Source organism: Ferribacterium limneticum (genome assembly GCF_020510565.1).
Classification (GTDB): Bacteria; Pseudomonadota; Gammaproteobacteria; order Burkholderiales; family Rhodocyclaceae; genus Azonexus; species Azonexus limneticus_B.
This window is the reverse complement of record NZ_CP075189.1, coordinates 867,501-923,890: the sequence shown is the minus strand read 5'-3', so window position 1 is coordinate 923,890 and position 56,390 is coordinate 867,501. Positions and strand designations below refer to the sequence as shown.

Annotated in this window: 54 protein-coding genes, 1 tRNA gene, 1 rRNA gene and 1 other RNA gene (1 of these 57 only partly in view); 17 read left to right on the top strand and 40 right to left on the bottom strand. The window is 60.8% G+C overall.

The window, feature by feature from the left end:
• Window positions 1-938, bottom strand: the 5' portion of a protein-coding gene (rlmD, locus tag KI610_RS04480; RefSeq protein ID WP_226497474.1) for a 23S rRNA (uracil(1939)-C(5))-methyltransferase RlmD. Its footprint begins 361 nt before the window's first position; 938 of the gene's 1,299 nt are visible here — the first part of the coding sequence; the start codon lies at window positions 936-938; its stop codon lies off the left edge, out of view.
• 50 nt (window positions 939-988) lie between these two features.
• Here rlmD and KI610_RS04475 point away from each other — a divergent pair, with 50 nt between their 5' ends.
• Complete coding sequence (locus tag KI610_RS04475) at window positions 989-1,465, top strand: DUF7931 domain-containing protein (protein WP_226497473.1); 477 nt, start codon at window positions 989-991, stop codon at window positions 1,463-1,465.
• Between the two features lie 135 nt (window positions 1,466-1,600).
• A complete protein-coding gene (locus KI610_RS04470) occupies window positions 1,601-1,861 on the top strand; it encodes a hypothetical protein (protein WP_226497472.1) in 261 nt (86 codons plus the stop codon).
• 56 nt (window positions 1,862-1,917) lie between these two features.
• Here the strand turns inward: KI610_RS04470 and KI610_RS04465 are convergent, their stop codons facing one another.
• The 6 genes from KI610_RS04465 to KI610_RS04440 all read right to left on the bottom strand — a co-directional run bounded on the left by KI610_RS04465 (window position 1,918) and on the right by KI610_RS04440 (window position 7,311).
• On the bottom strand, window positions 1,918-2,685 hold the full coding sequence (locus tag KI610_RS04465; RefSeq protein ID WP_226497471.1) for an MBL fold metallo-hydrolase: 768 nt from the start codon (window positions 2,683-2,685) through the stop codon (window positions 1,918-1,920).
• The gene (gene bamC, locus KI610_RS04460; protein ID WP_226497470.1) at window positions 2,682-3,812 is read right to left on the bottom strand and encodes an outer membrane protein assembly factor BamC; all 1,131 of its coding nucleotides are present in this window, start codon (window positions 3,810-3,812) and stop codon (window positions 2,682-2,684) included. The genes KI610_RS04465 and bamC overlap by 4 nt, the downstream gene beginning before the upstream one ends.
• Before the next feature lie 16 nt (window positions 3,813-3,828).
• Complete coding sequence (gene dapA, locus KI610_RS04455) at window positions 3,829-4,707, bottom strand: 4-hydroxy-tetrahydrodipicolinate synthase (RefSeq protein ID WP_226497469.1); 879 nt, start codon at window positions 4,705-4,707, stop codon at window positions 3,829-3,831.
• Window positions 4,708-4,785: 78 nt separating this feature from the next.
• On the bottom strand, window positions 4,786-5,754 hold the full coding sequence (gene tilS / locus KI610_RS04450; protein ID WP_226497468.1) for a tRNA lysidine(34) synthetase TilS: 969 nt from the start codon (window positions 5,752-5,754) through the stop codon (window positions 4,786-4,788).
• Entirely contained in the window at window positions 5,723-6,691 is a 969-nt protein-coding gene (locus KI610_RS04445; RefSeq protein WP_226497467.1) for an acetyl-CoA carboxylase carboxyltransferase subunit alpha, read from the bottom strand. Before KI610_RS04445 ends, tilS begins: the two co-directional genes overlap by 32 nt.
• Window positions 6,692-6,750: 59 nt before the next feature.
• Complete coding sequence (locus KI610_RS04440) at window positions 6,751-7,311, bottom strand: DNA-3-methyladenine glycosylase family protein (RefSeq protein WP_226497466.1); 561 nt, start codon at window positions 7,309-7,311, stop codon at window positions 6,751-6,753.
• Between the two features lie 176 nt (window positions 7,312-7,487).
• Here KI610_RS04440 and KI610_RS04435 point away from each other — a divergent pair, with 176 nt between their 5' ends.
• Complete coding sequence (locus KI610_RS04435) at window positions 7,488-8,669, top strand: EAL and HDOD domain-containing protein (protein ID WP_226497465.1); 1,182 nt, start codon at window positions 7,488-7,490, stop codon at window positions 8,667-8,669.
• Here KI610_RS04435 and KI610_RS04430 read toward each other — a convergent pair whose 3' ends face one another.
• Entirely contained in the window at window positions 8,670-9,314 is a 645-nt protein-coding gene (locus tag KI610_RS04430) for an MBL fold metallo-hydrolase (protein WP_226497464.1), read from the bottom strand.
• Window positions 9,315-9,437: 123 nt separating this feature from the next.
• Between KI610_RS04430 and KI610_RS04425 the strand changes: the two genes are divergently transcribed.
• Window positions 9,438-10,298, top strand: a complete 861-nt coding sequence (locus KI610_RS04425; protein WP_226497463.1) for an HDOD domain-containing protein — start codon at window positions 9,438-9,440, stop codon at window positions 10,296-10,298.
• Between the two features lie 4 nt (window positions 10,299-10,302).
• Here KI610_RS04425 and KI610_RS20010 read toward each other — a convergent pair whose 3' ends face one another.
• The 3 genes from KI610_RS20010 to KI610_RS04415 are packed head-to-tail and all read right to left on the bottom strand — an operon-like array spanning window position 10,303 to window position 13,619.
• Window positions 10,303-10,437: a hypothetical protein gene (locus KI610_RS20010; protein WP_264179179.1), complete on the bottom strand. Its 135-nt coding sequence runs from the start codon at window positions 10,435-10,437 to the stop codon at window positions 10,303-10,305.
• Entirely contained in the window at window positions 10,434-11,642 is a 1,209-nt protein-coding gene (locus KI610_RS04420) for an MFS transporter (protein ID WP_226497462.1), read from the bottom strand. Before KI610_RS04420 ends, KI610_RS20010 begins: the two co-directional genes overlap by 4 nt.
• A gap of 36 nt (window positions 11,643-11,678) precedes the next feature.
• A complete protein-coding gene (locus tag KI610_RS04415) occupies window positions 11,679-13,619 on the bottom strand; it encodes an ATP-binding cassette domain-containing protein (RefSeq protein ID WP_226497461.1) in 1,941 nt (646 codons plus the stop codon).
• 126 nt (window positions 13,620-13,745) lie between these two features.
• Here KI610_RS04415 and KI610_RS04410 point away from each other — a divergent pair.
• The 3 genes from KI610_RS04410 to KI610_RS04400 all read left to right on the top strand — a co-directional run bounded on the left by KI610_RS04410 (window position 13,746) and on the right by KI610_RS04400 (window position 15,030).
• Window positions 13,746-13,820, top strand: a tRNA-Arg gene (locus KI610_RS04410).
• Window positions 13,821-13,843: 23 nt separating this feature from the next.
• The gene (locus tag KI610_RS04405) at window positions 13,844-14,620 is read left to right on the top strand and encodes a spermine/spermidine synthase domain-containing protein (protein WP_226497460.1); all 777 of its coding nucleotides are present in this window, start codon (window positions 13,844-13,846) and stop codon (window positions 14,618-14,620) included.
• Between the two features lie 143 nt (window positions 14,621-14,763).
• Window positions 14,764-15,030: a hypothetical protein gene (locus KI610_RS04400; RefSeq protein WP_226497459.1), complete on the top strand. Its 267-nt coding sequence runs from the start codon at window positions 14,764-14,766 to the stop codon at window positions 15,028-15,030.
• 141 nt (window positions 15,031-15,171) lie between these two features.
• On the opposite strand, the gene KI610_RS04395 is transcribed toward KI610_RS04400, so the two are convergent.
• The 7 genes from KI610_RS04395 to KI610_RS04365 all read right to left on the bottom strand — a co-directional run bounded on the left by KI610_RS04395 (window position 15,172) and on the right by KI610_RS04365 (window position 22,286).
• A complete protein-coding gene (locus KI610_RS04395) occupies window positions 15,172-15,837 on the bottom strand; it encodes a response regulator (RefSeq protein ID WP_226497458.1) in 666 nt (221 codons plus the stop codon).
• Between the two features lie 2 nt (window positions 15,838-15,839).
• Window positions 15,840-17,780: a type IV pili methyl-accepting chemotaxis transducer N-terminal domain-containing protein gene (locus KI610_RS04390; RefSeq protein WP_226497457.1), complete on the bottom strand. Its 1,941-nt coding sequence runs from the start codon at window positions 17,778-17,780 to the stop codon at window positions 15,840-15,842.
• A gap of 149 nt (window positions 17,781-17,929) precedes the next feature.
• Window positions 17,930-18,730 (bottom strand): ABC transporter ATP-binding protein, encoded by an 801-nt coding sequence (locus KI610_RS04385; RefSeq protein WP_226497456.1) that lies wholly within the window; start codon window positions 18,728-18,730, stop codon window positions 17,930-17,932.
• Between the two features lie 14 nt (window positions 18,731-18,744).
• On the bottom strand, window positions 18,745-19,680 hold the full coding sequence (gene ntrB, locus KI610_RS04380) for a nitrate ABC transporter permease (protein ID WP_226497455.1): 936 nt from the start codon (window positions 19,678-19,680) through the stop codon (window positions 18,745-18,747).
• A 68-nt stretch (window positions 19,681-19,748) separates the two neighbouring features.
• A complete protein-coding gene (locus KI610_RS04375) occupies window positions 19,749-21,026 on the bottom strand; it encodes a CmpA/NrtA family ABC transporter substrate-binding protein (protein WP_226497454.1) in 1,278 nt (425 codons plus the stop codon).
• Between the two features lie 295 nt (window positions 21,027-21,321).
• Window positions 21,322-21,897, bottom strand: coding sequence for an ANTAR domain-containing response regulator (locus KI610_RS04370; RefSeq protein ID WP_226497453.1), 576 nt, complete (start codon window positions 21,895-21,897; stop codon window positions 21,322-21,324).
• Between the two features lie 17 nt (window positions 21,898-21,914).
• A complete protein-coding gene (locus tag KI610_RS04365) occupies window positions 21,915-22,286 on the bottom strand; it encodes a sirohydrochlorin chelatase (RefSeq protein ID WP_226497452.1) in 372 nt (123 codons plus the stop codon).
• Window positions 22,287-22,503: 217 nt separating this feature from the next.
• Here KI610_RS04365 and KI610_RS04360 point away from each other — a divergent pair, with 217 nt between their 5' ends.
• Both KI610_RS04360 and KI610_RS04355 read left to right on the top strand, forming a co-directional pair.
• Window positions 22,504-25,404 carry a response regulator gene (locus KI610_RS04360; protein WP_226497451.1) on the top strand — a complete coding sequence of 967 codons (2,901 nt, stop codon included), beginning with the start codon at window positions 22,504-22,506 and terminating at the stop codon, window positions 25,402-25,404.
• A 190-nt stretch (window positions 25,405-25,594) separates the two neighbouring features.
• Complete coding sequence (locus tag KI610_RS04355; RefSeq protein ID WP_226497450.1) at window positions 25,595-26,221, top strand: hypothetical protein; 627 nt, start codon at window positions 25,595-25,597, stop codon at window positions 26,219-26,221.
• Between the two features lie 100 nt (window positions 26,222-26,321).
• Here the strand turns inward: KI610_RS04355 and KI610_RS04350 are convergent, their stop codons facing one another.
• Entirely contained in the window at window positions 26,322-27,515 is a 1,194-nt protein-coding gene (locus tag KI610_RS04350; protein WP_226497449.1) for an MFS transporter, read from the bottom strand.
• Between the two features lie 357 nt (window positions 27,516-27,872).
• On the opposite strand from KI610_RS04350, the gene KI610_RS04345 reads away from it, so the two are divergent.
• The gene (locus KI610_RS04345; protein ID WP_226497448.1) at window positions 27,873-29,096 is read left to right on the top strand and encodes an ABC transporter substrate-binding protein; all 1,224 of its coding nucleotides are present in this window, start codon (window positions 27,873-27,875) and stop codon (window positions 29,094-29,096) included.
• A gap of 57 nt (window positions 29,097-29,153) precedes the next feature.
• On the opposite strand, the gene KI610_RS04340 is transcribed toward KI610_RS04345, so the two are convergent.
• Window positions 29,154-30,842 (bottom strand): bifunctional protein-serine/threonine kinase/phosphatase, encoded by a 1,689-nt coding sequence (locus tag KI610_RS04340; RefSeq protein ID WP_226497447.1) that lies wholly within the window; start codon window positions 30,840-30,842, stop codon window positions 29,154-29,156.
• A 76-nt stretch (window positions 30,843-30,918) separates the two neighbouring features.
• Complete coding sequence (locus tag KI610_RS04335) at window positions 30,919-32,133, bottom strand: nitrate/nitrite transporter (protein ID WP_226497446.1); 1,215 nt, start codon at window positions 32,131-32,133, stop codon at window positions 30,919-30,921.
• A gap of 447 nt (window positions 32,134-32,580) precedes the next feature.
• Here KI610_RS04335 and KI610_RS04330 point away from each other — a divergent pair, with 447 nt between their 5' ends.
• From KI610_RS04330 to KI610_RS04320, 3 genes are read left to right on the top strand one after another with little or no spacing between them, the layout of a single operon-like run.
• The gene (locus KI610_RS04330) at window positions 32,581-33,072 is read left to right on the top strand and encodes a hypothetical protein (protein ID WP_226497445.1); all 492 of its coding nucleotides are present in this window, start codon (window positions 32,581-32,583) and stop codon (window positions 33,070-33,072) included.
• Between the two features lie 40 nt (window positions 33,073-33,112).
• On the top strand, window positions 33,113-33,769 hold the full coding sequence (locus tag KI610_RS04325) for a hypothetical protein (protein WP_226497444.1): 657 nt from the start codon (window positions 33,113-33,115) through the stop codon (window positions 33,767-33,769).
• Complete coding sequence (locus KI610_RS04320; protein WP_226497443.1) at window positions 33,769-34,308, top strand: hypothetical protein; 540 nt, start codon at window positions 33,769-33,771, stop codon at window positions 34,306-34,308. The genes KI610_RS04325 and KI610_RS04320 overlap by 1 nt, the downstream gene beginning before the upstream one ends.
• Before the next feature lie 182 nt (window positions 34,309-34,490).
• Here the strand turns inward: KI610_RS04320 and KI610_RS04315 are convergent, their stop codons facing one another.
• Complete coding sequence (locus KI610_RS04315) at window positions 34,491-35,588, bottom strand: Acg family FMN-binding oxidoreductase (protein ID WP_226497442.1); 1,098 nt, start codon at window positions 35,586-35,588, stop codon at window positions 34,491-34,493.
• A 209-nt stretch (window positions 35,589-35,797) separates the two neighbouring features.
• Here KI610_RS04315 and KI610_RS04310 point away from each other — a divergent pair, with 209 nt between their 5' ends.
• Window positions 35,798-35,989 carry a hypothetical protein gene (locus KI610_RS04310; protein ID WP_226497441.1) on the top strand — a complete coding sequence of 64 codons (192 nt, stop codon included), beginning with the start codon at window positions 35,798-35,800 and terminating at the stop codon, window positions 35,987-35,989.
• A gap of 39 nt (window positions 35,990-36,028) precedes the next feature.
• Window positions 36,029-36,496, top strand: coding sequence for a hypothetical protein (locus KI610_RS04305; RefSeq protein ID WP_226497440.1), 468 nt, complete (start codon window positions 36,029-36,031; stop codon window positions 36,494-36,496).
• Between the two features lie 163 nt (window positions 36,497-36,659).
• On the opposite strand, the gene KI610_RS04300 is transcribed toward KI610_RS04305, so the two are convergent.
• Together KI610_RS04300 and KI610_RS04295 are read right to left on the bottom strand one after the other, a co-directional pair.
• Complete coding sequence (locus KI610_RS04300) at window positions 36,660-36,926, bottom strand: helix-turn-helix domain-containing protein (protein WP_226497439.1); 267 nt, start codon at window positions 36,924-36,926, stop codon at window positions 36,660-36,662.
• 4 nt (window positions 36,927-36,930) lie between these two features.
• Window positions 36,931-37,242: a transcriptional regulator gene (locus KI610_RS04295; RefSeq protein WP_226497438.1), complete on the bottom strand. Its 312-nt coding sequence runs from the start codon at window positions 37,240-37,242 to the stop codon at window positions 36,931-36,933.
• A 309-nt stretch (window positions 37,243-37,551) separates the two neighbouring features.
• On the opposite strand from KI610_RS04295, the gene KI610_RS04290 reads away from it, so the two are divergent.
• Together KI610_RS04290 and KI610_RS04285 are read left to right on the top strand one after the other, a co-directional pair.
• Window positions 37,552-38,121 carry a DUF1579 family protein gene (locus KI610_RS04290; protein WP_226497437.1) on the top strand — a complete coding sequence of 190 codons (570 nt, stop codon included), beginning with the start codon at window positions 37,552-37,554 and terminating at the stop codon, window positions 38,119-38,121.
• 39 nt (window positions 38,122-38,160) lie between these two features.
• Window positions 38,161-39,831: a hypothetical protein gene (locus tag KI610_RS04285; protein WP_226497436.1), complete on the top strand. Its 1,671-nt coding sequence runs from the start codon at window positions 38,161-38,163 to the stop codon at window positions 39,829-39,831.
• A gap of 119 nt (window positions 39,832-39,950) precedes the next feature.
• Here the strand turns inward: KI610_RS04285 and KI610_RS04280 are convergent, their stop codons facing one another.
• From KI610_RS04280 to rrf, 16 genes are all read right to left on the bottom strand, one after another.
• Entirely contained in the window at window positions 39,951-41,678 is a 1,728-nt protein-coding gene (locus KI610_RS04280; RefSeq protein WP_226497435.1) for a bifunctional protein-serine/threonine kinase/phosphatase, read from the bottom strand.
• A 98-nt stretch (window positions 41,679-41,776) separates the two neighbouring features.
• Window positions 41,777-42,589, bottom strand: a complete 813-nt coding sequence (locus KI610_RS04275; protein WP_226447696.1) for a formate/nitrite transporter family protein — start codon at window positions 42,587-42,589, stop codon at window positions 41,777-41,779.
• A 131-nt stretch (window positions 42,590-42,720) separates the two neighbouring features.
• Complete coding sequence (gene nirD / locus KI610_RS04270) at window positions 42,721-43,032, bottom strand: nitrite reductase small subunit NirD (RefSeq protein ID WP_226497434.1); 312 nt, start codon at window positions 43,030-43,032, stop codon at window positions 42,721-42,723.
• Window positions 43,033-43,049: 17 nt separating this feature from the next.
• Entirely contained in the window at window positions 43,050-45,506 is a 2,457-nt protein-coding gene (nirB, locus tag KI610_RS04265) for a nitrite reductase large subunit NirB (RefSeq protein ID WP_226497433.1), read from the bottom strand.
• 227 nt (window positions 45,507-45,733) lie between these two features.
• A complete protein-coding gene (gene ybiB, locus KI610_RS04260) occupies window positions 45,734-46,723 on the bottom strand; it encodes a DNA-binding protein YbiB (RefSeq protein WP_226497432.1) in 990 nt (329 codons plus the stop codon).
• An 18-nt stretch (window positions 46,724-46,741) separates the two neighbouring features.
• Window positions 46,742-49,465, bottom strand: a complete 2,724-nt coding sequence (locus KI610_RS04255) for a nitrate reductase (protein ID WP_226497431.1) — start codon at window positions 49,463-49,465, stop codon at window positions 46,742-46,744.
• Window positions 49,466-49,592: 127 nt separating this feature from the next.
• Entirely contained in the window at window positions 49,593-50,027 is a 435-nt protein-coding gene (locus KI610_RS04250) for a ClpXP protease specificity-enhancing factor (RefSeq protein WP_226497430.1), read from the bottom strand.
• A 3-nt stretch (window positions 50,028-50,030) separates the two neighbouring features.
• Complete coding sequence (locus tag KI610_RS04245) at window positions 50,031-50,627, bottom strand: glutathione S-transferase N-terminal domain-containing protein (protein WP_011286577.1); 597 nt, start codon at window positions 50,625-50,627, stop codon at window positions 50,031-50,033.
• An 83-nt stretch (window positions 50,628-50,710) separates the two neighbouring features.
• Window positions 50,711-51,430: a cytochrome c1 gene (locus KI610_RS04240; RefSeq protein ID WP_226497429.1), complete on the bottom strand. Its 720-nt coding sequence runs from the start codon at window positions 51,428-51,430 to the stop codon at window positions 50,711-50,713.
• 11 nt (window positions 51,431-51,441) lie between these two features.
• Window positions 51,442-52,743, bottom strand: a complete 1,302-nt coding sequence (locus KI610_RS04235) for a cytochrome b (RefSeq protein WP_404827466.1) — start codon at window positions 52,741-52,743, stop codon at window positions 51,442-51,444.
• Window positions 52,744-52,746: 3 nt separating this feature from the next.
• Entirely contained in the window at window positions 52,747-53,343 is a 597-nt protein-coding gene (gene petA / locus KI610_RS04230) for a ubiquinol-cytochrome c reductase iron-sulfur subunit (RefSeq protein WP_226497428.1), read from the bottom strand.
• An 84-nt stretch (window positions 53,344-53,427) separates the two neighbouring features.
• Window positions 53,428-54,027, bottom strand: a complete 600-nt coding sequence (recR, locus tag KI610_RS04225; RefSeq protein ID WP_226497427.1) for a recombination mediator RecR — start codon at window positions 54,025-54,027, stop codon at window positions 53,428-53,430.
• 3 nt (window positions 54,028-54,030) lie between these two features.
• Window positions 54,031-54,354 carry a YbaB/EbfC family nucleoid-associated protein gene (locus tag KI610_RS04220; RefSeq protein WP_226404050.1) on the bottom strand — a complete coding sequence of 108 codons (324 nt, stop codon included), beginning with the start codon at window positions 54,352-54,354 and terminating at the stop codon, window positions 54,031-54,033.
• Between the two features lie 12 nt (window positions 54,355-54,366).
• Window positions 54,367-55,971 (bottom strand): DNA polymerase III subunit gamma/tau, encoded by a 1,605-nt coding sequence (dnaX, locus tag KI610_RS04215; protein ID WP_226497426.1) that lies wholly within the window; start codon window positions 55,969-55,971, stop codon window positions 54,367-54,369.
• A 27-nt stretch (window positions 55,972-55,998) separates the two neighbouring features.
• Window positions 55,999-56,097, bottom strand: an RNA gene (gene ffs / locus KI610_RS04210) — signal recognition particle sRNA small type.
• Between the two features lie 125 nt (window positions 56,098-56,222).
• Window positions 56,223-56,335, bottom strand: a 5S ribosomal RNA gene (gene rrf / locus KI610_RS04205).
• Window positions 56,336-56,390: the final 55 nt, after the last annotated feature.

The window sequence follows — 56,390 nt, the reverse complement described above, 5'->3', positions numbered from 1 at the left end:
TCGACACCGACTACGCTAGCCCCCGACCGGGCAATCGGCAAGGTGAAATTTCCCAGGCCGCAGAACATGTCGGCGATCCGCTCGTCGGGTTGCGGATCAAGTAGGCGCATGGCGCGGCGGACCAGCACGCGATTCACCGCGTGGTTAACCTGGGTGAAATCATTCGGCTTGAAATCGAACTCCAGACCGAACTCCGGCAAGGTATAGGACAAACGCGGACCGGGCAGCGGATGGAAGCGCAGGATGGAATCCGGCCCTTTGGGCTGCAGGTAGAAAACGATGGCATGTCGGTCGGCAAATTCGCACAACAAACGCTCGTCAGCCGCAGTCAGCGGATCCAGAATGCGCAACAGGACAGCCGTGCAATGCTCGCCAACGGCCACCTCAACCTCGCGAATGCGATCGGCCACCGTCAGCGCGCCAAACAGTTCGCGCATGGGCATCAGCAGGGCCGAGACATGGGGCGACAAAATGTCGCAGCTTCGAATGTCGGCAATGTAGCTGCTGCGCCATTCATGAAAGCCAATCAGCACCGCCCCGCCTTTTGAAACTTGGCGAACCGCCAGTCGAGCGCGGTGCCGATACCCCCAGGGCTCGCCCTGAATCGGCGGCAACATCGTTTCCGGGCGTACACGGCCGATATGCCAGAGGCTGTCTTCAAGGACACGCTGCTTGGCAGCGACTTGTGCCGAAGGATCCATGTGTTGCATGGCACAGCCACCACAAACGCCAAAATGGGGACAACGCGGTACAACGCGGGCATTCGACGGTTTGATGACGCGGACCAGATGCGCCAGCTCGAACTTGGATTTTCTCCGGAAGCTGGCGTATTCGACGGTTTCACCCGGCAGGGCGCCATCGACGAAGATGGCCTTGCCATCCTGGCGGGTAATCCCCCGTGCCTCATGGTCCAACGATGCGATGATCCCGATTGGCACGGTCAACTCCAAAAAAGCGCGAATTTTAACAATCGGTTAAACTAAGCGCCATGGCTCGCGAACTGATTACCTCCTGGGCAGACTACCAGATGGCGCTTGACCGTCTGCTGGCCATTGCCTGTCATAAAATCAGCATTTATGACGAAGACCTTGTCACGCTGAAGCTCGAATCCGCCCCCCGCCTGCTTCATATCAAACGCATCCTTCAGGCTGGGCAGAGCGATACCTTGCAAATAGCCGTTCGCAACGCCGGGCCGATCCGGCAAAAGCACCCTCTGTTTCTCAACCAGCTCACCACCTACGGCCACCTTGCCGTTGCCCGTCAAACGCCCCCGCAACTAGCCCATCTGCGCGATAGCATGATCCTCGTCGACGACAAACACGCACTGATTCGCTTTGAGCGAGATATGCCGCGCGGCAAATTACTAATCGATGAAATTGACGAAGTCCGTCCCTATTTGACCCGCTTCAGGGAAATCTGGTCAGAAGGCGGCGAAAGCGTCGCCAGCACTGCCCTTGGGCTCTGATTTTCAGGCATTATTTTGCACTGCAGCAAGTCTCGCCCACGGAAATAAATTGTTGCTATAATCGCAGACTGATTAGGTATCTCCTGATCTCCGATCAATTCAGATTTTGTTGCCTCTTGTCGATAAGGAAATCCCATGAATAAGTCTATCCTCGTTGCTGCTCTGCTCGCCGTTGCCCTGTCCGCTTGTGGCAAGAAGCCGGAAGCCCCGGCTGCTGCCCCGGCTCCGGTTGCTGCTCCGGCTGCTGAAGCTGCCAAGCCGGCTGAAGCCGCTGCTCCGGCCGCTGCCCCGGCTGCTGATGCTGCCAAGCCGGCTGATGCCGCTGCTCCGGCCGCCGCTCCGGCTGCTGATGCTGCCAAGCCGGCTGAAGCCGCTGCTCCGGCTGCTGCGAAGTAATTCTTCCAGCACAAAGAAAACGGGGCTTCGGCCCCGTTTTTTATTGTCCTGATTTTTTAAACCAGGCTTCGCCAATCAAATCCATGATCAGGGCTCGCCACGCCGACCCACTCATCCGGGCAACCCAGCGCCCTGGCAACCGCGCCAACCGCCAGTTCCGGTCGATTGTTGCGCTCGCTCAAATGAGCCGCCACCAGCGTTTGCAGGCCCGAACAATCGATTAGCCCCAGCAATTTCGCTGCCGCAGAGTTTTCAAGGTGACCATAGCGCCCGGCAATGCGCCGCTTAAGCGACGCCGGGTAAGCCGAACGCTCAAGCATCTCGGCATCGTGGTTGAATTCAAGCACCAAGCCAGCGCAACCGGATAACATCGCGCAAACATGCGCCGTCGGTTCGCCGATATCGGTCAGTACCCCCAACCGAACGCCGGAACCGGAAAAGACGAATTGCACGGGTTCCCGGGCATCATGAGGCACCGGAAAAGGCTGCACCTCGAGATCGCCGATCGACAGCGAACGGTGACTGTCGATGACACGCAGATCCAGTTCCGAATCAGCTTCGCGACAGCCAACCCAAGTCCCGTGCGTCATCCAGACCGGTAGTCCGAACTTGCGGGCTAGCCGAAACACGCCTGCGACATGGTCGCCATGCTCATGGGTGACGAGAATGCCCGCCAGATCAGATGGTGCCCGGCCAAGACGCTGCAAACGGGCCACGGTTTCCCGTAGCCCGAAGCCGCAATCGAGCATCAGGCAAGTTGCCCCGTGCTCGACGAGCAGCGCATTTCCCGCGCTGCCGCTGCCGAGCGAGGCAAAACGAATCACTGCAACTGCTGGAGGAGCAGGCCGAGAATCTTCTTTGCGGTTTCCGACTTGTCAGTACCGCCTTCGTTGGAGAGGACCTTGACGATGCTCTGTTCGCCGGCATCGCTGACATAAATACGATACTGAACCTTAGAACTGGCCGGCGGCTCGGTACTCTTCCAGAAAGCCAGCTTGGACAGGAAACCGTCGTCCTTCTTGCTGCGGTTGTCCAATTCCGGATCGACATAGCGCACGAAGTACAGGCCACGCGAGCGATCGCGGTCTTCAACCGTGAACCCGACACGATCCAGCGCCAAGCCAACACGACGCCAGGCGCGGTCAAAGCGTTCAAGCACTTCCAGCGTACCGGCGCCATCATCCGACTTGGCCAGTTTGGCACGCGGCTCGGCCTTGGCTGCAGCGATCGATGCTTCGGCACGCTTCTCTTCCGAACCGAGACGAACCATCAGACGGCGCAACATCTCGGCTTCCAGTTCCGGGTCGGCAGCTCGGGGCTGCCAGCGCGTGTCATCCTTGGCCGAAGAGGTATATACCTCCTCCATGGCGCGATGGCTGACGAAAATATCTGTTGTTCCCGGCGTTGCACCTGGCTCGAAGCGGGTACGGAACTTGTCGCGCTCGCCGGTCGAGTACAGCGAATCGAGCAAGCGACCAACGGTGTTGCGAATAATATCGTCGCCGATCTTGGCGCGATTTTCAGCCCAGTCAGTTTCCATGACCCCGGCTTCAGGACGCTCGACAGAAATGATGAAACCGGTTTCCTGCCAGAAATCCTTGACCGTATCCCACAGTTTGTCGGCCGGAGCGGCAACCACCAGCCAACGCTGGTTCCCGGAACGCTCAACGCGCACCTTGTCGACCTGCGGCAGGACAACCGAGTTCAGAGCCTGAGCCTGCGGCGTACGGTCAGCACTATAGGCCGAGAACGTGGCACTTCCCTTGCCCGCCACATCGGGCACCAGATAGCGGTCATCGCGGGCGATCTGGGAAAGATCCGGCGGCACTTCGAGGCTCGGCACCTTGCCGGCCGACTTGTATTCGATCTTGCGGGAATCAGGAAGAACACTGCATCCCGCCAACGCGATGGCAAGCAGGGAAAGGGAGAGGCCGGAAAGCCGACGATTCATTTTTACTTTACTCCGCTCAGGCGAGTACGCCAGCCTGGCGCATGGCGGCCAGAACACGGCCATGGTTGGCTTCGGACAGGGCGGTCAGGGGCAGACGAATGCCGTTGGGCGACAGGCCCATCTTGTGCACCGCCCACTTGACCGGAATCGGATTGGCTTCGCAGAACAGGTCGCGGTGCAATCCAAGCAACTTGAAGTGAATTTCGCGCGCCTTGGCAATGTTTCCACTCGCAGCGGCAACACACATCTCGTGCATCAATCGCGGCGCCACGTTGGCGGTTACCGAGATGTCACCATGGAAACCAAGGCTGATGGTCGCCACAGCTGTCATGTCATCGCCGGTATACAGGGCGAAACCCTTCGGCGCACGGGCAATCAGATCGCAGGCGCGGTCGATACTGCCGGTCGCATCCTTGACGCCAACGATGCCCGGCACTTCGGCCAGGCGCAGAATGGTGTCGTTCGACATATCGGCGACGGTGCGCCCCGGTACGTTATAGAGCAGGACGGGCAGTTCAACAGCTTCGGCAATCGCCTTGAAATGGCGATAGAGGCCTTCCTGGGTCGGCTTGTTGTAGTAAGGAACAACCGACAGGGCCATATTGGCGCCAGCCTTCTTGGCGAACTCGGTCAGTTCGATGGCTTCGGCCGTCGAATTGGCGCCGGTACCGGCTATGACTGGGATGCGGCCGGCGACGTGATCGACGGCAACCTTGATCAGTTCACAATGTTCCTCGACATTGACCGTCGGCGATTCGCCCGTCGTGCCGACGACCACGATGCCATCGGTCCCTTCGCTGACATGGAAGTCGAGCAGGTTGCGGAAAGCGTTCAAATCGAGGCTGCCATCCTCATGCATGGGCGTAACGATGGCGACAATGGATCCAGTAATCATGGCCTGTTTATGGAATAAGTAATCTGTTGATTGTAACTGAAGGCCATTCCCCGCGGAAAGGCGCTTGGTAACACTTTGTTATTTTTCCGACAGCCAATGGAGCAGGCCGCGTGCCACGCGCATTTTCCCGTTGGGCAGCACTAGTTCCGGGTGACGATCCGGAGCGGCCGACTGCAGTTGCCGTGCAAATTCCTCAAGACGAGAGGCCACCGGAACCTGCCATCCGAGGCAACGCAAACGATGGCGCAGCAGGTTCTTCAGGCGCGGCAGCGAAAGCTGGCGCAACGCCGGCATGCGCGCGACCTCGCCGTCGCCAACCCCTTGCCAGTCGATCAACGCAAGCTCATCGAGCAGGCTCGCTGCTTCGGCAAAATGGTTCGCCGCCTGAGCCAAAGAGCCTTCAGCGCCCGGAAAACGCTGGCTTATTGCGGTCAACGCCTCGTGACGAAGAAAATTGCGGGTCAGCGAGGTATCGGTATTACTTTCGTCGGTTATCCAGGCCAGACTGTTGGCAGAGGCGTAGCTCTCAATTTCAGCGCGGGTAATGTCAAGCAGCGGGCGCAACAAACGCAGTCCGCCAAAACGGCGTTCGACCGGCATTCCTGCCGCGCCGGTCACACCGGTCCCACGCAACAGGTTGAACAAGACGGTTTCAGCCTGATCGCCGCGGTGTTGTGCCAGCAGAAGGCTATCGCCGGAGCACTCGGCAAATACGGCATAGCGCGCATCGCGGGCAGCCGCTTCGAGACCCAGCCCGGAAGAGGCGTCAACCGTGACATGGCGAACAGTCAGCGGGATGCCGAGGCGCTCGCAATAGCCCGAACAGAATGCTGCCCACGCATCGGCATTAGGCGACAGCCCGTGATGGACATGAATTGCCGACAGATTGTCAAAGCCGAGACGGCTCAAGACGTGCAGCAGGACAACCGAATCGCAACCGCCGGAAAGCCCCACCCAAAGGCGAGCATCCGGCTGGAGACGGGTGGCGAGAAAGGCGCCAACCCGTTTCCGAAGATCAGCTGGCAGGCTGTTCCTTGTAACGGCCATAACTCATCAGCCGCTCGTAGCGCGTCGCCAGAAGCTCGACCGTCGACTGGCCGGAAAGCTGTTTCAGCGCGTCTTGCAGCGCTTTCTTGAGGTTTTGCGCCATCGCGGCGTGGTCACGGTGCGCGCCACCCAAGGGTTCGTTTACGATCTTATCGATCAAACCAAGCGTTTTCAGGCGCTGCGCCGTGATGCCCATGGTTTCCGCCGCTTCCGGTGCCTTTTCGGCGCTCTTCCAGAGAATCGAAGCGCAGCCTTCCGGCGAAATCACCGAGTAGGTCGAGTATTGCAGCATCTGCACGGTGTCGCCGACGGCAATGGCCAGCGCACCGCCGGAACCGCCCTCGCCGATGATGGTGACGATGACCGGCACTTTGAGCTCAGCCATCACGTACAGGTTGCGACCGATCGCCTCGGACTGGCCACGCTCTTCGGCATCGATACCCGGATAGGCGCCCGGCGTGTCGACAAAGGTCATGACCGGAATGCCGAATTTTTCGGCCAGCTTCATCAGACGCAAGGCCTTGCGATAGCCTTCGGGACGCGGCATGCCGAAGTTGCGATAGATCTTGTCCTTGGTATCGCGCCCCTTCTGGTGGCCGATCACCATGACCGGCTGTCCGTTGAAGCGAGCCAGACCGCCGACAATGGCGTGATCGTCGGCAAAGGCGCGATCACCGTGCAACTCTTCAAAGTCGGTGAAGATCAGCGACAGGTAATCCAGCGTGTAAGGGCGCTGCGGATGGCGCGCCACTTGGGAAATCTGCCACGGACTCAGTTTGCCGTAGATATCCTTGGTCAATTGACCGCTCTTCTTCTCCAGTCGCTCGATCTCTTCCGAGATATCGACGGCGGAATCATCCTGCACGAAACGCAGTTCTTCGATCTTGGCTTCAAGGTCGGCGATGGATTGTTCGAAGTCGAGGAAACTAGTTTTCATGGACTGCTCGTTTGCTAAGTTGGCGCGCATTTTACCCCAAAGGTAAGAAGGCGACCGTTTCAGTACTCGACGGGCACCGGATCGAGGCTGCGCCACAGATACCAGGTGGCGACGGAGCGCCATGGGCGCCAACGTTCGCCGAACTCGGCAAGGGCCCGGCGGGACTGCTTTTCACCAGCGAAATAACGCTCGCCAACTGCACGTTGCAAACCGATGTCGTCGAGCGGAAAAATATCGGGCCGCAACTGGTGGAAAATCAGAAACATCTCCGCCGTCCACCGGCCGATACCGCGCACCGCCGTCAGTTCGGCAATGATCGCCTCGTCGTCCAGATGCGTCCAGGCGGGCGGATCTAGTCGCCCACCGACAAAATGGCCGGCCAGATCGTTCAGGTATTCGATTTTTCGCCGCGACAGACCACAGCCCTCAAGACCGCCCTCACCCAATTGGATCACTCGGCCCGGTGTCACTTCGCCAATCTGCGCAGCAAATCGCCCCCAGACCGCATCGGCGGCCTTGACGGAAATCTGCTGGCCGACAATCGACCGCGCCAGGGTACCGAAGGCATCGCCACGGGAAACAAGGGACACCCCGGCATAGCGCTCGACCAGCTCGGCCATCGCCGGATCATGACGCGACAGGTCGTCGACAGCTTGGGACCAATACTCGGGAAGCATCGGAAAATTATACGGCGACGCCACGGTCAACCGGAAAAACAAGCCAATTTATGACAAGCATCGCAGACGGCCACGTTCAAGTTTGCTAACATTGATAAAAATAACCCGGAGAAAAATCAATGCCCGGTACGGCTCCCGTTTTCGTTTATCCGCTACTCGGCGCCGATGATTCGTGGTCTGGCTTCAGCATGGAGTTCATCCCCGGAGCTCCAAGCGATCGCGCAACCCTGGCAAGGCTGTTTTCCTCCCCCCGGCTCGAAACGTTCGATCACCGGCATCCGTGGTTTTTACCGGCACTGAGCGGCGGCTATGATGCTGGCGCGCTGACAGAACGTTCGGTCACCGTTTTTCCGACCCACCCCGACCCGCAGGAGGCCGACGCGCTGAGCGAGCTTGAAGCGAGCCTGCGCCTGGCGCGACGCAAAGTAGGCCTGACTGCATCACCGGACACCAAGTTGCCGGCCGCAGGATGCTGGGACTACCTGCTGATCAGCAGCAGCCACGCCCGCAGCCTGCCGCCATTCACGCTGATCGGCCTGGCCAGTCGCACTACCGTGCTGGCCACCGATGTGCACACGCACAATGACCGCGAATGGGTTTTGAGCAACGCCTGCGTCCTGTCGACTGGCGAATTCCTGCTGACGCGCTCGACACCCAATGCCAAGGCCGACATCACCCGGCTCAAGTTGCTGAAGCTGCTCACCCTGATCGCCGATGATGCCGAAACTGACGCCCTCGACACCATTTTCCGCGAAGAGCCCAAGCTCTCCTACAGTCTGCTTCGTCTGGTCAATTCAGCGGCGCTTTCGCCGGGCAGCCCGATCACCAGCTTCAGTCAGGCCATCAACCTGCTCGGCCGTCGCCAGTTGCAACGCTGGTTGCAACTGCTGGTCTATTCGGACCCGAACAACGGCCAGCACCCCAATCCGCTTTTGCAGAAAGCGGCGGCGCGGGGTCGCCTCTTCGAACTGCTGGCCACGCACGTCGTGCCACCGCTGCCGACCGAGCAAGTGGCCGATACGGCCTTCATGATCGGCACCTTTTCGCTGCTCGACGTGCTGCTCAGCATGAGCATGCCGGAAATCCTGCGCCAGCTACCGCTACCTGAAGTCGCGCAGAAAGCATTGGTCGAGCAGGAGGGCGGACTGGGCCAACTACTGGCCATCGCCACCGCCGTCGACAAGCACGACCTGAAAGCGGCAGCGGGCGGACTCAAGGCCCTCGGCATCGACTGCAACGACTACTTCGATGCCCAACTCGAAGCCTATAGCTGGGCTTCGAAAATCCACGCTGGCGCCTGATCAGCCGAAACGGCCACTCAGGAAGGGGTTGTACTTACGCTCCTCACCAAAGGTCGACATCGGCCCGTGGCCGGGCACGAAATCAACCTCGTCACCAAGCGGAAACAACCGCTCCTTGATCGAGCGAATCAGCGTGTCGTGATCGCCGCGCGGGAAGTCGGTCCGCCCGATTGAGCCCTGGAACAAGACATCGCCGACCTGGGCCAGATGACTTGGTGCATGGTAAAAAACAACATGCCCTGGGGTGTGCCCCGGACAATGCAGCACATCCAGTTCAACCTCGCCGAAACTGACCTTGTCACCATCCTTGAGCCAGCGTGTCGGCTCGAAGCTGCGGACGTTGGGAAAACCGAACATCTTGCTCTGCTGCGGCATGCCCTCGATCCAGAAACGGTCCTCTTCGTGCGGCCCTTCAATGATGCTGACACCACTCTGTTCGGCCAGCAGCGCAACGCCGCCGGCGTGGTCGATATGGCCGTGAGTGACGAGGATCTTGGCCAGAGTGAGCTTTTCGTCTGCTAGCAGGCGCAGGATGCGCTCGACATCGCCGCCCGGGTCGATAACAGCGGCCTGGCGCGTGTTTTCACACCAGAAAATGGTGCAATTTTGCTCGAAGGGAGTAACCGGGACGATGGCGTAGCGCATGGCTGAAAAAGGATTATTTGAACGGCCCGGATTATCGCATGCCAAGGCGCTTGCCCGGCGCCGCCCGCCCCCTTAAACTCCCCCCGGGGACAGCCCTCCTCTCTTCGCGAAAGCCAGCCACTCATGCTCGACCACCCGCTACCGGATCTTGACACCTGGGCTCTGCTCTTCAGCAACAACGGTCTGCCTGTCCTGCGCATTACCAAGCGGCGAATCGAGGAAATGCGGGCCAATCTTGACCGCGTCGACGCCCGCGAACTGGCCCGACTGATCCTCCAGGACCCGATCATGACCGTACGCGTCCTGGCCTTCACCCAGCCACTGCGCGGACGTTCCTTGCAGCACGACATCACGACCATTGCCAGCTCCGTCGTCATGGCCGGCATCGAGCCGTTCTTCAACCACTTCAGCGAACTGTTCACCATCGAAGACCAGCTCAAGGAAAGCGGCCCGCATGCCCTGCTCGGCGTCCTGCAAATCGTGCGCCGGGCACAGCGGGCGGCTGACTACGCCCAGGACTGGGCGGTCTGGCGCCATGACGTGAACATGGAAGAAGTCCGCATCGCAGCACTGCTGCACGACCTGGCCGAAATTCTTGTCTGGTGTTCCGCTCCGAGCCTCGGGCTGGCCATTCACGACCAGCAGAAGGCCAATCCGACCATGCGCAGCGCTAACGCGCAGAAGCAGGCACTGGGCTTCACCTTCCAGGAAATCCAGCTCGAACTTTGTCGCGTCTGGAACCTGCCTGAATTGCTGCGCACGCTGATCGACGAAGACAGCGCCGAGAATCCACGCGTGCGGAACGTCGCGCTCGCCGTCCGCCTGGCCCGCCATTCGTCGTATAGCTGGGAAGACCCGGCGCTGCCCGACGACTACAAGGACATCGGCGAACTGCTCAATGTCACACCGGACACCGTTCGCCAGCGCCTTGGTCTGTTGCCGGTACCTGCCCGCGAGGCGGATGGCGAAGCTGCGCTGGCCTAGCGCACTACCCGCAGAATCGCAGGTTGGCCCAATCGAGCAGCAGTTCGGGCATCTGGTAGGCGGCGAAGATGAGTGCCAGCAACAACACCGCCAGCGCCACGCCAACACCACCGAGGAACCAGCGCCAGTTTGCTTTCACGTCGCCGTGCTCAGCCTGGCCAGCGGCTTCTCATTGACCGGCCACGAACAGATGGCAGCGAGGATCGACAAGCCGATCGAGATGGACCAGGCCAGCGAGTAGGAGCCGGTTTCGTCGAAAATCCGCCCACCCAGCCAGGCGCCGAGGAAGCTGCCGAGCTGGTGGCCGAGAAAAACGACGCCAGTCAACATCGACATGTAGCGCAGACCGAAAATCTGGGCGATCAGGCCATTGGTCAGCGGCACGGTGGCGAGCCACAGGATGCCGATGACGGCTGCGAATATCCACGCTCCCACGGTCGACAGCGGAACCAGCATAAAAATGAAAATGGCCACGGCACGTAGACCGTAGATCCAGACCAGCAGATTTTTCTTGCTCGAGCGCCCGCCAGCCCAGCCGAAATAGAAGGAGCCAAAAATATTGAACAGGCCGATCAGCGCCACAGCGGTCATGCCGACATTGGCCGACATGCCGGCGTCGACCAAGTAGGACGGCAGGTGCAGCATGATGAACGCCGTCTGGAAGCCGCAGACGAAATAGCCCCAGAACAGGTAGTGGAAACTGCGCTCGCGGCTTGCCTCGTGTAGCGCCTCGACCACCGATTGCCCTGCCCCCGATGAAGGCTTGTGACCATCGGCCATGGCATAGGCCAGCGGGGCGATCAGGCCGACACCGCAAGCGAGCAAGACGAGCGCACTCTGCCAGCCGTAGGTCGAGATCATCATCTGGCCGATGGGAAGCACGGCGAACTGGCCGAACGAACCGCCGGCACTGGCGATGCCAAGGGCGAGGCTGCGCTTGGCCGGCGTCGTATGGCGGCCGATGACGCCCATGATCACCGGAAAGGTCGTTCCCGACAGGCCGAGACCAATGAGCAGTCCGGCCGATAGATCGAGGGTCAGCGGCGTTGGCGACACCGACATGAGGACCAGCCCGAGCACATAGAGCGTCGCCGCGACGAGCAGCGTGCGCCCGGCGCCATAGCGATCGGCGATGGCGCCGGCAAACGGTGAGCCGAGGCCCCAGACCAGGTTCTGCAGGGCAAAGGCAAACGAAAAAGTCTCGCGGCTCCAGCCGTTATCGGCCGACATCGGCTGCAGGAAAAGGCCCGCCGTGTGGCGGACGCCCATCGACAGCGTCAGGATGACGCAGCCGGCGATCAGGATGAGCGTCGGCGTGCGCCAGCTAGTGTTTGTTGTATTCATGAATGATCCCGGACAAGGCCCGTTGGAACGTTTGGCTTACGCCGGGTTCCCGGCGCGTGCTTCGAGTCCTTCCCAGCGTTCAAGCATGATCATCAGTTCATCATCGATGGCAGCCAAACGGTCGGATGCCTTTTGCGCTGCAGCCGGATCGGTCTGGTAGAGCGAAGCATCGGCGAGACGCTTGCCCAGTTCGACCTGTTCAGCTTCCAGCCCGGCGATTTTTCCGGGTAGCTCTTCCAGTTCGCGCTGCTCTTTCCACGACAGCTTTTCGCCTTTCGGCTTGGCCGGTTCGACGGCCTTGACGGGTTCTGCTGCCTTGGCGGCGGGCTTGGCTTCTGCCTTGGCCTTCGGCGCCTCTTTGGCCACACTGGCTTTGTAGGTTGCCCAGTCGGTGTAACCGCCGGCGTATTCCTTCCAGACGCCGTCACCTTCGGCGGCGATGGTCTGGGTCACGACATTGTCAATGAATGTCCGGTCATGGCTGACCAGGAACAGCGTACCTTCGTAGGTCTGCAGCAGCTCTTCGAGCAGCTCCAGCGTTTCGATGTCGAGGTCGTTGGTCGGTTCGTCGAGGACCAGCACATTGGCCGGCTTGGCGAACAGACGGGCCAGCAGCAGGCGATTGCGCTCACCGCCGGACAGCGAACTGACGGGAGAGCGGGCTCGCTCCGGGGCGAACAGGAAGTCTTCGAGGTAGCCGATGACGTGCTTGCGGGCGCCGCCGATATCGACCCAGTCCGAGCCCGGGGAAATGACGTCGGACAGCGTCGAATTGGGATCGAGCTGGGTGCGGAACTGGTCGAAATAGGCGATATCCATTTTCGTGCCCTGGCGCACGATGCCGGAATCCGGCTTGATTTCGTCGAGAATCAGCCGGAGCAGCGTCGTCTTGCCGGCGCCATTCGGGCCGATCAGGCCGATCTTGTCACCGCGCTGAATGCGGGTTGAGAAATCGCGCACAATTTGCCGTTGACCGTAGGATTTATAGACGTGCTCGAGTTCGGCCACCAGCTTGCCACTCTTGTCGCCGGAGTCGAGTTGCAGATTGACCTTGCCCATCCGCTCGCGCCGGGCCTGACGTTCGGCCCGCAATTGATCGATCCGCTGAACACGGAACACGGCCCGCGTCCGCCGTGCCTCGACGCCCTTGCGAATCCAGATTTCCTCTTCCTTGAGCAGCTTGTCGGCCCGCGCATTGGCCAAGCCTTCCTCGTGCAGCATGGCTTCCTTGCGCAACTGGTAGTCCTTGAAACTGCCGGGAAAACTGACCAGCTTGCCGCGGTCCAACTCGACGATGCGCGTGCACACGCGGTCGAGGAACGAACGGTCGTGGGTGATGAAAAACAGCGTGACGCCGGATTCGATCAGCAGGTTTTCGAGCCATTCGATGGCGGCAATGTCGAGGTGGTTGGTCGGCTCGTCGAGGAGCAGAACCTCTGGCGCCACAGCCAATGCCTGAGCCAGCGCCAGGCGCTTTTTCTGGCCGCCGGACAGGCTGCCGACCTTGGCGTCGGGGTCCAGCCCGAAGCGTTCTATGACGCGTTCGGCCTGCGCCTCGAAGGCCCAGGCGCCGCGCGCCTCAAGCTCGTGCTGCAACTCGGACATGCGTTCGAGCAAGACGTCATGATCGGCATCGATTTCGCCCAGCTTGTGCGATACCTCGTGGTATTCGGCCAGAATCGCCGCGTTTTCGCCCATGCCGGAAATGACCGCCTCGAAAACCGTCGCCTCCATGTCGAAAGGCGGCTCCTGCGGCACGTAGCCGACGCGGATTCCCGGCTGCGCCCAAACCTCGCCATCATCGAGCCGGCCGCGCCCGGAGCCGGCAGCCATGGCGGCGAGCATGGAGGACTTGCCGGTGCCATTGCGGCCGATCAGGGCAACCCGTTCGCCCGGATCGAGCATGAAATCGGCGTGATCGAGGAGCGGCACATGGCCGTAGGCAAGGCAGGCGGAGGAAAGTTTTAGGTAGGGCATTGGTCGCAGTTTGGGCAGCGCCGAGCCGGCGCCACGTTGGGAGAACCGGCATTTTAGCCGCTAGCCGGTGCGCCGGCGGCATCTATCGCTAGACTGGCCACACCGGTACAATGCGCACCGCTGAGCGCCTCCATAGTTAAATGGATATAACACGCCCCTCCTAAGGGCGAATTGGTGGTTCGATTCCACCTGGGGGTACCAGCCCCATTCCAAGGCGCAAGGCCATGAGACCCGCAAAAAAAGCCCCCCAACATTCCGTCGATATCAGCGAAGAGAACGGCGTGCGCAATCTGCACTTCGGCTCCGACTGGATTCAGAGCGCCATGCGCATTGCCCGGCCGTGGTCGCTGGAACTGGCTTATACACGTGAAATGATGGCCGGGCTGCTCATGCGGCCGACTGGTCAGTGGCCGCGCAGCGCGCTGTTGATCGGCCTCGGCGCCGGATCGCTGGCCAAATTCATTTACCGCTACCTGCCTGACTGCCGGATCACGGTGGTCGAGATCAATCCGCAGGTCGAATTCATCGCCCGCCAGTATTTCAAGCTGCCGGACGACCCGCGCCGGCTCGACGTGGTGATCGGCTGCGGCGCCGACTACATGCTGGGCGGCGACCGGCGTTTCGACATGATGCTGATCGATGGCTACGACCCCGAGGCGAAAGCCGGCGTGCTCGACACCGAGCCTTTCTACCAGGCCTGCCGCGCCCGGCTGAGCGACAAGGGGCTGTGCAGCGTCAACCTGCTTGGCCGCAACCGAGGATTTGCCGGCAGCGTCGAGCGTATCCGCTCGGCTTTCGACAACCGTGTCGCCGTTTTTCCGTCGTGCGACAGCGGCAATTCCATCGCCTTCGCGACCGGAGGTGAGCCGGTCGATGTCTCGCTCGACGACTTGCGCGCCCGCGCCGCGCAACTGAAAAAAGAGACGCGCCTCGACCTGCTGCCGACCATCAGCCGCCTGCAATTGGGCCATCCCTTGCCAGAAGGCCGTCTGCGCATCTGAGTCCGGGGAGGACTTGATTTTCCCGATTTTTCAGCCAGAATAAGATGATCCTCCACCGACAATAACGACAAGGCGGACAGAACAAAAATAACAAGCTAGGGGTATGACCCTGACTTTTTATTTTTCCTATCCAGGAGGAGATTATGCTGTCTATTCAGGACGTTATCGACTATTGCGACCTTGACCGCGGTGAAATCGAGGCCATCGCCGAGCATGAACATATTCCGATCACCATTGCCGCCGAAATGAGTGAAGTGTTGCTGTGTACGCCCGACGGTGTCTGCCGTCTGCATTCGATGATTATCGAAAACATGCAACAGGCGCTTGATTCAGGCCATTACCAGCATGTGAAGGATTTGGCGCAAACCTACGAACATCTGCAACGGACTCACCCCATACCGGCGAACTAGCGACTCGGACCATCAACCATTTCGTTGCCGGACAGGCGGCGAAAACCGAGCCCCAACCGTAAAGGTCGGGGTTTTTTCATTTCAATTTTGGCCAAAATTTCCGGTTGACCGTGGAAGTCGCCGAATAACCGGCGCCGGCCCTCAGGCGTGCTTGGTTTGCGCGTAGCCGTGCTCGACGGCGTAGAGCGCGACTTGCACGCGACTGCTCATGTTCAGTTTCTTGAAGATGTTCTGCACGTGAATCTTGACCGTGCTTTCGGCCAGATCGAGCTTGCGGGCGATTTCCTTGTTGCTCTCGCCATGCGCCAGCGAGAGCAGGATGTCGCGTTCGCGCGGCGAAAAACGATCGCGCTCGCCACTACCAGCCTCGGCCTTGGGCGGATTGCGCACGCCCTGGATCAGTTTGGCCGTCATTTGCTGCGAGACGACTGACTCGCCCTGGGCGGCGCGGCGGATGGCATCGATCAGGGCGTCGGTTTCAATGTTCTTGAGCAGATAGCCGCTGGCCCCGGCGCGCAGAGCATCGACCAGATCCTGAGCATCTTCCGAGACGGTCAGCATGAGAACGCTGACCTCCGGCATTTCCTCGGCGATGACCTTGACCGCTTCGAGGCCGGAAACCCCGGGCATGTGGAGGTCGAGCAAGGTCACGTCGGGTTTCAGCGAACGGGCGCGCTTGATGCCCTCCAGCCCGTCGCCAGCCTCGCCAACGACCTCGAAGTCGTCATTGCGCTGGAGCAGCGACTTGATGCCGCTGCGAAACAGCGTGTGATCATCGACCAGCAGGACACGGATTTTTTCGCTCATTTTCAGGCAACCTCTTTGTTTTCGCGGGGCAGGGTCAATGTAACCCGGGAACCTTCACCCGGTTTTGATGCAACGCGACATTCGCCGCCAATGCGGTGGGCGCGCTCGCGCATGATTTTCAGGCCGACATGGCGGTCAGACAAGCAGTTTGGATCGTTTTCCGGATCGAAACCGACGCCATCATCCTCGATATCGATTTTTATTCGGCCGATTTCGCGCTTGGCAATGACCCGAACCTGGCTGGCCTTGGCGTGCTTGCGGATATTGGACAGGGATTCCTGAACGATGTGCATGATCTGGATTTCGTCAGTCGGCACCTGTGAGGCGCCGCTGCCGATGCGTTCGAAGGCCGTGGCGATGCCAGTCTGCCCCTCGAATTTTTCCAGCGTGGACTGGATAGCCGTGTCGAGGTCGGACTGATGGACGCGCGTGCGAAAATGGACGAGCAGTTCGCGCACGTCGTCGTAGCTTTCCTGCACGCCTTCGCGCAGCTGGCCGGCGGTCTGCATGGCCTCTTCGACCTTGCCCTTGCGCAGCGAATCCTGCAGCAACTGGACCTGGATGTTGAGGAAGGCGAGGCCCTGGGCGATGGAGTCGTGCAACTCCTGGGCGAGCAGGTTGCGCTCCTCGGAAACGGCCAGTTCCTTCTCGCGCGATTTGAGGCGCTGGTTTTCGATGGCCACGCCAAGGTGATGCCCGAGTGTTTCGAGCAGATGAATTTGCTGCTCGGACAGCGCTTGTGGCCGCTTGAAATAGAGGTTGTAAACGCCGAGTTTCTGCTTGTCGTAGAGAATGCTGAAGGCAGTGGCCGTGGCGAAACCCTCGCGGATACAGGTGCGCAATTTCATGCCTGCCGGCGGGTTGACCGTGGCAAAGGCGGCCGAAACGCCGGTCTGGAAGACCTCGCCGCACAGGCAATCACCGCAGTTCATTTCCGCCTCGTGGTCGAGAAAATCGACGGACAGACCTTGATGGGTGATCAAAAACAACCTGTCCGACTGCTGCTCATACATGCGCACCGCGCCGGCATCGGCTCCCAGGGCGTTCATAATCCGGTCGAGAAATCCCTCGCTGAGCACCGTCACCGGGGCTGGCTCGCTGAGAAAGGTGGTCGCCGAATAGAGGATGCTCAATTCGTGATTACGCTGGGCGAGACGGCGGGTTTCTGCCTCGACCCGCTGTTCCAGCGTGTTGTAAACATTTTGCAGATGCTCGGCCATCTGGTTGAAACCGAAGGCCAGGCCGCCCAGTTCGTCATCGCTGGCGACCGGCAGGCGCACCGTCAGGTCGTCGCTGGTCATGCGCTGCATGCCGGCATGGAGGACGCCGACCGGCCCGATGACCAGGCGCGAGAAAAAGCGGATCAGAACGATGGTGCCAATGATCGCCAGGGCGACCAGTGCCGCCTGCACGGTGCGCAGCAGATTGGTGTCGAAGGCGTAGGTCCGCTCCATCGCCAGCGCCAGTTCGTTGATCTTGCTGACAAAGGGCTCGAGCTCAGCATCGAAACGATTCACGGCATTCTCGCGCTCGGCCCGCACCCCGGCCAGATAGCCGGCGACCAGCGGCCGCACGGTTTCCTGCCAGACCTGGTCAACCGCTTGCAGGCGTTCCTGAACCTCGGCATTGCGCGGCGGCGACAAGGGCCGCTCGGGGTCGCCCTGCTTCAAGTCACGCTGGACCTTGTCGAAACGTGCCAGTTCGTCGCTCAGTGCCTGCGATGCGCTGGCCTCCGGCGCCTTGGCTTCGAGATCGCGCGCCATCAGATGGCCCATGCGGTAAGTCCGCATGCGCTGGCTGCCGGCATCGTTGATCGCCGCAGCGACGCCTTCCAGTTGCCAGGAAATGAGCAGCGTCAGCCCGATGGCCGTGGCGGCCACCAGAAAAAAGACCACCAGCATGCCGATGATCTTGCGCGACAGCTTGCCCGGGTTGGCTAGCATCAATGATTGTCCGAAAACGAATTGTCTAACCTTAGCGCCCTGCCCACGGGAAAGCAAAGGAGATAGATCAAGAAAAAGCCCGCCGGTTTGACCCGGCGGGCAAAAGTCGCGTTGGAGAGAGCGCGGCGACGATGAATCGACTGAAAGCCTCAGGCGGCCTGTTTTTCGACGTGGGCCTGTTTTTCGTAAAGGAACTCGAGCACCGCAGCACGGTAGCCGATGTAGTCCGGATCGTGGGCCAGGGTCAGGCGATGACGCGGACGCGGCAGATTCACTTCCAGAATTTCGCCGATGGTGGCGGCCGGACCGTTGGTCATCATGACGATCTTGTCGGAGAGCAGCACGGCTTCGTCGACATCGTGGGTGACCATGACGGTGGTTGCCTTGGTCGCTTCGCAGATGCGCATGAGTTCGTCCTGCAGCTTGGCGCGGGTCAGCGCGTCGAGGGCGCCGAAGGGCTCGTCCATGAGCAGGACCTTCGGCTCCATGGACAGGGCGCGGGCGATGCCGACGCGCTGCTTCATGCCGCCGGAGATTTCATGCGGATACTTGCTGCTGGCGTGGTCGAGGCCGACCAGGCTGATCGCGGCGGCCGTCCGGTCGCGCAGCTTCTGCTTGCCTTCCTTGGTGCCGAAAACGCGCTCGACGGCCAGATAGACGTTCTCGAAGCAGGTCAGCCAGGGCAGCAGGCTGTGGTTCTGGAAAACCACGGCGCGTTCCGGGCCGGGCCCGGCGATTTCACGGTCTTCGAGCAGCAGCACGCCATCGGTCGGCTTGGTCAGGCCGGCGATGAGATTGAGCAGGGTCGATTTACCGCAGCCGGAGTGGCCGATCAGCGCGACGAACTCGCCTTGCTTGATGGTCAGGTTGATGTCGCGCAGGGCGACAAATTTGCCCTTCTTGGTATCGAAGGTCTGACCGACGGTTTGAATTTGTACGAACTTTTCCATGGTGTGCGCTCCGCTCATGACGATTCTTTGGTCAGTTTCCGGGCAAGCAGGATCAGGCTTTGCTCGAGGATCAGGCCGACGATGCCGATGACAAAAATGGCGATGATGATGTGTTCCACCTTCAGGTTGTTCCACTCGTCCCACACCCAGAAGCCGATGCCGACGCCGCCGGTGAGCATTTCAGCGGCAACGATGACCAGCCAGGCGGTGCCAATGGACAGGCGGATGCCGGTCAGGATGTAGGGCAGTACGGCCGGCAGCAGAATCTTGGTGACGACCTTCCACTCGGACAGCGCGAGGACGCGGGCGACGTTGAGGTAATCCTGCGGCACGCGCTGGACGCCTTGGGCGGTGTTCATGATCATCGGCCAGATCGAGCAGATGAAAATGGTGTAAGTCGCCGCCGGGTCGGCCCGCTGGAAGACGAGCAGGCCGATGGGCAGCCAGGCCAGCGGCGAAACCGGACGCAGCAGGCTGATGATCGGATTGATCATGGCTGACAAGAAAGCCGAGCGGCCAAGAATGAAGCCGAGCGGAATGCCGACCAGCGCCGCAAAGCCGAAGCCGATGCCGACGCGTTGCAGCGAAGACAGGATGTTCCAGCCGATGCCCTGGTCGTTCGGACCGTTGCTGTAGAACGGATCGGCGAACAGGATGGTGGCGGCATCCCAAGTCTTGACCGGCCCCGGAATGCTGCCGCCTTTCATCGTGGCGATGTACCAGATGCCGATCAGGATCACCATGCCGAGCAGCGGCGGCAGAACGGCGCGGCCGATGCCGGCCAGCGTCTCGGTGAAGGGCGTGCCCGGCTCGGCCGGTACGGTTGCGGTTTTTTCCATTTTCTTTTCCTTGGCGGGAGCCGCAGTCGCTTCTACGACGGCGACTTGTTCAATTCCACGGTCAACCGGAATTTTTGCCCCAAATTCAACATTCATCGTCAGTGCGCTCATGGTTCTCTCCTAAGCGTTTGGTGAGCCGTCATTCCCGCGCAAGCGAGACTGACGGCTCCGGGCTTGCCTTAAGCCTTGATCTTGAAACCGTCGGCATACTTGGCCGGATCCTTGCCGTCCCAGACCACCCCGTCGATCAGCTTGTGGCTGCGCATCTCGCTCTTCGGCAGCGCGACGCCGGCAGCGGCGGCACCTTGCTTGTAGATGTCGATGCGATTGACCTGCTTGGCGACAGCCAGGTAATCCGGATGGCTCTTGAGCAAGCCCCAGCGCTTATGCTGGGTCAGGAACCACATGCCGTCGGAGAGATAAGGGAAATTGACCATGCCATCGTTGAAGAACTTCATATGGTTCTTGTCGTCCCAGCTCTTGCCCAGACCATTCTGGTAGCGGCCGAGCATGCGGGCGACGATGACTTCCGTGTCGGTATTGACGTAAGCCTTGCTGGCAATCGTTTCGGCCGTCTTCTGCTTATTGGCGATGGAGGCGTCGATCCACTTGCTGGCATCGAGAATCGCCGCAACCACGGCACGCGCCGTGTTCGGGTTCTGCTTGACCCAATCGGCCGTCGTGCCGAGCACCTTTTCCGGATGATCGGTCCAGATATCCTGGGTCGTCGTTGCCGTGAAACCGATGTTGTCCATGATGGCGCGGTTGTTCCACGGCTCACCGACGCAGAAACCGTCCATGTTGCCGACGCGCATGTTGGCGACCATCTGCGGGGGCGGCACGGTGATCGTCTTGACGTCCTTGAACGGGTTGATGCCCTGGGCGGCCAGCCAGTAGTAGAGCCACATGGCGTGGGTGCCGGTCGGGAAGGTCTGGGCGAAGGTGTATTCCTTCTCCTTCTTGGCGACCAGCTTGGCCAGGCTGGCGCCATCGGTGGCGCCCTTGTCCTTGAGCTGGTTGGAGAGGGTGATGGCCTGACCATTGTTATTCAGGCTCATGAGTACGCTCATGTCCTTCTTCGGACCACCAACACCGAGTTGCACGCCGTAGATCAGGCCGTACAGCACGTGGGCGGCATCGAGTTCGCCATTGACCAGCTTGTCGCGCACCGAAGCCCACGAGGCTTCCTTGGTCGGAATGATCTTGATGCCGTACTTCTCGTCGAACTTCATGACCGAGGCCATGACGACAGAAGCGCAATCAGTGAGCGGGATGAAGCCGATACGGACTTCTTTCTTTTCTGGGGCATCCGAACCAGCGGCCCATGCGCCACTGCGAACGCCAGGAGGGACCATGGCCATCAGAGAGGCTCCCAAGGCAGTTGATACGAAATCACGACGTGAAAAGCCCGGTTTGTCGGCGACGACTTCCGGTGCGGCCAGTTTCTTGTCTTCCATTGCTTGCTCCTTGATTGCGAGAATCTAAAAACAAAATGGGCGTCTCATCCTGGCCGCCGGTTGGCAGCTCGGATGGACGCCCTTGTCCTTGAATCGGTATTACTCGACTCTCGCCCGGCCGCCATTGACCGTGCGTTTTGACAGGACTATTGCAATGGCCGTGCCAGGCCTAGTTATTTAGTACTAGTTACAAATAACTACTTTATTTTCAGTAACTTGGGAGTTGCCTGTTGCAACCGGGCGGGCCGGGAACAATGCACTATTGCAGTGCAGCAAGCCGTCCTGCCGCACAGCTTTAGAGCAGCACGCGCGCCATGTCGATCACGTCGCGGGCCACTTTGGCCATCGACTGGCCGCGCTCCATGGCCAGTTTGCGCATGGCGTGATAAGCCGCGTCCTCGTCCAGACCGCGTGCTTTCATGAGGACGCCCTTGGCCTTGTCGACCAGCTTGCGGTCAGTCAGCTTCTGGGAAACCTCGTCGAGCTCACGGCGCAGGGCCTGCGTATCCTCGAAGCGAGCCATCGCCACATCGAGAATCGGCTTGATCCGCTTGGCGTCCAGACCATCGACGATATAGGCTGAAACCCCCGCCTTGACGGCATCGCGGATGGTTGACTGGCCGTCTTCCTGGGTAAAGATGACGACCGGGCGCGGCATATCCTTGTTCATCGCCGCCAGGTTTTCGAGAGTGTCGCGGCTCGGGCTGTCGGTATCGATCAGGATAACGTCGGGCTGCAGCTTCTCGACCTCAGCCGTCAGGTTTTCGGAACCGGCCAGAATGGCTGCCACCTGATAGCCGGCCAAGGCCAGTCCGGCGCAGATTTCGCCGGCACGGGAACGGGATTCATCGATGACGAGTACGGTAAGCATGAGGCTTAACTAGCAAGCTACAGGCCAGCGACCTCCAGCGCCGCCGTCGCCATGGCCTGCACCACCAGCTCATGCTCGCCAATGGCGTTGCCCAAGGAAAATTCGACATTCGGGTAGGTCGACCGCAGCGCTTCGATCATCTCCGGCGTTTCCTTCTTCAAATGCCCGCCGCGGGCGACGAACATCGGCATCACGACGACCTTGTCCGCCCCCTGCGCGATCAGCCCGGCGGCACAATCCGGCAAGGTCGGCGCCATGAATTCAAGAAAAGCCAACTCGACCGGCACGCCCGTCATGCGCTGGCGGACGGCAGCCTGTACGCGGCGCATCGGGTTGGCCCATTCCGGGTCGCGGGCACCGTGGGCGAAGAGGATGAGGGCTGTGGTCATGGCTGGTTTTCCGTTTCTGGGTCAGGCGGCCGGTGGGCATGCCGGGGAAGCGGCGACATCTTAACCGCAGGCCGCATATTAGACGCGCAAAGCGCGAAAAAGCTCACGGCAAGTGACATGGAAGCCCATCGACCAGAGCGTGCAGTTTGAACTGGCTTGGGATAGCATGAAGGCATACGAATAGATGCTTGAAAAACGGAAAATTCCGGGAACACAAATGCACGCGCCATCACCCTGGCTGCGGCCATTTTTGCGCTGCCTCCTCCTTCTTGCCTGCCTGTTGGGCGTTCCCTGGTCGGCCGCGCTGGCTGAGGCCGTGGATGAACTCAAGAATCCTCGCCGGGTGCTGCATGTCGTCACCGATGACAACTACCCGCCCTACCTGTTCCGCAACTCCAAGGGCGACCCCGAGGGCTATCTGGTCGACTACTGGCAGCTCTGGGAACGGAAGAACGGCATCAAGGTCCGCCTGACCGCGACCAACTGGGCCGAAGCCCAGCAGATGGTGCGGGATGGCCAGGCCGACGTCATCGACATGATTTTCCGCACCCCGTCGCGCGAGCCGTATTACGACTTCACGGCGCCCTATGCCGACCTCCCGGTGGCCATCTACAGCCATGCCACGATCACCGGCATCAGTGGCGTAACGACGCTGCGCGGCTTTCAGGTTGGCGTCCAGGCGGGTGACGCGTGTGTCGACAAGCTGGCTGAAAACGGCATCACCAATCTGCTCATTTACCGCAATTACGCCGAGCTGATCGGCGCGGCCCAGCGTGAGGAAATCAAGGTTTTCTGCCTCGACGAGCATCCGGGCAATTTTTATCTGTACAAGGCAAAGGCCGAGAAGCTCTTTCTGAAAGCCTTCGAGTTTTATCAGGGACAGTTCCACCGCGCGGTACGCAAGGGCAATCTCGAGACGCTGGGCGTGGTCGAACGGGGCATGCGGGCGATCAGTGCCGACGAGGAAGCCGCCCTGCGCAAGAAATGGTTTGGTACGCCACTTAATTTCGGCACCTACGGCCGCTATGTTGGCTGGGGCCTGCTGGCCACCCTGCTGCTCGGCGCTGTTTTGCTGATCTGGAACCTGACGTTGCGCCGCCAGGTTACTGCCAAGACGGCGACGCTCAAGCAGGCTTTGCTGGATTTGCAGGAGGCCCATCGGGCCACGCAGAAGACGCAGGAAAACCTGACGGCGACGCTGCAGGCGATCCCCGACCTGCTCTTCGAGCTGGATGCCGACGGCCGCTACGTCGATGTCTTTGCCAGCCAGGAAGCCCTGCTGGCCAGCCCGAAGGAAAACCTGATCGGCAAGCTGGTCAATGAAATTTTGCCCGCCGAGGCCGCCCTCACGGCCAGGGCGGCGATCGCCGGCGCCATTGAACACGGCAGCGATTATGGCCGGACGATCTGTCTCGAACTGGGCGGCGGAAAGCACTGGTTCGAACTCTCGGCGACGCGCAAGGCGCCGGAAGCGGATGGCAGCTTCCACGCCATGGTCCTGTCGCGCGACGTCACCCAGCGCCGTGAAACCGAAGACGCTTTGCTCGAAGCCAGGGAAGAAGCGCTGCAGTCCGCGCGCGACAAGCATTTCCGCACCCTCTTCGACGCCGCCCCGGTGGCCCTGTCCTTCTTGCGGGGCAACGAAATCGTCCAGCTCAACCGGCGCTTCGTCGACCTCTTCGGCTATCGGGAAAGCGACATTTCCAGTCTCGATGCCTGGTGGCGCAACGCCTACCCCGACCCGGCCTACCGCGCATGGGTCGAGGAATCCTGGCAAGCCGCCATCGAGCGCGCCAGGCAGAGCGGGGGCAAGGTCGACAACGGCGAATATCGTGTCACTTGCAAGAATGGCCGCGAGCTGACGCTGCTCATCGGCGGCCAGATGGTCGACGATGGCCTGATCTGCACCTTCACCGACATTTCGCCCATGAAGGCAGCCGAAAGCGCCATGAAGCAGGCCAAGGAAGTGGCCGATGCGGCGAGCGCCGCGAAGAGCACCTTCCTGGCCAATATGAGCCATGAAATCCGGACGCCGATGAACGCCATTCTCGGCTACGCCCATTTGCTCGGGAAGACGGCACTGCAGCCGGAACAGACCGAGCGCCTGGGCAAGATCGAGGAAGCCGGCAAGCATCTGCTCTCCATCATCAACGACATCCTCGACATTTCGAAGATCGAAGCCGGCAAGCTCGTGCTCGAACAAACCAGCTTTGCCCTCAGTGACGTCATTGACCATGTCCGCTCGCTCGTCGCCGAAAGCGCCAGTGCCAAGGGCCTGGCTATCGCCGTCGATTACGGCGAGGTGCCGCCGACGCTGCACGGCGACCCGACCCGCCTGCGCCAGGCCATGCTCAATTTCGCCAGCAATGCCGTCAAATTTACCGAGCACGGCGGCATCACGCTGCGTGCCCGGCTGCTTGAACAGCAAGGCGAGCACTTGCTCGTGCGTTTCGAAGTCGAGGATACCGGCATCGGCATTCCGGCCGACAGCCGCGAGGGCCTGTTCCAGGCCTTCAAGCAGGTGGATGCCTCGACCACGCGCAAGTTCGGCGGCACCGGCCTCGGGCTGGCCATCACCCAGCGCCTCGCCCACCTCATGGGCGGCGAAACGGGGCTGGAAAGCCAGCCGGGCGTCGGCAGCACTTTCTGGTTCACGGCCCGCCTCGAAGCCGGCATGGCAACGATCAGCAAAGAAGCGCCCGTGCTCTCGGCGCCGGAAAGAGCGATCCGCCGCCACCATGCCGGCACCCGAATCCTGCTCGTCGAGGACGATCCGATGAATCAGGACATCGCCTGCGAACTGCTCAAGGAAACCGGCCTGCACGTCGACATCGCCGAAAACGGCCGGCAGGCCGTGACCAAGGCCACCAGCACCAACTACGCGCTGATCCTGATGGACATGCAGATGCCCGAAATGGGCGGCATCGAGGCGACCAGCATCATCCGCACCATCCCGGACCGCGCCTGGACGCCAATCATCGCGATGACCGCCAACGCCTTCGACGAAGACCGCGAACGCTGCATCAAGGCCGGCATGAGCGACTTCGTCGCCAAACCCGTCGATCCGGAGATTCTCTTCAACACCCTCGCCAAGTGGCTGTCCCTACCCCGGCACTGAAAGCCGGATAGCGGCATTTCATTTTTGCGCCATTTTTCCGGTTGACCGTGGCAAATGCAGCAAAGCAGGCCCCGCTTATCTACCAAACGTCATATTGCCATGCGAATGGAAAATACGTAAATTGGCGGCCTTTGCCAAACCTGAACTCCCTCAGGCAGCAACACCTTCCCTTCATTACCGAAAGCCAACCGTGAAACGCGCCCTTCCCCTCTTGCTGACCGCGTCAATGCTGACCGGCTGCGCCTCCATTTTTTCTGGTTCGACCCAGGACATCGGAATCCGAACCACCCCCGGTGCGCGTTACACCATCACAAACTCCTACGGCAACCAGGTCGCCAGCGGGACCTCGGAAGGAACAGCCAACCTGCAGCGCGGGGTTGGCTATTTCAGCCCGCACGCTTACAAAATCAAGGTCAGCAAAGAGGGATACCAAAGCCGCAACATGGACATCGAGCCGGGCATGAACCCCTGGTATTTTGCCAACATCCTGCTCGGTGGTGTCGTTGGCATGCTCATCGTAGACCCGCTGACCGGCGCCATGTACAAGCTCCATCCGAGCACCGTCGACATTCCGCTTGAACCAGCGCCTCAAGGCAGCACGGCCGCAGAGACCGCCACGGGCAGTGCTGTGAAGCTGGCACAGCAACCCGTTTCGCGATTTGATTACGCCGCCCAGCAAGTTGCCAAGCAGGCCGGATGTAAATTGACCGACAGCGCTGAAGTGATCAATCACCAAACCACGGAAACACTGATCTTCGCGTGTGCCGACGGTCAGAAACAGACCGTCACCTGCTCGAACGCTACTGGCTGCAAATAGCAGGAGCAGACTGCCAGCGAAAATGGCGCGGGCTAAAGCCGCGCCATTTTTCATTTTTGGGCCTTTTTCCCGGTTGACCGTGGAAGTCGCCACAAAACACTCACCCCGGCTTTGGTCGCCCGGCCAGCAAGGCCAGGGTCAGCAGGCAGAAGACAGCCCCGGCGTAAAAGGTGAAGGCGGCACCGTAGACATCCCAGAGCAGGCCGGCGCAAAGGCTGGCCAGCAACATCGCGACGCCGCTGACCAGGTTGAAGAAACCGAAGGCCGTGCCGCGCAAATCGGCCGGTGCCGTGTCGGCGACCATCGTCGCCAGCAGGCCCTGGGTCATCCCGAGGTGGATGCCCCACAGCGCCACGCCACCGAGTACTGCCGTCCAGTGCGCACTGCTCGCCAGCACGAGATCGGCAGCGATCAGCACGACGAGGCCGATGGCCAGCAGTTTGGTGTGGCTGCACCGATCCGACAGTTTTCCGAACGGGTAGGCCGACAGCGAATAAACGACGTTCATGGCGACCATGACCAGCGGGATGAGGGCCAGCACCATGCCGCCCTGCTCCGCGCGCAGCACGAGAAAAGCCTCGCTGAAACGGGCCAGCGTAAACAGCCCGCCGACCGCCACCACCCACCAGTAGGGCGAGCCGAGGCGCAACAGATTGGCCCGGTTGATCGGATTGCGCCGCACCGTAGGCGCCGGGCGTTCCGGTTCCTGCACGCCCAAAACCAGCACGGCCACGGCGAGCAGCCCGGGAATGACCGCCACCCAGAACACCGCCCGAAAATCGTTATCCCACAGCAACATGAGCCCGACCGCCAGCAACGGCCCGACGAAAGCGCCGACGGTATCGAGCGACTGGCGCAGGCCGAAGGCCGCACCGCGCAGTTCCGGCGGCGAGATGTCGGCAACCAGCGCATCGCGCGGCGCCCCGCGAATGCCCTTGCCAATACGATCCGCCATACGGGCGGCGAAGACGAGGCCGGTGCTCGAGGCCAGCGCAAACGCCGGCTTGCTCAGCGCCCCGAGCGCATAACCAAACACCGCCAGCCCCTTGCGCTTGCCGAGGTAATCACTGAGCGCGCCGGAAAACACCTTGACGATGAGCGCCGTCGCCTCGGCCAGCCCTTCGATGACGCCGACCACCAGCGCACTGGCGCCCAGCGTGCCGACCATGAACAACGGCAGCAGGCTGTGGATCATCTCGGAGGAAATATCCATGAGCAGGCTGACGAAGCCGAGCATCCAGATGCCGCGCGGCATCCGGGTCGGGCTGGGCGGGCTGGACTTGGGGTCGCTCATGGCGGCTGTGGCGTCGACGGAAGATGGAAATGCCAGCTTAAGCGAAGCCCTGCCCGGCGACCACCCTTTCAATTTTGGGCAAAATTTCCGGTTGACCGTAGGACTCGACTTCGGGGCTTTTAAATGATGATGGAGCTTGATTTTTATTGTTTATTTTCAAGCAAACCGAGCTCTACCTCGTGTTTTCCTGGTTCCTGTTTTCTTTTCACGCCCCGTTTACGTATGGAGGCTAGGGAAAACACCAATGAGGGAAACCCGGATTGACGGCCTGGTCCACATGGCCAGAATCGGAGCCTGCCAGCGCCATGGCGCAGGTTTGGAGGAGTTCGGGTGCAGCAACCAAGCGAGGGAGACAAAATGCAAAAATTCAGAAACTGGTATGCAGTTTTGGCGATCGCCTTGTGGTCAGTGGGTGGTCCGCTATGGGCCGAGCCGCAAAGTATCAAGATTGGCGTGGTCGGCCCACTCAGTGCAAAGTCGTCGGAGGACATGGGGCTGAGCATTGTCGGTGGGGCCAAGGTGTTTCTTTCGGACATCAACACGACGGGCGGGATCATGGGGCGGCCGATTGAACTGGTCATCCGTGACGACCAGGCCAAGCCGGAGGTCGGCGTAGCCATTGCCCGGGAACTGGTGGAAAAGGAAAAGGTGGTCGCCGTCGTCGGCTTCGCCAATACCGGGGTCGCCTTGCCGTCGGCCAAGGTGCTGCAGGAGGCGAGAATTCCGCTGATCGTGAGCGGCGCGACCGGCGCCACAATCACCCGCTCGTTCATGCCGCCAGCCTATCCGGTCAGCTACGTGTTCCGTACCTCGGCCAGCGACGAACTGCAGCCGGTCGTCATCCTCGACGACGTGATCGACCGGCGAAAACTGGGCCGGATCGCGCTACTGCACGACGAGTCACCCTATGGCCAGTTCGGCCGGCAAAGTGTGCTGGCCGAACTGGAACGGCGCAAGCTCAAACCGGTTACCGTGGCGAGCTTCAAGGTCGGCGAGACGGATATGAGAGCGCCGCTGCAGCAGGTCAAGGAGAGTGGCGCCGACGTTATCGTCATGTACTGCCTGGGGGCCGATGCGGCGACGCTGGTCAAAAGTGCCGAGAAAGTGAACTTGAAATTGCCGATGGTCGGCCCGTGGACCTTGTCGCAAAAAACCTTTATCGACCAGGCAGGAAAGAGCGCCGAAGGGGCGCGGACATCGGTGACTTTCATCGAGAGCGAACTGAGTTCGATCAAGAGCCAGTTCTCTCTCAATTACCGCAAGATCAACAAAGTCAGCCGAATTCCGTCGGCGGTGGCCGCCGCCCAGACCTACGATGCGCTGCGCCTGATCTCGCTGGCCATCTTCCAGGCCAACTCGACGGAAGGGCCGCAGATTCAGGCGGCTCTCGAAGATATGCAATACCCGACCTCGTCGACAGTCGTCTCGCGCTACGCCAAGCCTTTCACCAAAACCGACCACGAGGCGGTCGCCGGGAACATGGTCATCATGGGTGAAATTCGCAATGGACAGGTCGCCTACGCCTACAAGGAAGACGCCAGCAACTCAGCAATAATGCGGACGAAAGCCCCCGCCAGATAAGGCGTAATGCCGGCTCACACAGGAACGGGGCGCAGGCGAGCCCCCGCTGCCCGGCGACTAGCGCATCAAAATGAGCAACAAAATCAGGTTGACCGCGAGAGACAGCGCCGCGAGGACTTTCCAGAATTGCAGCGGATTGCGCTCGATCAGGGGTTGCCGGCTCGGCGCGGCGATCGGCCGGGTGGCGCCGCGTTCGAGGGCCAGGACGAACTCCTCGGCCGTCTCGAAGCGATCTTTTGCTTCGCGCGCCACGGCCTTGAGCAGGATATTTTCGAGCCAGCCGGGAATTTCCGGGCGCCAGCGGGTCGGTCGGGCCGGCTCGCCGAATTTCGGCGTCTGGAAGGGTTCGATTTCGCCGTAGGGATATTTGCGCGTCAGCAGGTGGTAGAGCGTCACACCGGCGGCGTAGAGGTCGTGGCCGGGCTGCGGCTCGGGGCTGTCGTACAGTTCCGGCGCCATGTAGGACGGCGTGCCGGCCTGACCGATCGGCTCGTCAGCCTTGCGTTCGGCCAGGCTGATGGCGACGCCGAGGTCGAGGACACGCAGCACGCCATCCTGGCCGAGGTGGATGTTGTCGGTCTTGATGTCGCGATGCACGATGTCGAGCCGGTGCAAGGCGCCAATCGCCTTGAGCAGGGCAATGCCGAGCCGGACAACCTCGCCGGCCGGGAAATGCTGGCCGGCATCGAGCCGGGCCTGCAGCGTCGCTCCGGCGTGCCAGGTCATGAGGTAGTAGAGGCAGCTGCGCTGCTCGGCCGGCACGACCTGCGGGAAGAACGGCGAAACGACGCGCCTGGCCCGCCATTCCTCCATGAGCAGCGCGGCGATGGCGCCCTGGTCGCCTTCCATCGCCGGTTGCAGGGTCTTGAGCACTAGCTGTTGGCTATTGCGTGGGTTGCGCACGCGATAGAGCAAGGTTTCGCGCGAGTCGTGCAGCACCTCCTCGACAATCAGGCCATCGAGTTCATGCCCGACTTTGAGGCGATGCGGCAAAGGCAGGCTGGCCGCGCTTTCCAGGCTGTCGCGCAGGCTGGCCGGCGGCAGGCCGAGCACGTCGACGACGACGGCCGTCGCGTTGTCGTGGCCGCCCTGGGCCAGCGCCAGGCTGGTCAGCGCGGCGGCGGCGGCCTGCGGATCGGGATGGTCGAGCAGCACCTCGGCGATCAGCGCATCAGGCAGGATGCCCCAGACGCCATCGGAAACAAGCAGGAAACGGTCATTGACCGCCAGTTCACCGTCGGCGAAATCGAGCAGGACGCGCGGGTCGAGGCCGATGGCGCGCGACAGCACGTTGTTGAGTTCCGGGTGTTCCCAGGTGTGATCGACCGTCATTTGCTGCAGACGGCCTTCCTGCAGGCGGTAGATGCGGCTGTCGCCAATATGCGCCATATAGAAGCGGCGACCGCGCAGAACGAGCACCGACAGCGTGGTCGCCATGCCGGACAGTTCGGCGTTGCGGCTGCCTTCGGCGATGACCCAGCGGTTGAGCGCCGTGGTCACCGTTTCGATGGCGCGCGGCACGCCCCAGGTGTCGGGCGTCGCGAAATAATCGGAGAGCAGGCCACGCACCGTGTATTCGGAGGCCTCGCGGCCGCCCTTGTGGCCGCCGATGCCGTCGGCGACGGCGGCAATGACGCCCTTGTTTTCGAGCTCCTGCCCTTCCGGCGTGGCGACGCCGCAAAAATCCTCGTTCCGCTCGCGCGGCCCGGTCAGCGAGGCGTGACCGACTTCAACTTTTAAGGGCATGGCAGCTTTCAGAAATTGAAAAGGCGGCGCTGCTCGCAAGCAGCCCCGCCCATGACTGACTCAGATCGACTTTACGTCAGATCTTGGCTGCCGTCAGGTGGCTCGCGCCCCACGTCGTACGCCAGCGGGTCTTGACGCTGGTCAGGCCGACCAGCGCGAAGACGGCGAGGGCGGCAAAGATCAGGAAGCCGGCCTGATAGGAACCCGTCAGTTGCTTCGAGTAACCCAGACTGGAAGCCAGGTAGAAGCCGCCGACGCCACCGGCCATGCCGACCAGCCCGGTCATCACGCCGATTTCCTTGCGAAAGCGCTGCGGCACGAGCTGAAACACCGCGCCGTTGCCCATGCCCAGCGCCAGCATGGCGCCGACAAAGGCGGCCAGCGCCATCCACGCTTCCGGCAAACCAAAGCTGACGATGGCCAGGAAGATGGCGGCGAAGATGTACATCACGGTCAGCGACTTGACGCCGCCGATGCGGTCGGCCACGTTGCCACCGATCGGCCGCACCAGCGAACCGGCGAAGACGCAACCGGCGGTGAAGAAGCCGGCCATCTTCGGATCAAGGCCGTACTGGGTGTTGAAGTAGATGACCAGCGACGAGGCCAGACCGACGAAGCCACCGAAGGTGACCGAGTAGAAGAACATGAACCACCAGGCATCCTTGTCTTTGAGGACCTTCATGTATTCGGCGAAGGTCTTGGGCGGCGGGGCATCCGGCGCATCCTTGGCCATGAAGATGAAGGCGATCAGCACGATGACCAGCGGAATCAGCACGATGCCGAAGACATTGACCCAGCCGAAGGCAGCCGCCAGACCGGGGGCGAACAGGGCGGCCAGCGCCGTACCCGAGTTGCCGGCACCGGCAATGCCCATCGCCGTGCCCTGATGTTCGGCCGGATACCAGCGCGAAGCGAGCGGCAAGGCGGCGGCGAAGGAAGCACCGGCGACACCGAGGAAGAGACCGAGGATCAGCACTTCAGCGTAGGAATGAACGCCGATCTGCCAGGCGTAGAGCATGGTGGCGATGACCACGACCTGCCCGATGATCGCCGCCTTTTTCGGCGACAGACGATCCACCAGAATGCCCATGATGATGCGCAGCAGCGCCCCGGCCAGCACCGGGGTGGCCACCATCATGCCTTTTTCGGCGTGCGACAGGCCAAGATCCTTGGCAATGCCGATGCCCAGCGGGCCAAGCAGCACCCAGACCATGAAGGCGAGATCGAAGTAGAGAAAAGCCGCGAGCAGCGTCGGCGTATGGCCGGCCTGCAGGAATGATTTCTTGTCCATTTTGGATGATTTTCCGGGTTGACCGTGGGAACGGTCGTTGAGGGAGGATGGCTTCCTTCAGCGCATGGCGTCATCGCCATCAGCCCACCCTCGTTGGCGGAAAATCGCTGTGATGGTCTTACTTCGCAAGCGGCGTGCCAAGGCAATAAACCCCTGATTTACTGTGGGCATGGCTAAAACGTCGCAGGAGATGCGCACCAAAAGAGCGCGCGTATCTCCATTGCGGTGCAGCATTTTGGGGTGAAGTCGGCGATGGATTCTGATTGGCAAACCACTTTCGCCAGCCCGGCGAGCACGCTTTCAATTTCGGGCAAAATTTCCGGTTGACCGTCAGCTTCTCAAAACAGCCGTTGTTGGATGGAGTCCGCTATCCATAGCCGGCCCCACTGCCAGCATGCATATCGAGTATGCTTTCAAGCAAATCCCGATACCCGACACGCCTTCCCGATGAGCTTCCCGCCGCCCATTCCCGTCAATACGCTGACCACCGAGAACCTTCGGCAGTTCGCGGTCTGGCGCTACCTGGACGACGAAGAATGTGGCGAAGGCACCGACGAATCGTTCGTCACCCCGTCCGACGAGGTGCCCCCTGTTGGTAGCCATGGCAGCTTCGTCGTCGCTGCAAACTACTTGCTACACGGCGGCGATACGTTTCCCGGCGCGGTACAACTCGACCAGTTGGGCGCGAAACGGCTGTTCACGCCCATCCTGATCCACGTCGCCGGCAAATGCCTGGACCCGCTGGCGGCGGACCTTGCCGCGCGCCTTTCGCGACTGCAAAAAACGCCAGGCGGCCAGCCTGTCCGATGGACACTGGACATCACCCTGCCCGGCGACAAAGCCCCGGCGTCCGGACGAATTTTCAGATCCAGGGCGCTCCGGGCACTCGCTCTGCTGGCGCAACTCGTGTCACTTTTCTTCACCCGGCGCCGCCGATGAAGATTGGCGCCCCACCTCTCATTCGAACGGGTTCCCGGCCATGATGCGCAAAATTCACCGCGTCGCCCTCGCCGCCCAGCTCAAGCCGCTGCTCGCGGCGCTGGAGCCGGCCTTCCAACTCGCCAAGGCCGATGTTGCCAAGGCGCTCGCCACAGAACGTCGCTTCGCCTTCTGCGCCGACTATCCGGCCGGCAAGGCATTCCTGCTGTTTTACCCCGCGGCGACCGCCAGCGACGATTACTTCACCGTCGAAGTCGCCTGGATAGCCGCCCCCGTCACGACCGAAGCACTGAATGCCCCGGCCCTGCAGATGGCCGTCCTGAGTCCATGGCGGGACTGCACCCGTGACGACATGGCCCGCCGGCCGGGCTGGCGGCTACGCATCGACGATCTCTGGACAGATTCACCGCAGCAGTACCACGGCTCGTTTCAATTCTCCACGGCAGCCGCGCGCTACTGCGAACAGATGTTCTCCCTGCACCAGCTGCCGACCCAGCAAGCCAGGGAAGACCACGCGTTTGCCCTGCTGCAGGAATGCGTGGCGGAAGAGAAGGGGCTGACCGACGAACAGGCCGCACAAGAGCTTTCGCCGGCGATCAGCCTCTGCCACGCAGCCATCATCGCGGCGGCCCTGCCCTATTTCCGCCTGACAAGCGACAGCCAGACCATCATGGATAAGCCCCCGACAGGCCCCTGATGACGCTCCGCGCCAAACTGCTTGCCAGCTTTCACGCCCTTGCCACCGGCACGCTGCGCCTTGACCCGGCAAGCGCCGATGCCTTCTCGAACCACGTCGCCAATGCCTGCGAAGGCCTGCACGTCATCGGCCAACTGTGCACGGCACCGAACGCCCTTCAATCCGCAACGCTGGCGATCATGCTCGAACGCTGGTTCCGCCTGTTGCCCGAGTTCGAGGCAGCCAGGCAGATTCTCGAGCGCAAGGCCGGCCCATCACAGGTGGCGCCAAATCTCGACGCCGCCAGCGCCCTGCTCCTGCACTCCCGAATCCTTGAAGTCAGCCTCTCCCAGCGAGCCCTGCCCGAAACCCGGGCAATGCGAGTCGCCGACCTCGTTCGCGATGCCGCCAGCGCCTTCTTCGCCCTGGAGCAAAAGTGCCGGGCGCCGGATCGCCATACGCAAAAACTGCTCGCCGCGACCCTGCGCGCGGCATTGGGGCAACCGCTATCGCAGGCCCGGGAAGCGGCCTGCATTTTCCTGAACTCCGACCGGAAATAGGCTGGCCGGCCCCCCTATTTCAATTTTGGCTATTTTTTCCGGTTGACCGTGGGAGTCGCCTCCCCGGCCTATTTAACGCAACCGTCAGCGTCCGGCCGTCTTCAAGGCGAGCGCGGAGCCGGTGTGTCGTATCCGCCGAGGGCAAGGCCAGCCGACAGGATCGAGGTCATTCCTTCTCCGGATCAGACCAGCACAGACTGAACCGGTCGGCGCATCGACAAGGGCATGGCCGGACCGCGGCCGAAACGCACGACCAGATCAGGGCGCAGCCCGCCGAGGCCGATGGCAGCGGCGAACTGTGGCCGGAGCGCTGCCACCTCGACCGGTTGGTTTAGGAACGCGTTGCGGATGCCCAGCGCCGTCGCCTGCAAGGCAAAGCGCTCGTAGCAGCGGCCGGTTTCCACCCAATGCGCCTTGTCGCTGACCTCCGAAAGGAACACGGCGATGCCGGCCGAGTTGCGAATTTGCCGGGCGTAGCGCTCGTTCTCGGATTTTGCCGTGAGGAACAGCCCCATCATCCGGCTGCCCAGCCAGCGCGGCACGGCCGGGTTGCCCGTGGCGCCGGCGAACAGGCCATCGCCAGTCCGAATCGCTTCGTCATGGCTGAAGCGAATCCATGTTTTCAGTTCCTTGATGAAAGCCGGATCATTGATTTGCGCCGTGTTGCCAGACACCACGTAATCGAGAACCGTCTCCATCGCCGACCGTTCGGTCAGCAGCAGCACGCGTACCCCGTTGCCGCTGCCGGCCTGTTCAAGCAAGCGAAGCTCCGCGGTGGACAGCGGCCGGCCATCGTAATCGCCGCGGGTGCACTGCCGCTCGGCAATCGCCTGAAACAGCGGCGAGACATGAGCCTTGGTCGCCTCCAGCCGCACAACAACCTCACCATCCCCGGCCGGATCGAAACTGGCGGTGGCCTGCAGCCCGTTGGCCAACGCTGCCTGCACCAGGTTTTCGCTGGCACAGCCCAAAGAAACGAACAGGTGATGATCATCCGGATCGACCGCCGGGCAGCGCCGCGAGAAGTCCGGCGCGATGGTAATCAAGCCATCCCGAACCCGAAATTTCCAGCACTGCGTGTTATGACTCGATGGCGCCAGCGTGGCATGACGCACCAGTTCACCGAGCAGCAGCGCACGGTCGCCAGCGCCCACCGCCACCGGGCGACGAAGGCGGCGAGCCGCATCTTCAACGGGCGAGTCGGTCGAACAACCCACTAACAACGGCGCCGCAACCGCCAAAGCGCCCGCGCCCACGACAAACTGTCTGCGTCCCAACATGGCATGCCCCGCTCGTTAAGTAGGAACTGCGAATACCACCAACATATTCTCTACCAACTTTCCGCTCTGTTCGATAGCGAACGCAGGCAGGGGCATTTCATTTTCAGCCGTTTTTTCCGGTTGACCGTGGATGTCCATGCTAGGAAGCCATTGTGGCAATTCGGCAAAAGGGCAAGAATGCTTTGCAAACGCAAAATGACTAAAACACGATGAAAACCACCACTTCTGCAGCGTCACGCACCCCGCCAGACCTCAGGCAACGCGCCGAAGAAACCCAGCGGAAATTTATTGCTCGCAGCCTGCGTTCACGCGATAACGCGCGCCAGAGTAGCAAGTACGTCAACTCAGATGCGGTTATCGAGCAGCTAGAGCAAATGCTGTTGAATGGGAAATTACTCTGACCCTTTTAGCCACACTTCCACTCGGAGTAAATACGAAACATGACCAAAGAAACTGGCGACAAATATGGCAACGTAACGCTAACAGACGTGAAATTAGCTTCGGTGTATTACCCAATCCTTATCGGTCTAGCAAAACACAAGCATTGCCTGACCTATGGAGAATTGATTGCAAAAGCAAAAGAAGAACACCCTGACATACCAGAAGTTCAGAATGCTGTACCTGTTGGGACAGGACGCCGTCTAGAAGTAGTCCGATATTTCACTGAGCAACACGGCTACCCCGACCTGACTAGTTTGGTTATCAGCAAAAGTACAGGTGAATGCGGAGAATGGGTGCTCGAACGCTACAACCCAATAAAGTTGCGAGAGGAAGTTTTTTCGTTTGACTGGTCGAAAGCCACTCTTGATTTTGATGGATTCCTCCTGCACACCACCAAGCAAATTGCCGACAAGGCCAAGCCAAAACCCAAGAAGCCAGAAGCCAGAAGCCGAGAAACTAATGTATGAGTACTACAAACAACATAAATCAGCACTTCCCTCCAACATAACTAAAAAGCGCGAGTTAATCGTTATGCTGCTTATGGCGGGCGTTGCAGAGGATGAAGCATTTTCCCAGGCAGTTGCACAACTTTAGCGTAACGTCCTCGCACAAACAGGGGACGGATTTCGCTCAAGCAGCCGCCTTGACCGCCTCCGGATTCTGCGACGCAATACGCAGCAGGGTCTTGGCGGCACCGGAAGGTTCGCGGCGGCCTTGTTCCCAGTCCTGCAAAGTGCGGACCGATACACCAAGCAACTTGGCGAACTCGCTTTGCGACATGCCGACGCGGTTGCGCGCTTCGGTTGCGGCCGACACTTCGACGGCGGTTACCCGCGCCGCCTTGCCGGTTTTCATCTGGCGAACGGAGGCCAGCAGATCGTTCTGGAATTGTTCCATTTCTTTATCCACGTTCCACCTCGGCTTTCAGTCTGAATAGAAACTCGGCTGGCAGGTTGTCGAACTTGGCTTTTGCGTAAGCAATCAGCAACCATATTCGGCCATCCAGCACGTTGAAATAAATCACCCGCGCACCGCCACGCTTGCCCATCCCGGAGCGGCTCCATCTCACTTTTCGGCAGCCGCCGGACCCGGGAATGACATCACCAGCCAACGGATTTGCGGCTATCCACTCGATGAATTCGAGACGCTCGCTTTCGGACCAAATGGAAGCAGCGTAACGTTGGAATACCTCGGTTTCGGCAACAGTGTGCATGCGCAAATAATACGGCATTGCCGTATATTGTCAATGGCAGCGGAGTCCATCGGCAACCAGAAAAAATGGCGTGCGTTAAACCTGCGCCATTTCATTTTTAGCCCTTTTTTCCGGTTGACCGTAGCTCTCAGTTTCCGGCCCCATCAGACCACCAAAATAGGGCAAATTCGGCCATTCGCATAGGCAACAATTTCAAACTTGGCCTATTCGGCCAGCGCAAGCAGGCCCGTTGACCGGAACATCGACGACACGGATACTGGGTTCGCGCCGTCGTGTATCACTTCTTCCGAAACGCTTTGGGAGCTGGCCATGGACATCGTTTCGCGTGCAATGATCTTGCAGCCCCTGTTCTACTCGCGCATCGCGTGCGTTGGTCTGGCGCTCGTCTTCGTCATGCCGCCCGGCTACGCGCAATCGTCTGCCGAGGATGAGGCCAAACTGGCTGAAAAGCTCAAGGTGCTCGATTTGTTTCGGGGCACCTGGGACGTCACGATCAAGACGCTTACGCCGGAGAAACCGGTCGTCACCTCGGTGCACCGGAATGCCTGGGTGCTTGGCGACCGCTATCTGCAAGGCGACAGCGGACTTAAATCCGATGGGTCGCACGATCTCAGCATGATGACTTACGACCTGGCGACGGGGAAATATCCGCTGTGGATCTTCTACTCGACTGGCGTTGTCTTTGCCCTGCCGTCCGGAGACTGGGACGAAGCGACGCGGACCATGGTCTGGAAGAGTCCGCCGAATCTGCTCGGCTCCTACCAGTACACCTGCGTGCTACCCGACAATCGCGCGCATCGCTGCAAGGCGGTGGCCAAGAACTGGACGGGCAAGGTGCTGCTCGAACAGGAAGTCGTGGCCGTGCGGCGTGCGCCGTGAGGCTTTGCCCGGCTCCCCGGACGGTTTCCGGCGCGTCTCATGATTGAAGAACTCACGCCTATCGTTCTCGCGATCAGCATGCTGGTGGTCATCGCTGTTTCGACCATCCTCAGCCTGCTGATTTCTACGCTGGTGCTTGCCGCCTATCGCCGCCGCGTGCTGGGCGCGATGGCGCAGCATGCCGGCGACGCCCCGGCGCCTGAGTCAGACGACGCGAAGATCACCGATCGCACGGTCAATTTCGCCGGGCAACAGCCGGCGCACCCGACCGGCGCAACGCTGTATCAACGCGCCCGGCAGGCGGCGCTGGGAGCGGCGTGGCGCATCGCACTTGGCGGATTCAGCTTCGCGCTGGTCATCGCGGTTGCCACCAGCCTGGCTTTCGCCGATCAGCCGACGGCGACCCTGTTTGTCCTGGCGCTGTGGGGCGCCAGCTGGCCGACCGGGCTGGCGCTGGTGCTGGCGACGCCGCCCTCGCGACGATTGCGCCTTGCTGCCGTGGCCGGCTATTTCACGCTGTTTGTGGTCGGCGCCATCGTTTCCGAAGTGGCGACGCAGCGGCTTGGCACCGCCGCCGGTTATCTCCACAGCATCGCGCCGCCGCAGATGCTGGCCGGCTGGCTGGTGGCGAATGGCCCGCCGACTGTTTTGCTGTTGCTGTTCGTCAATCGTCGGGTGCGCGCCATCGGCCCGCTGGTGCTCGGCTTCGCCACGGCGCTGTCGAGCGGCCTGATGGCGACTTACCTGCTGCTGATGACGCCAGCCGGCTGGCGATGGCTGGAGCTCGCCGCCAATGCCCTCGGCCTGTCGCCGTTCACCGTCCTGGCCATCCTGGCGATCATCGTGCTGGCGCTCGGCGGCATGCTCGGCTGGCGCTTCCTGAGCTGGATCAGGAACGCCTATCTGCGCAAGCAGGTCAATGACCGATCGCTGACGCTCGATGCCCTGTGCTTGCTGTTCGCCAGCTGGTATGCCATGGCGCTGACGCTGGCCGGTCTGGCCTGGGTCTTGGCGGGCGGGCTGGCGTTTGCCGCCGGCAAGGTGACAACGACGTGGGCCGGCCGGCGATTGGCCGGCGTCGATGCTCCCGGGCAGCCGCGCGGGCTGGTGTTCCTGCGCGTGTTCTCACTCGGCGCGCGCAGCGATCGCCTGTTTGACGCCATTGCGCGCTATTGGCGTTACATCGGCAGCATCGACCTGATCACCGGCCCAGATATCGCCCACAGCACGGTGCAACCCCACCAGTTGCTCGACTTTCTGGCTGGCCGGCTGGCAACGCATTTTGTCGCCAGCACGCCCACGCTCGACGAGCGCCTGCGGCAACGCGACACGGCGCCCGACCGCGATGGCTGGTTTCGCGTCAATAACTTTTTCTGTCATGCGGACACCTGGGAGCGGGTGCTGCCGCGCCTGGTGCAAGGCGGCGCCGTGGTGCTGATGGACTTGCGGAATTTCTCCGGGGACAACGCCGGTTGTGTGCACGAGCTGCGGCATCTGGTCGGTTTCGTGCCACTGCGCCGTTGTGTCCTGGTCGTCGACGAAACCACCGACCAGGCTTTCCTGCGCCAAACGCTGGAAGATGCCTGGCAGGCCATGCCGGAGCAATCGCCGAATCGCTCTGCCCTTTCATCCGAGGCAAATCTGCATCACCTCGGCTCCGGGGCACAGTCGCTGCGGGCGCTGTTGCAGCGACTGTGCGATGCCGCCTGAATTGCGCAGGCCACCTCACTCCCCATTTTTGATTTCTGCCCTATTTTCGGGCCACCCCGGGGACCAGCAGTTGTTCCTATGGTCGCAGCATTTCATTATCTCGCCGCCGTGCCGGTAGTTCAGTGAAAGCGAACGGCGCTCACCATGACCAGCCCCAGCATCAGCACAAACGAAACGCTTTTCCAGAAAATCACCGGGTTGCGCTCGATGAGGGGCGGTTTGGTCTTGTTGAGGAAAATCCGGTTCGGGTGGTGGAGGTCGTAGATGAACTCGGAAAGCTCTTCGTAGCGGGCGAAGGGGTCGGGGTCGACGGCTTTGCGGAGGGCGTCGTCGATCCAGGCGGGGATTTCGCGTTCTTCGCTGAGCACGCTTTTGTAGGCCAGTTTTTTCTGCGCCGATTTGGTGCGCGACTTGGGGACTTCCGTGCCGTAGGGAAAGCCGCCGGACAGCATCTGGTAGGCGATGACGCCGAGCGAGTAGAAGTCGGAGCGGGCGCTGCCCGGCTCGCCGAGGAAGTATTCCGGGGCGGCGTAGAGGGCGGCGCCGAGCAGGTTGATCTGTTCGACAGCGGTGGTGATTTCCTCGATGCCGGCAACGCGGGTGGCACCGAAATCGATGATTTTCACGGTGCCCGTGGTGTCGATCATGATGTTGTCCGGCTTGAGGTCCTGATAGACCATTTCCAGCCGGTGGAAGGCCTGCAGGCCCTTGGCGATCTGCTCGAGGAGGCCGCGCACGACGGCCAGTTCCGGGCGTGGGTTGTCGATCATCCATTGCGTCAGCGTCTGCCCCTCGATGTATTCGCTGACGACGTAGATGGACTGGCGCTGGCGGGTGTGGGCGCAGGGTTTGAGGACGTGCGCGCTGTTGATGCGGCGGGCGATCCACTCTTCGAGCAGGAAACGTTCTAGTGCCGCCGGGTCGGCCTGCATGTCGGTGGATGGCGTCTTGATGACGACGCGTTCGCCGGTTTCATTATCGACGGCGAGGTAGATGTGGCTGCGGGCGCTGTGCTTGATGACGCGGACGATCTGGTAGCCCTCGAACTCGGCCCGAGCGTCGAGCAAGGGCGGGCAAGGCAGGTCGGAAAGCTGGCGGTAGACTTCGTTAGCTTCCGGGTCGGGGAGTTCGTCGATTCGCACGAGCTGGATGGTCAGGTTGTCGGCGCTGCCGGCTTGCAGGGCAGCCTCGGCGATGGCCCGGGCCGCCGCGTCGAGATCGGCGGCGCTGTCGATGGCGCTGCGGATGCAGGCGGCGTCGACGTGTTCATAAACGCCGTCGGTGGCGAGCAGCAGCAGGTCGCCGACGGCGAGTTGCAAGGCCTGGTAGTCGATGTCGACCCTGCGGTCCATGCCCAGGGCGCGGGCCAGGTAGCTCTGGGCCGATGACACCCGAACGCGGTGATCCTCGGTCAGTTGCGTCAGCTCGCTGCCGCGCAGGCGGTAGATGCGGGCGTCGCCGACGTGAAAGAGATGCGCCGTCGTGGACTTGATGACGACGGCGCTGAAGGTGCACACGTAGCCACGCTCGCGGTCGTAGCGGTGATGGCTTTGCTGGGTCTGCGAATGCAGCCAGGAATTGGTCGCCGTCAGCACATGCTCGCCCGACTTCTTCACCGACCAGGCATCGGCGGTGCAGAAATAGTCTTCGAGAAAGCCGGTCACCGCCGACTGCGCCGCCTCCTGGCTGACCGGGCTGCTGCTGATGCCATCGGCCAGCGCGACGGCAATGCCCTTGGCCGACAGTTGCGGCTCGCGCGGGATGCAAACGCCGTGGAAATCCTGATTGAGTTCCTTGCGCCCGTTGTCGGAATACTGCCCGACGGTGACTTGCAGATGACGTCCCATGCTGCTTGCCTTTTGCTACGGTCGACCGCAAAAATCGGCCAAAAATTGAAAGAAGCCCCCGACCTTACGGCGGGGGCTATGCCGAAACGGATGGTCGATCAGATCGCCTTGCGCTTCGGTGCGGTACGCACGTGGGTCGAATACATCGTCAGACCAACGAAAAACAGACCACCAACCAGATTGCCAAGCGCAGTCGGGATCTCGTTCCAGATCAGGTAATCCATGATCGTGAAGTTACCGCCCATCATCAAGCCGGTAGGGAAGAGGAACATGTTGACGACGGAGTGCTCGAAGCCCATGAAGAAGAAGACCATGATCGGCATCCACATGGCCATGATCTTGCCCGAGACATTGGTACAAATCATCGCGCAGACGACGCCGGTCGACACCATCCAGTTGCACAGCACGCCACGGGTAAAGATGGTCAGCATGCCGGCCGCACCGTGCGCCGAGTAGCCAACGGTCCGACCCTCACCGATAGTGCCGATTTTTTGCGCGATGGCATTGGGGGCCTCCGAGAAACCGAAGGTCCAGACGATGACCATGAGCACCGCTACCGTCAGCGAACCGGCAAAGTTGCCGGTAAATACCAGCCCCCAGGTGCGCAGGATGCCCTTCATGGTAACGCCCGGACGCTTGTCGATCAGGGCCAATGGGCAGAGGGTAAACACGCCGGTGAGCAGATCGAAGCCAAGCAGGTAAAGCATGATGAAGCCAACCGGGAAGAGCATGGCGCCAACCAGCGGCATGCCGGTCTGAACAGTGACCGTGACTGCGAAGGCAGCGGCCAGATTGAGGATGGCGCCGGCCATGAAGGCGCGGATCAGGGTATCGCGGGTGGACATGAAGATTTTCGATTCGCCGGCATCGATCATTTTGGTGACGAATTCGGTGGGTGCCAGATAGGCCATGGTGGTTTCCTCGTGGGATTTGATTTGTTTTGAAAGCTCCCGGGGCCGCTCTCAAGAGCGGGGAGCCTGAACCCCACCATTGGGGTTGGCCGGGCCGGCAGCGCTGCCGGCCCTGTTCATGCACAGGCCGCTCAGGCGGCCATGTAGACTTGGCCGTTTTCGACCTTGACTTCAAACTTCTTGCAGCCACCGACGTCCGGCGCGACGGCCTGGCCGTCTTCGAGGCCGATGTTCCAGCCGTGCAACGGGCAGGTCACGCGCTTGCCGTGCACGATGCCTTGCGACAGCGGGCCGCCCTTGTGCGGACATTTGTCGTGCAGGGCGAAGACTTCATCGTCCGAGGTGCGGAAGACGGCGATCTTGCCGCGCTCTTCCCAATGCACGACGCGCGAGCCGAGTTGCGGAATGTCTTCCAGTTTGCAGATCAGTTTCCAGTTGCTCATTTTTTTGTCCTCGGTTTTCAGGCTTCAACCTTGATGGGGATAAATTGCTTGACGGGGCCTTCTTCGCGCGAGGTCGCCCATGGGTCCTTGGCATCCTTCAGCGAGTCGAGCAGCTCGGCGTAGAGCGCCTTGCGGCCTTCTTCATCCTCGACGATCTTGCCTTTCACGTAATCGAGGCCGACCCGTTCCAGCCAGTGGCAGGTGCGCTCGAGGTACCAGCCTTCGAGGCGGTAAAGCTGGAGGAAGGCGCCGGAATATTCCATGACGTCCTCGTCCGAAGTTACCTTGCACAGGAACTGGGCGACTTCGGTCTTGATGCCGCCATTGCCACCGATGTAGAGCTCGTAGCCGGAATCGACGCCGATCACGCCGACGTCCTTGATGCCGGCTTCGGCGCAGTTGCGCGGGCAGCCGGAGACGGCGAGCTTGACCTTGTGCGGGGCGTACATGTCGAAGAGCATTTTTTCGAGCTTGACGCCCATCGACATGGCGAGTTGCGTGCCGAAGCGGCAATGCTCCATACCGACGCAGGTTTTCACGGTGCGGATCGACTTGCCGTAGGCGTGGCCGGAGACCATGCCGGCGGCGTTGAGGTCGGCCCAGATGCCGGGCAAGTCTTCCTTCTTGATGCCGAGCAGGTCGATACGCTGACCGCCGGTGACTTTCACCGTCGGCACGTTGTATTTTTCAGCCGCGTCGGCGATGGCGCGCAATTCCTTGGGGTTGGTCAGGCCACCCCACATGCGCGGCACGACCGAATAGGTACCGTCCTTCTGGATGTTGGCGTGGGCGCGTTCATTGATGAAGCGCGACTGCGGATCGTCTTTGGCTTCGTGCGGCCAGGTCGAGATCAGGTAGTAGTTGATGGCCGGGCGGCACTTGTCGCAACCGTTCGGCGTGGTCCAGCCAAGTTCGGCGAAGACGGTTTCCTTGTTGGTCAGGTGCTCGTCGCGAATGAGCTTGCGGACCTTGTCGTGCGAGTGCTCGGTACAGCCGCACATCGGCTTCTTGTCGGAAGCGGCCGGGGTGTAGGCGCCGCCGATGGTCGAAGCGAGAATCTGCTCGACGAGGCCGGCACAGGAACCGCAGGAGGACGCCGCCTTGGTGTGCTTCTTGACCTCATCGAGCGTGAACAATCCCTTGGCCTTGATGGCCTGGACGATGACGCCCTTGGTGATCCCGTTGCAGCCGCAAACCTCGGCGCTGTCGGCCATCTCGGCCGCCTTGCTCTTGCCGGCATGACCGACGTCGCCGACCAGCGACTGGCCGAAGATCAGCGAGTCGCGGATGTCGTGGATGTCACGGCCGTCCTTGAGCAGCTGGAAGTACCATGGGCCATCGGCCGTGTCGCCGTACATGACGCCGCCGACCAGCTTGTTGTCCTTGATCACCAGCTTCTTGTAAACGCCGCCATGCGGGTCGTTGAGCAGGATTTCCTCGGTGCCCTCGCCGCCCATGTAGTTGCCAGCCGAGAACAGGTCGATGCCGGTGACCTTGAGCTTGGTCGACGTCACCGAGCCGGTGTAGCGGCCGATGCCGTAGCCGGCCAGATGGTTGGCCGCGACCTTGGCCTGCTCGAAGAGCGGGGCCACCAGGCCGTAGGCGATGCCGCGGTGGGTGACGCACTCGCCGACGGCGTAGACCTTCGGGTCGTAGGTCTGCATGGTGTCATTGACCACGATGCCGCGATTGCAGTAGATGCCGGAGGATTCGGCCAGCGAATAGTTCGGGCGGATGCCGGCGGCCATGACGACGAGGTCGGCCGGAATCTGCATGCCGTCCTTGAAGCGGATCGCCGCGACGCGGCCGGATTCGCCTTGAATCAAGGCTTCGGTCTGCTTTTGCAGGAGGAATTTGAGGCCCTTGTCTTCGAGCGACTTCTGCAACATCCGGCCTGCTACTTCGTCGAGCTGACGCTCAAGCAGCCACGGGCCGAGGTGCACGACGGTGACATCCATGCCGCGCAGCTTGAGGCCGTTGGCGGCTTCGAGGCCGAGCAGACCGCCGCCGATGACCACCGCGTGCTTGTGCAGCTTGGCGGCTTCGATCATCTCGTCGGTGTCCTTGATGTCGCGGTAACCGATGACGCCGGGCAGGTCGTTGCCGGGGATCGGCAGCATGAACGGGGTCGAGCCGGTGGCGATGAGCAGGCGGTCGTATTCTTCTTCGGTGCCGTCGTCGGCGATGACCTTGCGCTTGACGCGGTCGATGAACTTGATCTGCTTGCCGGTGTGCAGCTTGATGTTGTTTTCCTTGTACCACTCGAGTTCGTTGAGGACGATCTCGGAGATGGTCATTTCACCGGCGAGAACCGGCGAAAGCAGGATGCGGTTGTAGTTCGGGTGCGGCTCGGCACCGAAAATCGTGATGTCGTAATGATCCGGCTTGATCTTCAGCAGTTCTTCTACGGTGCGGACACCGGCCATGCCGTTGCCGATCAGGACGAGACGAGGTTTGACAGCAGTTGTGCTCATGGTTGACTCCAACGTTGCGCGCACCCGAGGGTGCAAAATTTACTTCAGCGCATGACGTCGTTGCCATCGAACCGCCGACGTTGGCGGTTGATTCGCTGTACCTGCAGGGTTCTTGCAATCAGTGTGCCAGCTGATCAGGCTTTTGATTTTTAGGCGTTTTTTCCGGTTGACCGTGGCAATCGCGCACCACGGCGGGGCGAGCGGTTCCAGCGCGGTGCAGATTCAGCTTAGTTGCCGCCAATGATCAGGCCGGTGGCCTCGACCGCAACGATGGCCTTGGCCTGGTTGAAATCCTCGGCATAACCGCTGGCGTAGAGCAGGCAGGCCAGCTGGTTGGCAATCGGCTTGGGCAGCGGTGCCTGCTTGTCGAGAATGCGCCGGATCCATTTCGCCGTGCTAACTGCATCATTGGCTTCCGGCAGATTGGGCAAGGCGCGCAGGCTCTCGTGCTCGGCTTCGAACAGGATATCAACGCCGCCTTCGTGGATGAACTCAAGACGCGGCCGCCGTTTCGGATTGGCGAAGGGCTCGCCCTCGGTGCCACGCAGGAGCAGCGCCCGGTCGCCACGGGCGAGCAGGATGTCGCGCATCAGATCGACAAATTCGGGATGCGTCGCTGGCGCCACCAGAACGGCATCGCCGTGGAAGGGGTTGATCAGCTTGACCAGGCTGTGCGCACTGTTGCGCACGCCGAGGCGGCTGCGCAGGCCGAGCAGGTTGTGGATGCCCGGGCACATGGCGTTGAGCGGCAGGAAGGCCAGGCCTTTTTCGTCGAGGGCGATCTGGGCCTGCGTTGTCGAGGCCACGGGCATGATGCCGAGCTCGCGGAAAATATGGGCGCTGGTCACCCGGCCAAAGCCCTCTAGCAGGCCATGCACCACGACCGGCACGCCAAAGCGCTGGAGCAACATGGCCAGCAGCGGCGTCAGGTTGGCTTCCTTGCGCGCCCCGTTGTAGGTCGGCAGGGCAACCGGGCGCACGCGGCCATGCGGCATGTCGAGACGGTGGGTGCGCTCGGCGGTGGCGTCCATGAAGCCGAGCATTTCGTCGAGTGACTCGCCCTTGACGCGCAGGCCAAGGATGATCGCGCCCATTTCGAGATCCGGCACGCCGCCGTCGAGCATGGCCGCGTAAATCTGCTGCGCATCGTCGCGCGGCAGATCACGCGCGCCCTGGGCGCCGCGTCCGATCTCCTTGATGAATTGTGCGTAGCTCACTGTCTCCTCCGGTTGCGGTCAGGCCGCAGCTGCTATTTTGGGGGGGTGTTCCGCCACCATGCGCTTGATATCGGGCACACAGGAACCGCAGAACGTTCCGCATTTCAGGCTCTTCTGGAGTTGCGGCAGGTCAGCCCCTTTCTCCAGTTCATGGTGAATTTGCACGTCGCTGACATCGGCGCATTTGCAGACGATGTTGCGCGCCACCATGGTCACCGGCGGCTTGGCCGAAGGCGCCAGGGCAAAACGGATCAGGCTGACATCGAGCTCATCCTCCGCCATCGCCTGCCGCAACCACGCCAGGGCCTGCGTCTCGCCGGCCAGCCGGACGCCGAGCAGGCGACCCTGCTGGGCGATGGCCTTCTTGCTGATACGACGCGATGCGTCAGCATAGAGAATGGCACCCTCCTCGCCATCCAGTCCGAAGAGGCGATCCAGCGCAAGGATCTCGGCATCCGCCGCCGGCCCGGCACAGGCGCCGCGGAAGACGACGAGCGGCGTCGTCCGGCCGTACAGACCGACATTGGCATACGGGAAGTCAGCCAGCGCACCTCGGGCCCGCTGCAGCAGTTCCAGCGCCTCGGACTGGCTGGCGCAGCGGCGGACCACGGCGAGCGGGTAGGTCAGGTCGGCCTTCACGATCTGGACGGCCGCATGCTTGAGTTCCGGCTGCTGCGAATAGGGGTCGATGGCATCGCAAGCCAGCGCATTGGCGCCCGCCGTGTTCATGAACTGGGAGCCCCAGTGCATCGGCATCCAGGCCCGGCCCTTGACCAGACCGGGGCGCTCGCCGATACGGACGAGCATTTCGCCACGACCGTTGCTGACCCGGGCCAGATCGCCGGTTTCCAGCCCGCGATGGCGCATGTCGCACGGATGCATGGCGAGCAGCGGTTCGTCTTCGAGGTTGAACAGGCGCGGTACAGTGCCGGTCCGGCTCATGCCGTGCCATTGGTCGCGCATGCGGCCGGAAAGCAGGCTGATCGGCAACTCGGGCGTCGTGGCATCAGCCGTTGGCTTGTGCTCGATGGCGACAAAGCGCGCCTTGCCGTCCGCCGTCGGGAATTTTCCGTCCTCGTAAAGACGGACCTTGCCGGCGCTCGCCCCTTCCGGATACGGCCACTGCTGCGGCCCCTGCGCTTCGAGCAAGGCGTAGGACAAGCCCGTGATGTCGAGATCGCGACCACGCGTGCTTTCGCGGTGCTCGTTGAAGATATCTTCGGGACCGGCATAGGGAAACAAGCGCTCGGCGTCGGCATTGCCAAGCTTGTCACCCAGTCGCCGTGCGAAATCGACGACGATTTCCCAGTCGTGGCGCGCCTCACCAGGGGCCCGAAGCGCCGACTGGACGCGGGTGATGCAACGCTCCGAATTGGTCACCGTGCCATGCTTCTCGCCCCAGCCACTGGCCGGCAACAGCAGGTCGGCGTAATCGGCGGTGTCGGTGTTGCCATAGGTTTCCTGCAACACGACGTATTCGGCTGCCAGCAAGGCCTCGCGGACGGCCGCCTGATTCGGCAGCGACTGTGCCGGATTGGTGCAGGCGATCCAAACCGCCTTGATTTCGCCGGTTTTCAAGGCCTGGAACAGGTTGACCGCCGACTTGCCCGGCTTGGCCGGCACGTCCGGGACGCCCCACAAACGCGCCACCTCGGCGCGATGTTCCGGATTGGCCAGGTCACGGTGGGCCGACAGCAGGTTGGACAAGCCACCGACCTCGCGTCCCCCCATGGCATTCGGCTGCCCGGTGAGCGAGAACGGCCCCGCGCCCGGCTTGCCGATCTGGCCGGTAGCGAGGTGCAGGTGAATGATGCCGGCGTTGTTGTGCGTGCCGTGGGCCGACTGGTTCAGGCCCTGGCAGTAAAGCGACAGTGAGGCTTTACTGGAACCAAACCAGCGCGCCGCCTGGACGATGGAGTCAGCCGGAATGCCGCAGACGGCGGCTACCTGGTCCGGAGTGTACTTTTTGACAATGTCAGCCAGCGCCGCGAAACCGCTGGTGTGCGCCTCGACATAAGCCTGATCAACCATGCCCTCATTGATCAGCACATGCAGCATGCCGTTGAACAGCGCGATATCGCTGCCCGGCTTGATCGGCAAATGGAGATCGGCAATCTCCGCACTTTCTGTACGCCGCGGGTCGGCGACGATGACCTTGAGGTCAGGATTGGCCGCCTTGGCATCTTCGATGTAGCGGAAAATGATCGGGTGGGCGATGGCCGGATTGGCGCCGGTGATAAAAATCACCTTGGCTTGCAGGATGTCGGCATAGCTGCACGGCGGCGCATCGGCGCCCAGCGTCTGCTTGTAGCCGGCGACAGCCGAGGACATGCAAAGACGTGAATTGGTATCGACGTTATTGGTGCCGATCAGCCCCTTGGCCAGCTTGTTGAAGACGTAATAGTCCTCGGTCAGCAACTGGCCGGAAATGTAGAAGGCAACGGAGTCCGGGCCATGTTGCCGAATAGTCGCGGCGAAACGCTCGGCGGCTTCATCGAGCGCCAGATCCCAACTCAAACGTTGCCCGGCCCGACCGCGGCTCATGCGCTTTTCGGGGAATTGCAGGCGATATGTCGGATTCACCGTCTGATTCAAGGTCGCACCCTTGGTGCACAGGCGTCCGCGATTGGCCGGGTGCTCCGGGTCGCCGCGCAGTCCGGTGATCGTTCCGTCCTCGGTTTCGATAAGCACGCCGCATCCGACGCCACAGTAGCAACAGGTAGACTTAAACTCAGCTCTCATGATTTTCCTTCCGGCTTGGCTTGAGCAACAGCTATGCCACGTTGAAAAATCATGGACTTGCATGAAAAAAGGGGAAACTCCATTGTGGAATTTCCCCTTTTTAGTGCATCGAGTACTGCCTGCGTCCCTATTTGATGCGCTGCAACCAGGGACGCCCTGCTTCTGGGCGCGGCGGCTCCGGTGGCGGCTCTTCGGGTTCGACCGCGGCTTCGCCGGCGTCGATGAATTCAGCATCAGCCTGATCTTCGGCACCGTCGACCTCAAAGGCCATTCCGGCGCCGTTTTCCCGGGCGTAAATCGCCGAGACACGCGCAATAGGCACCGACAAGTCGCGGGCAACGCCACCGAAGCGAGCCTGAAAGTCGATGAAATCGTTACCGATCAGCAGACTCTTGGTGGCATCCGGCCCAAGATTGAGGACGATCTGCCCGTCGCGGACGAACTCGCGTGGCACGCGGGTCCGCTCATCGACATCGACGGCGATGTGCGGCGTGAAACCGTTGTCGCAGCACCACTCCCAAATGGCGCGCAGCAGGTAGGGCTTGGTAGACGGTAGTTCCATGCCTTACTTGCGCATTGCCTTTTCGGACGGCGTCAGCGCGTCGATAAAACCCTGACGGCTGAAAATACGCTCGGCGTACTTCATGAGCGGCGCCGCAGCCTTGCCGAGGTCGATCCCGTAGTGATCCAGACGCCAGAGCAGCGGTGCGATGGCCACGTCGAGCATGGAGAACTCGTCACCGAGCATGAACTTCTGCTTGTTGAAGATCGGCACGATCTCGGTCAGGCGAGCCTTGATTTCCTGACGAGCCTTGTCGGCCGTCTTGCCGTTCTTCTCGATCACTTCCATGAACGAAAAGATCTCGCGTTCCATGCCGACCAGCAACTGGCGGGCGCGGGCGCGCATGATCGGATCGGCCGGCATCAGTTGCGGATGCGGGAAGCGCTCGTCGATGTATTCGTTGATGATGTTCGGCTCGAACAAAACCAGATCGCGCTCGACCAGAACAGGCACGCGATTGTGCGGGTTGATCGCCGCCATTTCTTCCGGCTTGTTGAACATGTCGACATCGATCACCTGAAAATCCATGCCCTTTTCGAACAGGACAATGCGGCAACGGTGACTAAAGGGGCAGGTGGTGCCCGAGTAGAGGTTCATCATTTGTGGTAACCCTCAAAATGAGATTCGGCATCGGGGGCCGGCCAGAGCCAAACCCGCGATGCCGTTAGCTGATCCAGAAGGGATCAGTGAATGTCTTTCCAGTATTCCTTCTTGAGCGCGTAAGCGACAACAAAGAGAACTGCCAGGAAGGCCAGAACAAACCAGCCCAGAGTGCGGCGGTATTCCTGTTGCGGCTCGCCCATCCAGACCATGAAACCGACCAGGTCGGAAACCGACTTGTCGAATTCGGCCGGTGGCATCGTGCCCGGAACAGCCAGTTCCAGCTTGTGCGTTTCGTGATTCATCACTTGCTGGCCTTGCAGGCCGTACAGAATATGCGGCATGCCGACGTTCTCGAACACCGTGTTGTTCCAGCCCGTCGGACGGTTCGCGTCACGATAGAAGGAGCGCAGGTAGGTGTAGAGCCAGTCCGCACCGGCACCGGCATTGCCGGCTTCGCCACGGGCCCGGGCAACGATGGTCAGATCCGGCGGCGTGGCACCAAACCACAGCTTCTGCTCGTCGGAACGCGCTGCCACACGCATCAGTTCACCGATCTTGTCGGAGGTGAACATCAGGTTTTCCTTGACCTGCTGCTCGGTCAGACCGAGATCGAGCAGGTTCTTGTAGCGCATGTAGGAAGCACCGTGGCAATTCAGGCAGTAATTGACGAACAGCTTGGCACCGTTTTGCAGCGCCGCCTTGTCGCTCACCGAGCCCGGCCACTTGTCGATATGGGCCGTGCTGCCGCTGGCAAATGCCATGATCGGCGCGAAGAGCAATGCGATCAGTAGTTTTTTCATTATTTCCACCCTTACTTGAACGTCACGCGGTCAGGGACCGGCTTGAACTTGTCCATGCGCGACCACCAAGGCATTCCCAGGAAGAAGCCAAAGTAGAACACCGTGCAGACCTGGGAAATCAGCTCGCCCATCGGTGATGGAGAGAGGGTACCCAGATAGCCAAGGATGAAGAAACAGATCACGAAGATGGTGTACATAACCTTGGTGATCGGGCCGCGATAGCGGATCGACTTGACCGGGCTGCGATCGAGCCACGGCAACGCGGCGAAGATCACGACGGAAGCCCCCATGGCGACAACCCCCCAGAACTTGGCATCAAGGCCAAAGAAGTTCCAGACCATGGCACGCAGGATCGAGTAATACGGCGTGAAGTACCAGACCGGAGCGATGTGCGGCGGGGTCTTCAGTGGATCAGCCGGATAGAAGTTCGGCGTTTCGAGGAAGTAACCACCACCTTCCGGCGCCCAGAACATTACAGCCGAGAAGACCATCAGGAAGACGACAACACCGACGATGTCCTTGACCGTGTAGTACGGGTGGAACGGGATGCCGTCACGCGGGATGCCGTGTTCGTCCTTGTTAGCCTTGATCTCGACACCGTCCGGGTTGTTCGAACCGGTTTCGTGCAGGGCCAGCACGTGAGCAGCAACCAGACCGATCAGAACGAGCGGGAAGGCGATCACGTGGAAGGAGAAGAAGCGGTTCAGCGTTGCGTCGCCGACCACGAAGTCGCCGCGAATGATCAGCGACAGATCGGAGCCGATGACAGGAATCGCCGAGAACAGATTCACGATCACCTGTGCGCCCCAGTAGGACATCTGTCCCCACGGCAACAGGTAGCCGAAGAAGGCCTCGCCCATCAGGCACAGGAAGATACCCACGCCGAACAGCCAGGTGAGCTCACGCGGCTTGCGATAAGAACCGTAGAGAAGGCCACGGAACATGTGCAGATAAACCACGATAAAGAAGGCCGAAGCACCGGTGGAGTGCATGTAGCGAATCAGCCAGCCACCCGGCACATCACGCATGATGTATTCAACCGAAGCGAAGGCAATTGGCACGCCATTGGCGTTCAGCGCAGCATCCGGCTTGTAGTGCATGACCAGGAAGATGCCGGTGACGATCTGGATAACCAGGACCAGCAGCGCCAGAGAACCGAAGAAATACCAGAAGTTGAAGTTCTTCGGAGCGTAGTACTCGGAAAGGTGACCCTTCCACATGGAAGTCGCCGGGAAGCGGGCATCGACCCACTCAAGCGCGTTACCAGCCAACGAGCCGTCGGACTTGTACTTTTCGAAATTGCCAGCAGCCATTTCTTATGCTCCCTTCTTGTCTTCGCCGATCATGATACGGGTATCAGCGAGATACACGTGCGGCGGCACTTCGAGGTTGGTCGGTGCAGGCTTCGACTTGTAAACGCGACCAGCGAAGTCGAAGGTCGAACCATGGCAGGGACACAGAAAACCGCCCAGCCAGTCGCCCGGCATACCCTCGTCGGCACCTGCCTTGAATTTCTGTGAGGGCGAGCAACCGAGGTGCGTACAGATACCGACCACAACCATGATTTCCGGCTTGATCGAACGCGTATCGTTCTTGGCATAGGCCGGCTGCTGTTCCTTGTCCGACTTGGGATCGGCAACCAGATCTGCGAGCTTGGGCAGCGTATCCATCATTTCCTTGGTGCGATTGATGATCCACACCGGCTTGCCGCGCCACTCGACGGTCATCATCTGACCTGGCTCGAGCTTGCTGATATCCACTTCGACCGGTGCACCTGCAGCCTTGGCACGTTCGGACGGAAGCAAGCTGGAGACGAACGGTACGAGTGCGGCAACTGCCCCCGCCCCGCCCACGGCCGCGGTCGCAACGACCAAACGCCGCCGTCCGCAGTCCATTTTTCCTTGATTGCTCATTACGCTGACCCCTAACGGAATTAGATGGGATAAAAATTAAACGCTAAATTATACGATATCGGACGGCCCGATAAAAGCCGGATATCACCCACCACAAGCCTTGCGCTCTCGAAAAGCCTGCGCCAAGGTGCCACTATCGACATATTCGAGCTCCCCACCAACCGGTATGCCGCGGGCAATCCGGGTCACGCCAACCCCTTTGGGCGCAAGCATGGCCGTGATGTAGTGAGCCGTCGCCTCCCCTTCGTTGGTGTAGTTCGTCGCCAGGATGACCTCCCGTACCACACCGTCAAGCGCCCTGGCCATCAGTCGATCCAGGCCGATATCCTTTGGCCCGACACCATCAAGCGGCGAAATTTTGCCCATCAAGACGTAGTAAAGTCCCTGATAGCTCTGAGTCTGCTCCATCATGTTCATGTCGACCGGCGTTTCGACAACGCACAGCAAACTTGCATCTCGCCGCGGCGAGATACAGCGTTCGCAGATATCAGCTTCGGTAAATGTATTGCAGCGCTGGCAATGTCGAATCGACAGCAAAGCATGTAGTACAGCATCACCGAGATGTTGTGCACCTTTTCGATCACGCTGCAACAGATGATAGGCCATGCGCTGCGCCGACTTCGGCCCGACACCGGGCAGGCAGCGCAACGCCTCAATCAGCGTATCAAGACCTGATGGATTCACTAATCAGAACGGGAGCTTGAACCCGGGTGGCAGGTTAAGCCCAGAGGTAAAGCCGGACATCTTGTCCTGGCTCAGCGCTTCGCCTCGGCGAACGGCGTCGTTCATCGCCGCGGCAATTAGATCCTCAAGCATTTCCCGATCATCCATCACCGATGGATCGATGCTGACTCGGCGCACTTCATGAGCACCAGTCATGACAATTTTGACCATGCCTGCCCCGGCAACCCCCTCGATCTCAGTCTGGGCTAGTTGCTCCTGCGCCTTTTTCATGTTTTCCTGCATCGCCTGCGCCTGCTTCATCAGGCCCGCCAAGCCACCTTTCATCATGTTCGCTCTCCGTTAGGCAATAGGTTTAATGGATGATTCGACAACCGACGCATCGAGAGACTCGATGGCATCACGTATAAATGTATCCCGTGTAATTGAAGCAATAGCGTGCTCTTGACGCTCTTGGCGCTGTCGGCCGACTGTCTCTGCAGGTGTATCCAATTCATTTGGGGCCAATTCAAAACGCACCTTCAGCGAACGACCAAAATACTCGCTCAAAGCTTGCTGCAGTTTGTCAGGCCCCGGCTTCATCTGCAGGTGCGCCTGGGATGGCGATAGCCGCAACAAACACTCTGTATCGCCCAGTTTCCTAAATTCACAATTCTGCGCCAGTTCCCTAGCCAATCCTGACAACGGAAGCGACGCCACAATCTGATGCCAATCAGTATCTCCGGATGGAGACAGCCTCGTTGCAGATTGTACCGCCGTCGCGGACTCCGCCTGAACCACGGCGGCGGGACTCGCGGCAGGCGACGGCCGGGCGTTTAGCTGCGGCCTGTTCTTGGGCGTCACAGCGCCAAGCACGTCGGCAACTGTGCTGGGACGAAAGGAGTGCAACCTGAGCAAGGTCATCACGAATCCGGCATGCTCATCAGGAGCCGTCGACAGTTCAGTTCGTCCAATATTGACGATTTGATAAGCCAGCTGAACAAATTCTGGCGAAAATGCTACCGACAACGAGAGCAACCTCGCCCTGTCTGGATCGTCATCAATCGCTGCCGGAACACATTGAGCGACCTGCAAACGGGTCAGCAATGCTCCTAGTTCCTGCAAAGCCGAAGAAAACGAAAGACTGCGCACACCAATGTCTGCGGCAACCTGCAGCAAAGACGACGCATCCCCCGCCTGCAGCGACTCAAGAATGCCGAACAAATAGTCCTGATCGACGGTACCTAGCATACTTCGAACCTGAGCCTCTTCGACCTTCCCTGCACCATGAGCAATTGCCTGATCCAGTAAGGAAAGGGCATCCCGCATGCTCCCGGACGCTGAACGCGCCACCAACGTCAACGCCGGCCCTTCGAAAGGAATTCCTTCAGCCAGCAGAATGTGACCAAGATGCTTGGTAATCGCCAGTGCCGGCATCTGCTTCAAATTGAATTGCAGACAACGCGAAAGCACGGTTACAGGAATTTTCTGCGGATCAGTCGTCGCCAGAATGAACTTTACATGCTCAGGAGGCTCCTCCAGAGTCTTCAGCATCGCATTGAACGCCGAATTGGAGAGCATGTGTACTTCGTCGATCACATAGACCTTGAATCGGCCTCGAGTCGGTGCATAGACCGCGTTTTCCAACAGCTGACGCATTTCGTCAACCCGAGTGTTGGTGGCCGCATCAACCTCAAGCAAATCGACGAATCGACCGCTGTCGATCTCTTGGCAGGCAGAACAGGCTCCGCAAGGGGTGGCAGTAATCCCGACCTCACAATTTAGGGACTTGGCCAGAATCCGCGCAATGGTCGTTTTGCCGACCCCCCGAGTGCCGGTAAAAAGATAGGCATGGTGCAGGCGTTGCTCAGAGAGCGCATGCGTCAGCGCACGAACGACATGCTCCTGCCCAACTAGCGTAGAAAAATTGCGCGGCCGCCACTTGCGCGCAAGAACCTGATAACTCATGCGCTCCACACCAATGCAGAAAATGAAATTGGCGAGCCTAACCCCCGGCACTTGCAGTAAGTAGCTGTGGCTGCTTCCTTCCGGACCTGACCAGATTCACCACCCTGCAATGCGGGGAGACCCGCCACTATGGATTCTAACACAGGCCAAAACCAGCCATCTCGATGGATAAATTTTTTTCGAATTAATGTAGCAGCTTCAGCAAAAGCAAAAACCCCGTTAGCTTTTGCTAACGGGGTTTTTCATGGGGGGTCTGGCGTTGACCTACTTTCGCGAGCGGAAGCTCACTATCATTGGCGCTCATCTGTTTCACGGTCCTGTTCGGGAAGGGAAGGGGTGGTACCAGAAGGCTATTGACGCCAGACGTAACTTGTATGCTTGTCGCGGGTGACCGCGCCAAGCGCAAAATGGGGACAGAA

Excerpts from the sequence above, each read along its gene's own strand:
- KI610_RS04345 (WP_226497448.1), top strand. The coding sequence starts at position 27,873 with ATGCAAAAATTCAGAAACTGGTATGCAGTTTTGGCGATCGCCTTGTGG.
- KI610_RS04375 (WP_226497454.1), bottom strand. The coding sequence starts at position 21,026 with ATGGAAGACAAGAAACTGGCCGCACCGGAAGTCGTCGCCGACAAACCG.
- KI610_RS04360 (WP_226497451.1), top strand. The coding sequence starts at position 22,504 with ATGCACGCGCCATCACCCTGGCTGCGGCCATTTTTGCGCTGCCTCCTC.
- KI610_RS04370 (WP_226497453.1), bottom strand. The coding sequence starts at position 21,897 with ATGCTTACCGTACTCGTCATCGATGAATCCCGTTCCCGTGCCGGCGAA.
- tilS (WP_226497468.1), bottom strand. The coding sequence starts at position 5,754 with ATGGCCGTTACAAGGAACAGCCTGCCAGCTGATCTTCGGAAACGGGTT.
- KI610_RS04400 (WP_226497459.1), top strand. The coding sequence starts at position 14,764 with ATGCTGTCTATTCAGGACGTTATCGACTATTGCGACCTTGACCGCGGT.
- KI610_RS04475 (WP_226497473.1), top strand. The coding sequence starts at position 989 with ATGGCTCGCGAACTGATTACCTCCTGGGCAGACTACCAGATGGCGCTT.
- bamC (WP_226497470.1), bottom strand. The coding sequence starts at position 3,812 with ATGAATCGTCGGCTTTCCGGCCTCTCCCTTTCCCTGCTTGCCATCGCG.
- KI610_RS04445 (WP_226497467.1), bottom strand. The coding sequence starts at position 6,691 with ATGAAAACTAGTTTCCTCGACTTCGAACAATCCATCGCCGACCTTGAA.
- KI610_RS04415 (WP_226497461.1), bottom strand. The coding sequence starts at position 13,619 with ATGCCCTACCTAAAACTTTCCTCCGCCTGCCTTGCCTACGGCCATGTG.
- ntrB (WP_226497455.1), bottom strand. The coding sequence starts at position 19,680 with ATGAGCGCACTGACGATGAATGTTGAATTTGGGGCAAAAATTCCGGTT.
- KI610_RS04440 (WP_226497466.1), bottom strand. The coding sequence starts at position 7,311 with ATGGCCGAGCTGGTCGAGCGCTATGCCGGGGTGTCCCTTGTTTCCCGT.
- KI610_RS04275 (WP_226447696.1), bottom strand. The coding sequence starts at position 42,589 with ATGGCCTATCTGGCACCCACCGAATTCGTCACCAAAATGATCGATGCC.
- KI610_RS04240 (WP_226497429.1), bottom strand. The coding sequence starts at position 51,430 with ATGAAAAAACTACTGATCGCATTGCTCTTCGCGCCGATCATGGCATTT.
- KI610_RS04245 (WP_011286577.1), bottom strand. The coding sequence starts at position 50,627 with ATGATGAACCTCTACTCGGGCACCACCTGCCCCTTTAGTCACCGTTGC.
- KI610_RS04365 (WP_226497452.1), bottom strand. The coding sequence starts at position 22,286 with ATGACCACAGCCCTCATCCTCTTCGCCCACGGTGCCCGCGACCCGGAA.
- KI610_RS04325 (WP_226497444.1), top strand. The coding sequence starts at position 33,113 with ATGATGCGCAAAATTCACCGCGTCGCCCTCGCCGCCCAGCTCAAGCCG.
- KI610_RS04310 (WP_226497441.1), top strand. The coding sequence starts at position 35,798 with ATGAAAACCACCACTTCTGCAGCGTCACGCACCCCGCCAGACCTCAGG.
- KI610_RS04430 (WP_226497464.1), bottom strand. The coding sequence starts at position 9,314 with ATGCGCTACGCCATCGTCCCGGTTACTCCCTTCGAGCAAAATTGCACC.
- KI610_RS04315 (WP_226497442.1), bottom strand. The coding sequence starts at position 35,588 with ATGTTGGGACGCAGACAGTTTGTCGTGGGCGCGGGCGCTTTGGCGGTT.
- KI610_RS04470 (WP_226497472.1), top strand. The coding sequence starts at position 1,601 with ATGAATAAGTCTATCCTCGTTGCTGCTCTGCTCGCCGTTGCCCTGTCC.
- KI610_RS04300 (WP_226497439.1), bottom strand. The coding sequence starts at position 36,926 with ATGGAACAATTCCAGAACGATCTGCTGGCCTCCGTTCGCCAGATGAAA.
- dapA (WP_226497469.1), bottom strand. The coding sequence starts at position 4,707 with ATGATTACTGGATCCATTGTCGCCATCGTTACGCCCATGCATGAGGAT.
- KI610_RS04250 (WP_226497430.1), bottom strand. The coding sequence starts at position 50,027 with ATGGAACTACCGTCTACCAAGCCCTACCTGCTGCGCGCCATTTGGGAG.
- KI610_RS04435 (WP_226497465.1), top strand. The coding sequence starts at position 7,488 with ATGCCCGGTACGGCTCCCGTTTTCGTTTATCCGCTACTCGGCGCCGAT.
- KI610_RS04350 (WP_226497449.1), bottom strand. The coding sequence starts at position 27,515 with ATGAGCGACCCCAAGTCCAGCCCGCCCAGCCCGACCCGGATGCCGCGC.
- KI610_RS04285 (WP_226497436.1), top strand. The coding sequence starts at position 38,161 with ATGATTGAAGAACTCACGCCTATCGTTCTCGCGATCAGCATGCTGGTG.
- KI610_RS04395 (WP_226497458.1), bottom strand. The coding sequence starts at position 15,837 with ATGAGCGAAAAAATCCGTGTCCTGCTGGTCGATGATCACACGCTGTTT.
- dnaX (WP_226497426.1), bottom strand. The coding sequence starts at position 55,971 with ATGAGTTATCAGGTTCTTGCGCGCAAGTGGCGGCCGCGCAATTTTTCT.
- nirB (WP_226497433.1), bottom strand. The coding sequence starts at position 45,506 with ATGAGCACAACTGCTGTCAAACCTCGTCTCGTCCTGATCGGCAACGGC.
- KI610_RS04390 (WP_226497457.1), bottom strand. The coding sequence starts at position 17,780 with ATGCTAGCCAACCCGGGCAAGCTGTCGCGCAAGATCATCGGCATGCTG.
- KI610_RS04220 (WP_226404050.1), bottom strand. The coding sequence starts at position 54,354 with ATGATGAAAGGTGGCTTGGCGGGCCTGATGAAGCAGGCGCAGGCGATG.
- KI610_RS04335 (WP_226497446.1), bottom strand. The coding sequence starts at position 32,133 with ATGGACAAGAAATCATTCCTGCAGGCCGGCCATACGCCGACGCTGCTC.
- KI610_RS04385 (WP_226497456.1), bottom strand. The coding sequence starts at position 18,730 with ATGGAAAAGTTCGTACAAATTCAAACCGTCGGTCAGACCTTCGATACC.
- KI610_RS04320 (WP_226497443.1), top strand. The coding sequence starts at position 33,769 with ATGACGCTCCGCGCCAAACTGCTTGCCAGCTTTCACGCCCTTGCCACC.
- KI610_RS04295 (WP_226497438.1), bottom strand. The coding sequence starts at position 37,242 with ATGCACACTGTTGCCGAAACCGAGGTATTCCAACGTTACGCTGCTTCC.
- nirD (WP_226497434.1), bottom strand. The coding sequence starts at position 43,032 with ATGAGCAACTGGAAACTGATCTGCAAACTGGAAGACATTCCGCAACTC.
- KI610_RS04290 (WP_226497437.1), top strand. The coding sequence starts at position 37,552 with ATGGACATCGTTTCGCGTGCAATGATCTTGCAGCCCCTGTTCTACTCG.
- KI610_RS04330 (WP_226497445.1), top strand. The coding sequence starts at position 32,581 with ATGAGCTTCCCGCCGCCCATTCCCGTCAATACGCTGACCACCGAGAAC.
- KI610_RS04405 (WP_226497460.1), top strand. The coding sequence starts at position 13,844 with ATGAGACCCGCAAAAAAAGCCCCCCAACATTCCGTCGATATCAGCGAA.
- KI610_RS04255 (WP_226497431.1), bottom strand. The coding sequence starts at position 49,465 with ATGAGAGCTGAGTTTAAGTCTACCTGTTGCTACTGTGGCGTCGGATGC.
- KI610_RS04235 (WP_404827466.1), bottom strand. The coding sequence starts at position 52,743 with ATGGCTGCTGGCAATTTCGAAAAGTACAAGTCCGACGGCTCGTTGGCT.
- KI610_RS04425 (WP_226497463.1), top strand. The coding sequence starts at position 9,438 with ATGCTCGACCACCCGCTACCGGATCTTGACACCTGGGCTCTGCTCTTC.
- KI610_RS04340 (WP_226497447.1), bottom strand. The coding sequence starts at position 30,842 with ATGCCCTTAAAAGTTGAAGTCGGTCACGCCTCGCTGACCGGGCCGCGC.
- KI610_RS04280 (WP_226497435.1), bottom strand. The coding sequence starts at position 41,678 with ATGGGACGTCATCTGCAAGTCACCGTCGGGCAGTATTCCGACAACGGG.
- petA (WP_226497428.1), bottom strand. The coding sequence starts at position 53,343 with ATGAGCAATCAAGGAAAAATGGACTGCGGACGGCGGCGTTTGGTCGTT.
- KI610_RS04420 (WP_226497462.1), bottom strand. The coding sequence starts at position 11,642 with ATGAATACAACAAACACTAGCTGGCGCACGCCGACGCTCATCCTGATC.
- KI610_RS04305 (WP_226497440.1), top strand. The coding sequence starts at position 36,029 with ATGACCAAAGAAACTGGCGACAAATATGGCAACGTAACGCTAACAGAC.